Origin of the sequence: Flagellimonas baculiformis (assembly GCF_033441575.1) — a bacterium.
Classification (GTDB): Bacteria; Bacteroidota; Bacteroidia; order Flavobacteriales; family Flavobacteriaceae; genus Flagellimonas; species Flagellimonas baculiformis.
On sequence record NZ_JAUZVW010000004.1, the window covers coordinates 115,344 to 173,014 of the forward strand.

Consider the following 57,671-nt stretch of genomic DNA (forward strand, 5'->3'; position numbering starts at 1 on the left):
CAATTTTAACAATAGCCTGGAACTGCTGGAAGTGATCCAAAAAGAGCAACTTTACAACCAGTTGCTCACTCAATTGAAAAAGGATTTTAAACTGGCCAATGTCCCGATCAAACTTCCCATGGATGTGACCCCTTCGGAACTGAAGAGTCTGCTCCATGAAAAAATTTATTTCCTGATCGTGGAACGGTTCCAGGATTATCTCAATCTCCTGTATGTTGTGGACATTTCCGAACAGGAGGTGAAAAAAATAGCCCCTTCCGATGTCGTGGACATTTCCGCAGAAGTATCCTTTTTATTGTTGAAAAGGGAATGGCAAAAGGTATGGTACAAGTCCAAATACAGCACCTGACCTTTGGTCAGACCTTGACATAGATTTTCTTTTTGTCCATAAAATAGCCCACTACCCAACAGGTGAGCATGACCCAAAGAGCGAACAACAACGAGCCCATATACCCCCCAGACCACGAAATGAAAACATGGTCCGCGATCCAACTATAAAGCGTGGAGCTGTTCATGTCTATGGAAAACAGACTGATGATGAACAGTTCCGATAAAAGGTAAATGAACAGCGTATTCTTGCCGAAAACCTCAAAAAAGTAGCTCCAGCCCTTCATCTTTTTCATATCGAGGATATAGATGAGGATGGCGATGGCAAACAGGTCGATGCCGCACGTAAGGAGCACAAAGGAACTTGTCCACAGTTTTTTGTTGATGGGTAGCAAAAGGTCCCAGGCCAAACCGGCAAACACAAGAACGAAACCAACCATCATCAACTTGGAGATGGTCTCAAAATTTTGACCGTTCTTTTGGATGAACTTCCCGGCAAGGAAACCGATGATCACGTTCACAATGGCCGGCAAAGTGCTGAGCAATCCTTCAGGATCAAAGGCGATGCCCTCCCCGTGGTACATATGCTTTGGCCCGATCAGCCATTCATCCAATTTGAGGACCGCATTTCCGGTAAGGGTAAGGTCGCCAAAACCGATTAAGATCAGATGATAGGCCACCAAAAAGGCCAAACTCAGCCAAATGGCCGTTCGGGTCTTCACAAAGTGAAGGATGATGGACGCAAACATATAGCACAGGGCAATGCGCTGCAAAACCCCAAAAACACGGGTCTCGGAAAGGGGCTTCAACTGGCCGTCATCAAAAAACGGGAACCAATACATCAAAAAGCCCAGCAGAAAGATCAAGGCGGTGCGTTTTAGAATTTTTTTGAAAAAAGCCGCATTTCCCATGGCCTCATATTTTTTCATGCTGAAACTCATCGAATTTCCCACCACAAAAAGAAAGGTTGGAAAAACAAGATCGGTCAGCGTAAACCCGTTCCAATCGGCATGGAGCAAGGGTGAAAAAGTAGTGGAGCCGTTCCCGGGGGAGTTGACGATGATCATCAGTGCTACATCGAGTCCCCGGAACACATCCAAGGAGAGGTATCGGTTTTTCAGTTCGGTCATGGTCGGGTGGTTTTTTAGAAGCATCCAAGTTAAATTTTTTTTAATTGGACGGTCACATTTTGGGTAAAAATTTCATTATTGTTGCTTTCCTATGGGTTATGGGACAGAGTTGTGATTTTTGGGGAATTATTTGGTTAAAACCCATTTATATGAACCGTAAAACCCGTATTTTTGACAAAATTTTCCATAAAGTTTTGGAGAAATAGGAAGAATGGACAAATATTCATTTTTAAACGCAGCGCACACCTCTTTTTTTGCAGAGCTGTACGATAAATACCTAACAAGCCCCGATAGCATTGAGCCCAGTTGGAGGGCTTTTTTTCAAGGTTTTGACTTTGGATTGGAAAGCTCGTTGGAAGATTTGGGGTTGGAGCCCGAAAAAAATGGGATGGTCGTCCTTGCCAATGGCAAACAGGTGGAAATGCCCGAGACCCTTCAGAAGGAGTTTCAGGTCATCCGTCTGATAGATGGTTACCGATCGAGGGGGCACCTGTTCACAAAGACCAATCCGGTCCGGGACAGGAGAAAATACGAACCCACCTTGGACATTGCCAATTTTGGGCTATCGCAAGACGATTTGGAAACAGTTTTCGATGCCGGGAAAATATTGGGCATCGGGCCGGCTTCCCTCAAAGAGATCGTGCGCCATTTGGAGAGCATTTATTGCGATTCCATCGGGGTGGAATACATGTATATCCGAACCCCCGAACGCATCCAATGGATCCAGGATTGGCTCAACGTCAATGACAACCACCCCAATTTTACACCGGACGAGAAAAAGAACATTCTCCGAAAACTGAACGAGGCCGTGTCCTTCGAAAGCTTTTTGCATACCAAATATGTGGGGCAGAAACGCTTTTCGTTGGAAGGGAACGAATCTTTGATCCCAGCGTTGGACGTCATCATCGAAAAGGCCGCCGATAAGGGTGTCAAACAATTTGTGATGGGGATGGCCCACAGGGGACGATTGAACGTGTTGACCAACATTTTTGGAAAATCGCCTAAGGATATTTTCAGCGAGTTCGATGGAAAGGATTATGAAGAGACCATTTTTGATGGGGACGTAAAATATCACTTGGGATGGACCTCCATGCGCGAGACCGATTCGGGAAAGATGGTCAATATGAACATCGCCCCGAACCCTTCGCACTTGGAGACCGTGAATTCCATCGTGGAGGGAATTGCCCGTGCAAAGCAAGACCATGACCATAGCGACAACATCTCCGAAGTGCTCCCCATATTGGTGCACGGCGATGCGGCATTTGCAGCACAGGGTATCGTATATGAAGTCATACAGATGGCCCGTTTGGACGGATACACCACTGGAGGTACCATCCATATTGTGGTGAACAACCAAATTGGGTTTACCACCAACTATTTGGACGCAAGATCGTCCACGTATTGTACCGATGTGGGCAAGGTAACCCTTTCCCCGGTACTCCATGTCAATGCGGACGATGCCGAGGCTGTGGTACACGCAGCCACTTTTGCGCTGGAGTATCGGATGCGGTACCAGCGGGACATTTTCCTCGATCTGTTGGGGTACCGAAAATACGGACACAACGAAGGTGACGAGCCCAAGTTTACCCAGCCCTTGCTCTACAAGGCCATATCCAAGCACGATAACCCAAGGGACATCTATGCTGCGAAGTTGTTGGCCGAAGGCATCATCGACAAGGACTATGTAAGTAAACTTGAGGAGGAATACAAGAACAATCTGGAGGAAAACCTGATGGATTCCCGAAAGATAGAAAAGACCAGGATCACCCCGTTCATGCAGGACGAGTGGGAAGGTTTTGAGCAAGTGACCGAAGAGGTGATGCTTTCTCCCATGGACACCACTTACGACCTCAAGAAGTTGGATGCGATTGCAAAGAGCATCACGGAACTTCCAAAAGGAAAAAAATTCCTCAGGAAATTGGAACGGTTGGTGGAAGCCCGCCAAACCATGTATTTTGAGGACAACAAGCTCGATTGGGCCATGGGCGAACTTTTGGCCTACGGTTCATTGATCGAGGAAGGATACGATGTGCGGATGACCGGACAGGATGTGGAACGCGGTACCTTCTCGCACAGGCATGCCGTCATCAAAACGGAGATGCACGAAGAGGAAGTGGTGTTGCTCAACGAGTTGGGGGAAAACCAAAATGGCAAGTTCCATATCTATAACTCCCTACTTTCGGAATATGCCGTAATGGGCTTTGACTATGGTTATGCCATGGCAAGTCCCAAAACGCTGACCATTTGGGAGGCCCAGTTCGGGGATTTCAGTAATGGAGCGCAGATCATCATCGACCAATACCTTTCATCTGCAGAGGACAAATGGAAGCTACAGAACGGATTGGTGCTGTTGTTGCCCCACGGATACGAAGGTCAGGGTGCGGAGCACTCATCTGCCCGCATGGAACGTTATCTTCAGCTTTGTGCCAAGGACAATATGTATATGGCCGATGTGACCACTCCGGCCAACCTGTTCCATTTGCTCAGAAGACAAATGAAGGCAAATTACAGAAAACCGTTGGTGGTCTTCACGCCAAAGAGTTTGTTGAGACATCCAAAAGTGGTGTCCACCAAAGAAGAAATGGCGCAGGGAAGTTTCCAAATGGTGATAGATGATGCCGAGGCAAAAGTTGCAAAAGTCAAGACCTTGGTGTTCTGTACCGGGAAGTTCTACTATGACCTTTTGGAAAAAAGGGAGGAACTTGAGCGGGATGATATAGCTTTGGTGAGAGTGGAACAATTGTTCCCGTTGCCGGCCAATGAGATGCGGGACATCATCAAGAAGTACAAAAATGCGGATGATATTGTTTGGGCGCAGGAAGAGCCAAGGAACATGGGGGCATGGAGCCACATGTTGATGCATTTTGACGAGGCCAAACAATTCAGGGTGGCATCCCGAAGATTTTATGGTGCCCCCGCCGCGGGTAGTGCAGTGCGTTCCAAGAGACGTCACGCCCAAGTGTTGGAGTATGTCTTCGACAAGAGTAAGGACAATATGTTAATTCGATAAAACAAGTATAAACTACAATAGGAATGGTTTTAGAAATGAAAGTTCCCTCGCCTGGGGAATCCATTACAGAGGTTGAAATCGCCGAATGGTTGGTTGCCGATGGTGACTATGTGGAGAAGGATCAGGCCATAGCCGAGGTGGACTCGGACAAGGCAACATTGGAGCTTCCTGCAGAGGAAAGCGGAATCATCACCCTTAAGGCAGAGGTAGGGGACGCCGTAGCCGTTGGCGAAGTGGTATGTCTCATCGACACCAGTGCCAAAAAACCAGAAGGCGATGCTCCAAAGGCCGAGAAAAAAGAGGAGCCCAAAAAGGAAGAACCCAAAGAGGAACCCAAGAAAGATGAGCCTAAAAAAGAGACGTATGCATCTGGCACACCCTCTCCGGCCGCCAAAAAAATATTGGATGAAAAAGGCATAGAGCCCTCATCCGTTTCCGGATCTGGAAGGGATGGCCGCATCACCAAGGAGGATGCCGCAAAGGCTGTGCCTTCCATGGGCACGCCAACTGGCGGTAACCGTGGTGAGACCCGTTCCAAACTGTCCATGCTCCGCAGAAAAGTGGCTGAGCGTTTGGTATCGGCCAAGAACGAGACCGCCATGCTGACCACGTTCAACGAAGTGGATATGTCGTCCATTTTTAAATTGCGTGATCAGTACAAGGAGGAGTTCAAAGACAAACATGGCGTAGGACTGGGATTTATGTCCTTCTTCACCAAGGCCGTGATCAGGGCATTGCAGATGTACCCTGCCGTAAATTCCATGATCGATGGCAAGGAAATGATCTCCTATGATTTCTGCGACATCAGTATTGCCGTATCAGGTCCCAAAGGCTTGATGGTCCCCGTGATCCGAAATGCGGAAAACTTGACCTTCCGTGGTATTGAGGCCGAAGTAAAACGATTGGCCCTTCGTGCCAGGGACGGACAGATCACCGTGGATGAAATGACAGGCGGTACCTTTACCATTTCCAATGGAGGGGTCTTTGGTTCCATGTTGAGCACACCCATCATCAACCCGCCACAAAGTGGTATCTTGGGCATGCACAACATCGTGGAGCGTGCCATCGTAAGGGATGGGGCCATAGCCATTGCCCCTGTGATGTACGTAGCACTTTCATACGATCACCGAATCATTGACGGAAAGGAATCCGTTGGTTTCTTGGTGGCTGTGAAGGAAGCTTTGGAAAGTCCAGAGGAATTGTTGATGGACGGAAACGTGAAAAAAGCGTTGGAGCTATAATATAAAGAGTAGTTGCTGGTACCCTGAGCGTAGTCGAAGGGTAGTTCAATGCTCGAACTGACAAGTGCCTTTACTTTTTTAAGTAGAGGCATTTTTTATTGTAGTCGATCACGGCCTTGCCTTTTTTCAGCACATCGGCCCCGATGATGCCATCCACGGGAAGGGCCTTGTGGGAGACCAGTGCTTGGTTCACATGGACGAGGTCGAAAAGCACAATTTTGAGTTTCCTTTTTTTCCAGTCCCCGATTTGGATTGTGTTCCGGGAAGAGATCAAGGTGTCCATTTCCGTGGCGCCAGCGCCTGCTGCCTTAATGTCCGAGACCTCAGAGGCCATTTCAAAGAAATCGATTTTGTCCATCCCTACGCAGGTGTTGGAAGCGCCCGTGTCCAAAATAAACTTGCCCGATACCCCATTGATCTTGGCCACGATTTCAAAATGGTTGGTCTCCGTGAACACCAGCGGGATGCGGATATACGCTTTGGACTTGAGGAATTTTTTGAGTGATGCCATATGTGAACTGTCCCCTTGAGGGGACTTTAGGGGTGTATAATCGAAAACAAAATTTTGGGACAACTAAGATAAACCTATTTTTGTCGTGTCTAACCTTTAACTGTCAAACTATGAAAAAAGCAATTTGGGTTATCCTGTTTTTCTTTTCAGCAAGTTTAAGTATTGCTCAAAAAAAGGATAATGTAGATATAAGAATGAAAACGGAATATTCGACAGAAAATAAAGAGTTGTCAGATTTGATGAGATTCGAAAATATTGATTTTTATCAAGTTCAATTTATTGGAGACAAGATAAACTCAAAGGACTATCAACTGATTTGTAAGGAGATTTGGGATGGGAATGTAAAATCGATTGATACATTGTTAAACACTAAAGATTTTCAGGGATTTCCAAAAACTGAAACAGATACCTTGTCAGTGAAGGTGTATGCGAAGAAAACTGATGAGCCAAAATTGAAACTTTGGTTCAGATTCCCACAATTTGGTATTAATAGGAAATTTGACGCCATCCAATCTGATGATTATAGCTTAAGAGATGTGGGAATCTCTGAAAATATTATATATGGCAGGAATTTTTATGCTTTTGCCTATATTCTTCCTTATGAAAAAGATGGAATGAAATTTTGGTGTGCAGTGGATAGTAGTGGTAAGGACGTTGAAAGTTGGGGGCGTGAATTCGGCATCAAACATTATTTGGTCTTTGAAATGTTATTCGAATAAAAATTTAAATTTTAAATGACCATCACCGACACCCATACCCATTTATATAGTGAAGCATTTGTCGAGGACCGTGACGAAATGATGCAACGTGCCCTGGACGCAGGGGTGGAGCGCTTTTTTATCCCTGCCATCGATTCCACTTACACCCAAGCTATGTTGGATTTGGAGGCCAAGTATCCGGACAATGTCTTTTTGATGATGGGCCTGCATCCCACACATGTGAAGGAAAACTATAAGGAGGAAGTCGCCTTGGTGGAAGAATGGCTGTCCAAGCGGAAGTTCTATGCGGTGGGGGAAATAGGCATCGACCTATATTGGGACAAGACATTTTTGAAAGAGCAACAAGAGGCTTTTGTGTACCAGATCCGTCTGGCGAAAAAGCACCAACTGCCCATAGTGATCCATGGACGGGATTCGTTCGATGAGATCTTTGAAATCCTGGAGCAGGAAAAGGGGTACGGTCTTTTCGGTATCTTCCATTGTTTTACGGGCACTATGGAACAGGCCCAAAAGGCCATATCCTACAACATGAAATTGGGCATCGGGGGAGTGGCCACGTTCAAAAATGGCAAGATTGATCAGTTTTTGGACCAAATCGACCTGAAGCACATTGTCCTGGAGACCGATTCGCCCTATCTGGCCCCGGCCCCCTTTCGAGGAAAACGCAATGAGAGCTCCTATATAATAAAGATATTGGAGAAGCTTTCATCCATATATGGTATGCCGGAAGAAGAGATCGCGGCAATCACCACAGCAAATTCCAAAGACATATTTGGCATCTGACCTATGCAAAAGAAGACCAACATACTGCTAATCTACACCGGGGGCACCATCGGGATGGTAAAGGATTACACGACCGGGGCACTGAAGGCCTTCAACTTTGAGGAACTCATCAAGAACATCCCAGAGTTGGACCAATTGGACTGCACCCTAAAGGGTGTCTCCTTTGAAAAACCCATCGATTCTTCCAATATGAATCCTGGCTATTGGGCGCAGATCGCTTCCATTATTGAGGAACATTATGCGGAGAACGACGGTTTTGTGGTGCTGCATGGGAGTGATACCATGAGCTATTCGGCATCGGCACTCAGTTTTATGCTGGAACACCTGGACAAACCGGTCATTTTCACGGGATCCCAATTGCCCATCGGGGACTTGCGGACGGATGCAAAGGAAAACCTGATCACCTCCATAGAGATCGCTGCGCTTCAGGAAAAGGGAAAACCAGTGGTGCAGGAGGTGGGGCTCTATTTTGAGTACAAGCTCTATCGGGGCAACCGCACCACCAAGATCAATGCGGAACATTTTGAAGCCTTTGCATCGCTCAACCATCCGCCTTTGGTGGAATCGGGGGTGCATTTGAAGGTACACCATACCCATTTGGTCAAACGGCCGATCAAGAACAAGACATTGACGGTCCACAAAGAGATGGATAACCGGGTGGCCATCCTTAAATTATTTCCGGGACTGAACCAAAATACGCTCCACGCCATCTTGAACATTCCCGACCTGAAGGCCCTGGTCATGGAAACCTATGGTGCAGGAAATGCCCCAATGGACGATTGGTTTTTGGAGGAACTGAAAAGAGCTGTTAAAAATGGATTACATATAATTAACGTTACCCAGTGCTCCGGAGGCAGTGTCTCCATGGGGCACTATGAGACCAGCGAAAGACTGAAGGAAATGCAACTGATTAATGGAAAGGACATTACAACGGAAGCGGCGGTGGCAAAGGCCATGTACCTTTTGGGCACAGGGGTTCCCGACAAGTTGTTCAAGACCATTTTCGAGACACCGCTCCGTGGTGAAATGGTGTAAAATTAACGCGTCAAATTTCTATAACTGATTATTTTTTCGTTTATTGGTCGGCCTAAATGAAGGAATAGAGAGGTGGCCGAGTGGTCGAAGGCGCACGCCTGGAAAGTGTGTATGCACCAAAAGTGCATCGAGGGTTCGAATCCCTTCCTCTCTGCAAGGTATTTTAGTTTTCAATTATAAAAATTTTATATCTTTAACATTATTAACTAACTAAATTTAAGTTTAAGTAAAATGAAAAAAATATCCTTTACTCTGGCTGCTGCCGGAATGTTTGTGATGGGAACTACAACTGCATCTGCAGCAATGTTGCAAGAAGAAGCCACGGCTGAAGCCAGCAAAGGTTTCACCCAGGTATTGAAAGAACAGTTCATCCAAGGGGGTCCTGCCTTCATGGGAATCGTACTTCTTTGTTTGATCTTGGGATTGGCAGTTGCCATCGAAAGAATCATTTATTTGAACCTGGCCACTACAAATACGGCTAAATTGAAGCAAAAAGTAGAGGATGCCTTGGCTTCCGGTGGGGTTGAAGCTGCAAAAGAAGTTTGCAGGAACACCAAAGGACCTGTTGCTTCCATCTTCTACCAAGGATTGGATAGGTCAAGCGAAGGATTGGAGTCTGCTGAAAAAGCAGTTGTTGCTTACGGAGGTGTACAAATGGGCCAGTTGGAGAAAAACGTTTCTTGGTTGTCCTTGTTCATTGCTGTGGCCCCGATGCTTGGGTTCATGGGTACGGTAATCGGTATGATCCAGGCCTTCCAGAAAATCGCCGCAGTAGGTAACTTGAGTGCCTCTTTGATCGCTGGTGATATCCAGGTGGCGTTGTTGACAACGGTATTTGGTCTTATCGTTGCGATCATCCTTCAGATTTTCTATAACTATATCATTGCAAAAATCGATAGTATCGTAAACGATATGGAAGACGCATCCATCGCCTTGATTGATATGTTGGCTGCGCACAAGAAATAATTACGAATCAAAATCTATCGGGAATCATGAATAAAATTATAAAAATAGCACTCATTGCCATCGGATTGATAGCGGCCGTTCTTTGGTTCTCCCTTCCGTCTGGTGATGATCCAAATGCCATCAACAGTGGGGCGATGAACTTTATGTTCATCATCATGTACGTTTTGTTGGCAATAGCAGTAGTGGCATCAGTGTTCTTTGGCTTGACAAAGTTGCTTTCCACACCGGGAAGCCTTAAAAAGGCCCTGTTCGCCATTGGAGGATTGGCCATTGTGGTTGCAGTTTCCTATGGACTTTCTTCCGACAACGCACCAGTTGTTGAGGAAATGGCCAAAAGGGGCATCGAGACCACTGAAGGCACCGTGAAAAACATCGGAATGGGATTGAACGTATTCTTTATCCTAACTGTTGTTGCGGTAGTCCTGATGGTTTTTCCAGGGTTGAAAAAAATGTTTGTAAAGTAAAAGTTTGAACTATGCCTAGAAGAAAAGGAGCACCGGAAGTGAATGCCGGTTCCATGGCGGATATCGCGTTCCTCTTGCTTATCTTTTTCTTGGTGACCACCACCATAGAAACAGATGCAGGATTGGACCGTATGTTGCCGCCCATTGAACCGCCAGAAAATCCACCCATCATTAGACAGAAGAACATTTTTACGGTGAACATCAATAAAAATGGTCAGCTCTTGGTAGAGGATGAACTGATGAACTTGAAAAACCTGAGAGAAGCTGCCACGGCTTTCCTTGAGAACAACGCAGATGGAACCTGTGACTATTGCAAGGGAAGAAAAGATCCAGCGTCCTCGGATAATCCAGATAAAGCCATCATTTCCCTAAAGAATGACAGGGAGACCAAGTATAGCACGTACATCACCGTTCAAAACGAGTTGGTAGGAGCATACAACGACCTGCGTAACCGAGAGGCACAAAGGTTGTATGGTAAGGATTTTACCGACATGGAAGCCGAATACCTGAACCCTGAGACACCATCCAGCGTGAGGGACGAACTCAAGGACAAGGTGAAACGTATTCAGGATATGTTTCCTCAGAAGCTGTCTGAGGCAGAAACATCAACCAATTAAAACTTAGAGATCGACATGGCAAAATTTACAAAAAAGAAAGAAGGTGATCTGCCAGCGGTATCTACTGCTTCATTGCCCGATATCGTCTTCATGTTGCTGTTCTTTTTCATGACGGTGACCACCATGAAGGACAGTTCGCTATTGGTTGAGAACACCCTTCCCAATGCAACGGAGATAAAAAAGCTGGAAAAGAAGGATAGGGTCATCTACATTTATGTAGGGAAGCCCACACAGGAATACCAAAAAGTTTTTGGGACCGAGCCAAAAATCCAATTGAACGACAAGTTCGCCAATGTGGACGAGGTAGGTTCATTTATCTTGGAAGAGCGTGCAAAAAAGCCCCAAGAACTTCAAAACGTATTGACTACTGCATTGAAAGTTGATAAGAATGCCAATATGGGTCTTATCACCGATATCAAACAAGAATTGAGAAAAGTAAATGCCTTAAAAGTGAATTATACCACTTATGAGGGAGATGCTTTTAACAATCTACAGTAGGCAATAGCTTAGATTTAGTGGGAAACGCTCCAAGTTATATAATTTGGAGCGTTTTTTGTTTCAAGATGTAGCTATGATAAAAAAAAGGACAGTACAAATAATAGGAATGCTATTTTTGATAGGTGTGACTTATGTCCATGCCCAATTGGAATCGGTGGGCAATCAAGAAGAGCAATCAAGATATCTTGAAGACCAGTTCTATATTGGTCTGGGGTATAATGTCTTGTTGGGCAAACCATCAGGAGTGGCCCAACGCAACCTGTCCTATAATCTCCAAGCAGGGTTCATCAAGGATATTCCTCTCAATCCCAGAAGAAATTTTGGCGTAGGGCTTGGTGTGGGCTATGCGGTCAACTCCTACTACACCAATGTGGTGGCTACGGAACAAGCCAATACGGTACTTTACGATGTGATGAACGAATCCGATTTCAAGCGAAGCAAATTGGAAACCCACGCCATAGAGGTGCCATTTGAACTGAGATGGCGTACCTCCACCGTCGAGGAATACAAATTCTGGCGCATCTATGCAGGGGCGAAGTTGGGTTATGTGTTTTCGGGCAGGTCGCGGTTGGTTACGGAAGATGGTAGAGACGGCTTTGCCAATAAGGATATCGAACAGCTCCAATATGGGCTGATCCTTAATTTTGGGTACAATACCTGGAATGTCCATGCCTACTATGGCCTCAACCCGCTGTTGAAAAATGGGACCAATCTCCAAACAGGCGAATCCATCGATTTCAAGGTACTGCGGATAGGGATAATCTTCTATATCCTATAGCCAATATTTCAAAATGATCAATTGGGAGCAACACCCGACAAGGAAACCTATCAGCAGTTCGTTCCGCGTATGTGATTTAAGGTAGAGCCTTGAGGTGGCCACGAGTCCGGTAAGTAGTGTGAACAGGCTAATGGCCAGCGTAATGTTGGTCTCAAAATGGATGCTCAGCCCGATCATGAACATAAGGATACTTCCCATGCCCAAAAGGTGCAGGCTGGTCTTGAACTTGATGAAAAGCAAGAGGAGGGCCGTAGCGGTGGCAGTCAAAAGCCCCGTGAAAAAGTAAAAGAGCTCGTGTACGTAGTTATTGGGAATCACCTTGTACAAGATCATCAAAAAAATAATACAGCTGATATAGAGCGGGTATTTGCGTTCTTGGATGGTAGGCAGAAAAATGGAACTGATCACCCCTAAATTTTTCAGGATCAGAAAAAAGATGATGGGGATAATGACCGTAAGGATAAAAATGGGGACAATGTTCCCGCTTTGCATCTCCAAAGTGCTGTAGGGAGCAACAAAAAAATAAAGAATGGTGCCCCCAATGGGAATGAACAGCGGGTGAAAAATGTACGAGATGATGTTGTAGAAATGGCGCATCAGATCTGCTTTCTTAGCCTGGCTACCGGAATGCCCAATTGCTCCCGGTATTTGGCCACTGTACGCCTTGCAATGGGATAGCCCCTTTCCTTTAGGATCTTGGCCAATTTATCATCCGTCAACGGCTTCTTTTTCTGTTCGTCACCGATCACGGTCTCCAATATCTTTTTGATCTCTTTAGTGGATACATCCTCTCCTTGTTCATTTTTCATGGCTTCGGAGAAAAAGTCCTTGATGAGCTTGGTGCCATAAGGGGTGTCCACATATTTGCTGTTGGCCACACGCGACACTGTTGACACATCCATATCGATTTTGTCCGCAATATCCTTCAGGATCATGGGGCGCAGTTTTCGCTCGTCACCAGTGAGGAAATACTCCTCTTGGTAGTCCATGATGGTGCTCATGGTCACGTACAGCGTTTGTTGCCGTTGTTTGATGGCATCGATGAACCATTTGGCCGCATCCAGTTTCTGTTTGATGAAGAGCACCGTGTCCTTTTGCGACTTGCTCTTTTCTTTGGCATTCTTATAGCCTTCGAGCATATTGCTGTACTCTTTGGAAACATGAAGTTCCGGAGCGTTCCGGCCATTGAGCGTAAGTTCCAGTTCCCCGTCCACGATCCTGATGGAAAAATCGGGGACAATGTGTTCAATGATCCGGGTACTGCCCGAATACGAACCGCCCGGTTTGGGGTTCAGTTTCTCTATCTCGGCGATGGCATCCTTGAGTTGTTCCTCGCTGATGTGGTGCTTTTGGGCCAGTTTGGCGTAGTGTTTCTTGGTGAACTGGTCAAACGACTTTTCCAGTATGTTGATGGCCAGTTCCACAGAAGGTTTCCGTTCTTTTCGTTTCAACTGGAGGATAAGACATTCGTCCAAAGATCGTGCGCCGACACCCGGGGGGTCCAAGTCCTGCACAATTTTAAGGACGGACTCTATCTTGTTTTCATCGACATAGATGTTCTGCGTGAAGGCAAGATCGTCCATGATATCCGGAAGGGGCCTTCGAATGTAGCCGCTTTCATCCACACTGCCCACCAAGAACTCGGCAATGGCCCACTCCTCATCATCCAGATAGAAAGTGTTCAGCTGGTTGATCAAATATTGGTTGAAGGAAATTCCTGCGGCATAGGGCACGCTTTTCTCCTCATCGTCCGCACTGTAATTGTTGGCCTGTGTCCTATAATCTGGAATCTCGTCATCGCTCAGATAGTCATCGATATTGATCTCTTCGGTATCGATGGTCTCACTGTCCGAACTGTCGTCATATGTATCCTCATAAACATCGTCCACAATGTCACTCTCCTCTTTCCCACTTTCGAGGGCAGGATTCTCCTCCAGCTCTTGTTTCAGCCGTTGCTCAAATGCCTGTGTGGGCAATTGGATGAGCTTCATGAGCTGAATCTGCTGTGGAGACAGTTTCTGGGAAAGCTTAAACTGTAGGTGTTGTTTCAGCATAGGATGGGTTTACAATCGTCCTTCCTTATAAAGTTATGAATTCAATTTAAAACTCCGCGTTCTGGGGCGTTCTAGGGTAGGGGATCACGTCCCTGATGTTGCCCATTCCGGTAACAAACTGTACCATGCGCTCAAAGCCAAGGCCAAAACCGCTATGTACCGCCGTCCCGAAGCGTCGAAGGTCCAAATACCACCAAAGTTCCTTTTCATCAATGTCGAGGGCCTTGATCTTCTGTTGGAGCACGTCCAAACGCTCTTCCCTTTGGGAACCTCCCACGATTTCGCCGATACCAGGGAAAAGCACGTCCATGGCACGCACGGTCTTGCCGTCCTCGTTCAAACGCATGTAGAATGCCTTGATGTTGGCCGGGTAATCGAATAGGATCACAGGGCACTTAAAGTGTTTTTCCACCAAGTAGCGCTCGTGTTCGCTTTGAAGGTCGGCACCCCACTCCTCAATGAGGTATTGGAATTTTTTCTTCTTGTTGGGATTGCTGTTCCTTAAAATATCGATGGCCTCGGTATAGGAAACCCGTTTGAAGTTGTTCTCCACCACGAATTTTAGCTTTTCCAACAAGGTCATTTCCGAACGCTCGTTCTGTGGTTTGGTCTTTTCCTCATCGGAAAGTCGGCCTTCCAGAAACTCGAGGTCATCCTTGCAGTAGTCCAACACATATTGGATGATCCATTTGATGAAATCTTCGGCCAAATCCATGTTGGCATCCAAATCGTTGAAGGCCACCTCGGGCTCTATCATCCAAAACTCGGCCAAGTGCCTTGATGTGTTGGAGTTTTCTGCCCTGAAGGTGGGCCCGAATGTATAGACTTTCCCCAATGCCATGGCATAGGTCTCGGCCTCCAATTGCCCGGACACGGTCAGGTTGGTCTCTTTTCCGAAGAAGTCCTCGGTAAAATCCACTTCTCCGTTTTCATCCATGGGTGGTTTTTTGGCATCCAAAGTGGAGACCCGGAACATTTCCCCGGCACCTTCGGCATCAGATCCGGTGATGATGGGGGCATGCATATAATAAAAGCCATTCTGTTGGAAATAGCTGTGTATGGCAAACGATAGGGCGGAACGTACCCGCATCACGGCCGAAAAGGTATTGGTGCGCACTCTCAGGTGAGCCTTCTCCCGCAAAAATTCCAAAGAGTGCTTCTTGGGCTGTATGGGATAGGTCTCTGGGTCTGCGGTGCCATGTACAAAAATGTCAGTGGCCTGGATCTCCACGGTCTGTCCCTTTCCTTGGCTTTCCACCAAAGTGCCTGAAATTTTTAGGGCGGCCCCTGTGGTTACTTGCTTGAGCAATGTTTCGTCGGCTTTTTCAAAATCCACAACGCACTGCAGGTTGTGTATGGTAGAGCCATCGTTCAAGGCAATAAATCGGTTGCTCCTAAATGTTTTTACCCATCCATTTACTTCAACGGAATCTCCTACGGGTTGCTTTGTCAGCAATTCTTTTATGGAATAAGACTTCATTATAAGGCTATCGTAATTTAATCGGTAAAGATAGGTTTTTGATGAAAAAATGAGGGCATCAAGTGGCTTAATTTATGGCCGTTTTTGATACTAATTGTCCTTGGCGTTGTCCTCGTCCTGCGGCAAAATATCGATATGTGGCTTTTTGAGTACCTGTTTGTTGGCGATGCTTCTTTCCAAGGAAAGGAGCAGGGAGGGAAGCAGGATCAAATTGGACAGCATGGCAAACAGCAGCGTGGCCGATACCAATCCCCCCAAGGCCTTGGTGCCCCCAAAACTGGAAATGATAAAGACCGAAAACCCGAAAAAGAGGACGATGGAAGTGTAGAACATGCTCACCCCGGTTTCCCGTAGGGCAGCATACACGGATTTTTTTATATGCCAACGGTTCGCGGCCAGTTCCTGACGGTATTTTGCCAGAAAATGGATGGTGTCGTCCACGGAAATACCAAAGGCGATGCTGAACACCAAGATGGTGGATGGTTTTATGGGGACGCCCAAATACCCCATGAGGCCGGCGGTGATGACCAACGGCAAAAGATTGGGAACCAGTGATATGACGACCATCCGGAACGAACGGAACAAATAGGCCATAAAAAGGGAGATCAGGCCAATGGCGAGTGCCAATGACAGCAACAGGTTCTTGACCAGGTACTTGGTTCCTTTTAGGAACAACAATGCCTTTCCGGTCATGAACACATTATACCGATCATCAGGAAAGAACTTTGTGATGGATTGCTGTATTGTTTTTTCAATCTCCTCCATGCGGTCTATCTTGACGTCCTGCATATAGGTGGTCAAGCGTGCGGTTTGCCCTGTACTGTCCACGAAGCTTTTCAGAAGATTGCCATCCGAAGACGATTTTCGTGCCACATCCATGATGAAGGTGTTCTCCTGACTGGTGGGCAGTTGGTAATATTTTGGGATGCCATTGTAAAAGGCTTGCTTGGAATATTTGATCAGGTCCACCACTGAAATAGGCCGGGACAGTTCGGGAATCTCATTGATGACCGAGCCCAAATTGTCCATCCGTTTGAGGGTAGCTGGCTTGAGGACCCCATTTTTCCGCTCAGTATCCACCACAATTTCCATGGGCATGATCCCATCAAACTCCTGTTCAAAAAATTGGATGTCGTTATAAAAATGGGTGTCCTTGGGAAGGTCCTCTATCCGGCTCCCGGTGATCCTCATCTGATAGATCCCAATGATGCTCAGCACCAATATGGCCACTGTGGTTATGTACACGGCAATCCTATGGTCCCGGACCATCCGCTCCATCCAGTTCACGAACAAGTCCATCCACTTCTTGTTCAGGTGCTTCAAGTGTTTGGTCTTTGGAAGCGGCATAAAGCTGTATATGATGGGAATGATCAACAGGGAAAGGATAAAAATCCCCACAATGTTGATGGAGGCCACAATACCAAACTCCCTAAGAAGGTCGCTGTCCAAAATGATAAAAGTGGCAAAACCCGATGCCGTGGTAATGTTCGTCATCAACGTGGCGTTCCCTATCTTGGAGATGACCCGTTGCAGGGACAGGGCCTGGTTGCCGTGTTTATTTACCTCTTGTTGGTATTTGTTGATGAGGAAAATACAGTTGGGGATGCCTATCACAATGATCAGAGGAGGGATCAAGGCGGTGAGGATGGTCATCTCATACTTTAGCAGTCCAAGAATGCCAAAGGCCCACATGACCCCGATGATGACCACGAACATGGATATGAAAGTGGCCCTAAAACTTCTGAAGAAGAAGAAAAAAATAAGGGAAGTGACCAAGAGGGCGGCCACAATGAAAATCCCGATTTCGTCCACAATGGACTTGGTGTTCCAGGTTCGGATGTAGGGCATTCCTGAAACGCGGACGTCCATCTGGGTCTCCTCCTCAAAACTTTTCACGAGATCGTCCAGGTCGTTCAGGATAAATTCGTTCCTGACTGGGGTGTCCATAATGTCCTTGTCCAGATAGGCGATGGTCTGTATGGTGCCACTTTTGGGGTTATAGACCAGATTATCGTAGAAAGGCAGTTCGGTGAACAAATGGTTCTTCAGGGAATCGATCTCTGTCTTGCTGCTGGGCTTTCTCTTCAGGAAAGGTTCCATCACAAAGACCTGCTTGTCATTGTCCTTTACGAGCACCCGAAGGTTTTCCAGGGATACCACAAAATCTATCTCGGGAAATGCTTCCAATTGCTTGCTCAGCCTGTTCCACCGATTGAAGTTTTTGGGAGTGAATAGGGCAGTGTCCCTTATGGCCAAGACAATGGCATTGCCCTCTTCGCCGAATATTTTGGTAAAAGATCGGTACTGTATGGTGGCCGGATGGTCATCGGGAAGGATGTTGGATTCCGTGTTGGAAAACCGGATGTTCTTCCACTGCAGGGCCAAAAAAACGGTAAAGCCTACAATCCCTAAAAGGATGAGTATCCTGTTGCGGAGTATGATTCGGGAGACCTTGGGCCAAAATCCTTTCATGAGCTTTACTGCCATTTCGGTTTTGTTGGGCGCAAAGGTAAAAAATGATCGGCTGTGTTCCTAAGAAAGCAGCCGATCAAGGAGAAAGTTTTAGACTTTCATGATCTCCGCTTCCTTCACGGAGAGGATGGAGTCCACTTTTTTGCTGTAAGAGTCGGTGAGCTCCTGAACGTCCACTTCGGCATTTTTCAAGAGATCCTCGGAAATTTCCAAAGCCTTGAGTTCCTTATTGGCCTCTTGTCGGGCACTTCGGATACTCACTTTGGCATCTTCTGCCTCGGCCTTGGCCTGTTTCACCAATTGTTTTCGGCGCTCCTCGGTCAGTGGTGGCACGTTGATGATGACCATTTCCCCGTTGTTCATGGGGTTAAAGCCAAGATTGGCGTTCATGATGGCATTTTCTATTTCCCCGATTAGGTTCTTTTCCCAAGGCTGTACCGAAATGGTCCTGGCATCGGGCGTATTGATGTTCGATACTTGGGAAAGAGGGGTCTGCGAGCCGTAATAGTCCACCATTACAGATGATAGCATCACGGGACTGGCCTTTCCGGCACGGATTTTTATAAAAGCCTTTTCCAAGTGGGAAATGCTGGCATCCATGCTCTCTTTAGCGCTATCAAGTACAAATTTTACTTCTTCGTCCATGCTCTTAAATTTTTATAACAATATCAAAAATGTGACCATATTAAACGTTGACCACCGTTCCAATGTTCTCTCCGGATACGATCTTCATCAAATTGCCCTTGGTGTTCATATCGAAGACGACAATTGGCAACTCGTTTTCCTGGCTCAGTGTGAAGGCGGTGGTGTCCATCACCTTCAATCCTTTGGAAAGTACCTCTTGGAAAGAAAGGGAATCAAACTTGGTGGCATTTTTATCTTTTTCAGGGTCGGAGGTGTAGATGCCATCAACACGGGTTCCCTTCAATATGACATCGGCATTGATTTCGATGGCCCTCAATACGGCAGCGGAATCGGTAGTGAAATAGGGATTTCCTGTTCCACCTCCAAAAATCACGACCCTTCCTTTTTCCAAATGGCGAATGGCCCTTCTGCGGATAAAGGGTTCGGCCACTTCATTGATCTTGATGGCCGATTGCAAGCGGGTCTGGATGCCTTTGAGTTCCAAGGCACTCTGTAGCGCCAATCCGTTGATCACGGTGGCCAACATGCCCATGTGGTCCCCTTGTACGCGGTCCATGCCTTGGCTGGCACCGGCAAGGCCCCTAAAAATGTTGCCCCCACCAATAACGATGGCCACTTCAATGCCCTTGTCCACTACGCTCTTGATCTCATCGGCATATTCGGACAAACGGTCTCCGTCAATTCCGTATTGCTTTTTGCCCATCAAGGCTTCCCCACTCAGTTTTAATAAAATTCTCTTGTAATGCATCAAAGGTTTCTTGAAGTTCGGACAAAAATAATCAAAAAAAATTATGGCAAATCAGTGAAAATGGGAAGACCCAAGATGTGAATGGATAAAAATTCCATACATTCTGTAACCTTTTCCGAAAACAACGGTATATCCTTCAACAAACCAAAAAACAATTCATTGCAAACACTGACCGACAATGTCTTGATGCTGAAAGTGAAGAGTGGCGACTTGGACAAGTTGGGCCTGCTCTATGAACGGCATAAGAAAAGGCTCTTTGGATTTTTTTACAACATGGGCAACAACCCTTCAATCAGTGAAGATTTGGTGCAAAATGTGTTTGTGAGGATTTTGAAGTACCGACATTCCTTCACGGGTGAAGGTCCTTTCACGGCATGGATGTTCAGCATGGCCCGCAACGTGGGCAACGATCACTATAAGAAAATTTCGCGTGAAGGAGTTTCGAGAGGGATAGCCCCGGAACAGGTGGATAAGGGTACTGGGGATTATTTGAATGAGACGATGGACCTGCAAGGGGATGCACTCATGCTTAACAGGGCCTTGGGTCTTTTGCCAGCAGAGAAAAGAGAAATATTGCTGTTGAGCAAATACAGGGAACTGAAGTTCCAAGAGATCGGTGAGATTTTGGGCTGTTCGGAAGGGGCGGCGAAGGTGAGGGTACACCGGGCATTAAAGGATTTGAAAACGATTTTTTTACAACTGGAAACGAGATGATGGACGAAAAATTTGAAATATGGGCCATGGACTATATGTCCGGAAACCTTTCAGAAACTGAGGCAAAGGAATTTGAATTGTTCCTGGATGGGCATAGGGAGTATCGTGAAAAGTACGATGAACTATTGAAAGCGTGGGAGCTATTGCATGCTATCCAAACTCCAGAGCCTTCAGAACGTATGGACGAGGCATTTTTTGGCATGCTATCCTCCGAAATGGAAAAGGAGCAAGGCAAGGCGCCCAAACAAAGTGTTGTTTCCATGCTTTCAGGAATTTTTAGGCCGCAATGGGCCATCGGAATTTTTCTGCTTGTCATCGGGTTGGGTATCGGTTATTTTTTAAGGCCCGACGTGGAAACAACTCCTACGCAGATCATTGCTGCGAACAATGAGACCGAGGAGGTGCGACAAAAGTTGGTACTGACCCTTTTGGACCAGCCTTCGGCAAACCAACGATTGCAAGGCGTAAGCGAAGCCAACAAGTTTGAGAATGCCGATGATATCGTTATCAAAGCGCTTTTAAAAACGCTCAATAGTGACCCGAACGTAAACGTGAGGTTGGCCGCCATAGAATCCTTGACCAATTATGTGGACAAGCCCGAGGTTAGGCAAGGGTTGGTGCAATCCATCCCGAATCAGGAATCGCCCATTTTGCAGATAACCTTGGCCAATTTGATGGTGGCCCTTCAAGAAAAGGCTTCCATAGAACCTTTCAAGCAATTGCTGAAAGAAAAGGAGTTGGATACCACGGTCAAAAAGCGAATCGAAAGGAGTATTGAATCCATCATATAATTTATCAATCTGCCCATTGGGCGCAAATCAAATTACGAACAGTCAAATTTTTAAAAATGATGAAACGGTTAGTTATTATGACATGCCTTTCCTTGGGGGTGGGTATGTTGAGTGCCACGGCACAGAAAAAGGAGTTCAAGGAGGTCATCAAGAAAAGTGTTCCCCTTGCAAATGATGTCAACAACACTTTGGTTGTGAAAAACGTATTCGGTTCCGTGAACGTGGAGGGATACAACGGAAACGAAGTGGTGTTGGAAGTGGAGCGGATTATTTCTGCCAAAAACCCGGAAGACCTGGAATTGGGGAAAAAGGAACTGCAACTCCAGATCATTGCGGAAAGTAACCGTGTGATCTTACACCCCGATGCTCCCTATATCGAATTTGACAAAGATAAATTGCGGTACAATTGGTGCAATAACAATGAAGATGTCCCTTATGAGCACAAGTTGAATTTTACCTTGAGGGTGCCAAATTCGGTCAAAATCAATGTAAGTACCATCAACGATGGGGATATTTTGGTCAAGAACACCAACGGGGAGTCTGTGGAAGCGGACAATATCAATGGGGGGATTTCCCTGAACAATATTTCAGGAAAGACCAAGGTAAGTTGTATCAATGGTGATGTGGATATTTCGTATGCCCGTAATCCGAAGGTGGCCTCTCGGTACTATGCCTTGAACGGGGATATCAATATTTCGTACCAACAATCGCTTTCGGCCAACATCTCGTTCAAAAGCATGAACGGGGAAATGTTCACGGACTTTGATATCAACAAACAATTTGTAAAGACCAGTAAAAATGAAGGTGATGGCGACAAGCCCAAATTCAAGTTTGAGTCCAGACCTGTCGTCCAGATTGGAAGCGGTCAGGTGGAATTTGATTTTGAAACCTTGAACGGAAATGTATTCATCAAAAAAATATAAGTCATGAAGAAGATCAAAACTATAGTTGTTATCACCCTTGTATTGTTTGCGGGTGTGTTGTCCGCACAGGATAAGGAAATCGATTTATTTACCATTCCGTTGAGCAATCCCGGCCAACCTGGGAAGTTGGTCCTTGACCAGATCAGTGGCTCCATTACCGTAACCGGGTATGAGGGCAAGGAGGTCATTGCAAAGGTTTCGGTTTCTGACGACGGGAAGTCTTCCGCCAAGGAGAAGAACGGCATGAAGCGTATTGGAAATTCCGGACTGAACATCAGTGCCGAGGAGAAAGGCAACGAGGTCAGGATCCAAAATGAAATGTGGAGCAGAAAGGCTGATTTTGAAATCAAGGTCCCCTATAATTTTGCCCTAAAGTTAAGTACGGTAAATGACGGGGATATTTTGGTGCAAGGAGTTACAGGTGATTTGGAGATCAATAATGTGAACGGGAGTATTTCACTCCTAAATGTGGAAGGTGCTGTCATTGCCTATACCACAAATGGGCCGGTAAAGGTCGATTTTAAGAAAATGGGACACATGTCGGATATGGCTTTTAGCAGTTTCAATGGAAATGTGGAGGTGACTTTTCCGAGTGGCATAAAGGCAAATGTGAAGGCCAAATCGGATATGGGCGATGTTTATACCGATTTTGATATGGCCCTTTCAGAGAACAAGCCTGAAATGGACAAAAAGCAGACTTCTGGAAGCTATAAGGTAAAACTGGAACAATGGGTGAGGGGCAAGATCAATGGTGGCGGTCCCGAACTATTGTTCAAGACCTTCAATGGGGATATCCTCATCAAGTCCAAATAGTACGAAATGTGCCAACATAAAAAAGGCCCCATAAAATGGGGCCTTTTTTTATTTGTATGGTTCGGGATTATCCCAAAGCTACTCTTTTGAAACCGGTAACGGTCAAGTTGCTGTCAACAGATTTTACATACTGGGCAACGCTTACTTTGCTGTCCTTGATGAAATCTTGGTTGACCAAAGTGTTGTCCTTGAAGAAACGGTTCAATTTACCTTTGGCGATGTTGTCCAACATGGCTTCTGGCTTCCCTTCTTGACGCAATTGATCTTTTGCGATCTCGATTTCCTTATCGATGATGGACTGATCCACACCTTCTTCGTTAAGGGCAACAGGGTTCATTGCGGCAGCTTGCATGGCCACATCTTTGGCAGCTTCGGCAGCACCATCAACATTGGCGGACAAACCTACCAATGTAGCGATCTTGTTTCCGGCGTGGATGTAAGATCCCACGAAAGGGGCGCTCAACTTCTCGAAGCTCCCGATCTCGATTTTTTCACCGATCACACCGGTCTGCTCTGTCAATTTATCCGCAACGGTCATGCCACTGAAAGGGGCGGCAAGAAAAGCTTCCTTGCTATCGAAACCTAGTGCAAGATCGGCCAAATCGTTGGCCAAGGTCACAAAGCTTTCGTTTTTGGCAACGAAGTCGGTTTCGCAGTTCAAGGAAATAACCACACCTTGGGTGCTGTCGGCATTGACTTTTGCTATGGCAGCACCTTCAGAGGATTCCCTGTCAGCTCTGTTGGCGGCTACTTTTTGTCCTTTTTTGCGAAGGATCTCGATTGCTTTTTCAAAATCGCCTTCGGCTTCGACCAAGGCTTTTTTGCAATCCATCATCCCAGCTCCGGTGGTCTGTCTTAGTTTATTTACTTCTGCGGCGGTAATCTTTACCATTTTTCTATGCTTTTTTAAATATTTATGTAAAGTAAAACACTATTTGAGTGTTTCAGTTTAGGGCAATGTTAAATCAAGATGGTTTATTCAACCCCTCCTTTAACGCTGTCCTGCCATTCCTTCAATTCGTCCCAGTTCCCTTCAGCGGCCATTTTGGCTTGCTTTGGCCAAGAAGTTGGATCCAAATGGGCCATGGTAGAGCTCGCGTCGGTCAGGATTTCCTTGATCTCTTCGGCAGATGTTTCAGAAAGCTTGGCGTAGGTGGATACCCCAGCTTCAACCAATGCTTCGGCTGCTTTGGGGCCAATGCCTTCAACCTTGGTCAGGTCATCGACTTTTGCCTTTTCAGCTTTCACTGGTTTTACGTCTTTGGCAACTGCCTTCCCTTTTTTGGAAGGTTTTACATCATCCTCATCATCTTCATCGATGGCAACAGCTTTTTGTGTTACTTCTTCTTCCTCGTCTTCATCTTTGTCGTTGCCTTTATCATTTTTGCGCTCGGCCAAACCTTCGGCCACAGCCTTGGTCACTTCTTCCAAAATGGCCTCGATGGATTTTCCGGCGTCATCATTGGCAGGGATAACGAAATCGATGGGTCTTGGGTCGGAGTTGGTATCGACCATCGCGAAAATAGGGATGTTCAATTTCAACGCTTCCTTGACAGCAATGTGCTCACGCATGGTGTCCACGATGAAAAGTGCACCTGGCAAACGGGTCATGTCCGCAATGGAGCCCAAGTTTTTGTCCAATTTGGCACGCAAACGGTCCACTTGCAATCTTTCTTTTTTGGAAAGGGTGTCAAAGGTCCCATCTTTTTTCATACGGTCAATGGCGGCCATTTTCTTGACTGCCTTACGGATGGTGACAAAGTTGGTCAACATACCACCGGGCCATCTTTCTGTGATGTAGGGCATGTTCACTTTGGATACCTTGTCGGCAACAATGTCCTTCGCTTGTTTTTTGGTGGCCACAAAAAGGATTTTTCGTCCAGAGGCCGCAATTTTCTTAAGGGCCTCGTTGGCTTCCTCAAGTTTTGCTACAGTTTTGTAGAGATTGATGACGTGGATACCGTTTCGCTCCATGTAGATGTAGGGAGCCATGTTGGGATTCCACTTTCGTGTTAGGTGTCCAAAATGCACACCTGCTTCCAGTAAGTCTTTTACTTCAATTTTACTTGCCATTTTTTTGTACTTAGTTTACGTTCCGTTGTAGTAGCAATGCGTTGGTGGTCACTTTTAGGTTCGCCCAACCCATTTAGATGCTAAACTAAATTCCAAAAAGTCGATTCTTTTATTTCCTTTTGGAACAACGACAACTTGGTTAAAAATTTAACCCTGAAAATGGTTTCCAGGGTTTTCAATGAACTTATATAGAGGTGCCGAGGCACCGCAATATTAACGTTTGGAGAATTGGAATTTCTTACGGGCTTTCTTCTGACCGAATTTCTTTCTTTCCACCATTCTTGGATCCCTTGTCAAAAGGCCTTCTGGCTTCAGGACTTCCCTGTTCTCAGCATTGATCTCGCACATGGCCCTGGACAATGCCAAGCGAACTGCCTCTGCCTGACCGGTGATCCCTCCACCATATACATTGACCTTTACATCATAGTTTCCTTCGGTCTCGGTAAGGGTGAAAGGTTGTTTTACCTTGTACTGCAAAGTGGCAGTGCTAAAGTAATCGTTAAGGTCCCTTTTGTTCACGGTTATGTTTCCAGATCCTTCGGAGACATATACTCTGGCCACTGCGGTCTTTCTTCTTCCTATCTTATGAACCACTTCCATTTATTTGTAGTCGTTTAAGTTTATTGCCTTTGGTTTTTGCGCTTCCTGTCCGTGCTCGGCACCTACATAAACCTTTAGGTTTCTGTAGATTTCAGCACCAAGTTTGTTCTTTGGCAACATTCCCTTCACGGAGTTTTCGATAATGCGCTCAGGGTGTTTCTTCAATACTTCTTTTGCTGTAGCGGAACGCTGTCCACCGGGATACCCGGTATATCTCAAATACACTTTGTCATCCCATTTGTTGCCGGTCAAGTTCACCTTCTCGGCATTGATGACTATTACATTGTCCCCACAATCCACATGGGGAGTAAAGTTGGTCTTGTATTTCCCCCTAAGCAATTTGGCCACTTTTGATGCCAATCTTCCCAAGTTCTGCCCCTCTGCATCAACCAATAACCATTGCTTGTCAACGGTAGATTTATTGGCGGAAATAGTCTTATAACTTAATGTGTCCACTTCTAGAATATTATTGATTTAAATACCTATCCCGATAAACGGGCTGCAAATGTACAATTATTAGATTGAATTACAAACGGTTGATTGGGAATATTTTTTTGCCTTTTTTCATTTTTTCATCTTCCGCACAAAAACAGTACAAACATCACGCTTTAAACGTTAAAAAAAACTTAAAAAACAAGAGTGCTGTAACTAACCCATATTAACGTGGTCTTTAGGGTAATCAAACCAATCAATAAACGGACAAGTGAAATATATACCTTTTATTTTACTCACCCTTCTTACCTTCCAACTTGAAGCCCAGGACACCACCAATGTGGTCCCCAAGAAAATTTATATGACCAAGGATTTGGGCAGTGAAACCCCACCTACCATTGATGGTATTTTGGACGATCCGGCCTGGAATCTGGTGGAATGGGGGGACAACTTCATTGAGCAACGACCCGATGAGAATACCCCACCCGGACAACAGACGGCATTTAAGATGGTGTATGGCGAAAAGTCACTTTATATAGGTATCCGATGTTTTGATACCGAACCGGACAAGATCATGAAACGCTTATCGAGGCGGGATGGCTTTGAGGGCGATTGGATCGGGGTATTCATTGACAGTTACCACGACCAAAGGACCGCCTTTGGTTTCATCGTCACTGCAGCCGGGGTAAAAGGGGATGTGTTTGAATCCAATAACGGGGCCAATGAGGATGATAGTTGGAACCCGATCTGGTACGTAAAGACCCATACCGATAGTGAAGGATGGACGGCCGAGATGCGGATTCCCCTCAGTCAGATCAAGTTTGGCAACGAGGAGAACCAAGTATGGGGGCTTCAGGTCATGAGACGCTATTTCAAGAACGAGGAACGCTCCGTTTGGCAGCGCCTACCTAGGGATGTGGCCGGATTCGTCAGTGAGTTTGGCGAACTGCACGGTCTGAAGAACATCCAACCGCAAAAGCAATTGGAGATACAACCCTATACCGTGGCCCGAATGGAAACCTACGAAGCGGAGGAAGGAAACCCATTTAAGGATGGCAATGATAGTGACATAACGGGTGGATTGGATGCCAAGATCGGGATCACCAACGACCTTACCCTGGACCTCACAGTGAACCCTGACTTTGGCCAGGTGGACGCAGACCCTTCGGCCATTGCTTTGGACGGTTTCCAGATATTCTTTCAGGAAAGACGGCCCTTCTTTGTGGAGAACAAGAACATTTTTGACTTCAGTGTTTCGCAATCGGAGGCGGGCAATACCTTTGGTTCCGATAACGTGTTTTATTCCAGACGGATCGGAAGAAGCCCACAAGGGTATCCCAGCACGATGGATGGGGAGTTTGTGGACCAACCGGACAACACACCGATCATCGGTGCGGCAAAATTCAGTGGAAAGACGAAGAATGGATGGGCCATTGGGGTATTGGAAAGCGTCACCGGACGGCGGCAGGCCACCATTGTCGATGAAAATGGCAATCGCAGGGAAGAGACCGTGGAACCCCTGACCAATTATTTTGTGGGCAGATTGCAAAAGGATTTCAACAATCGAAATTCCTATGTTGGTGGAATTTTTACCTCGACCAATAGGGAAGATTTGCCTCAAGAACTTGACTTTTTGCACCAATCCGCATATACAGGTGCCCTTGATTTCAAACACCAGTGGAACAATAGGGACTGGTATGTGGAAGGCGACATCATTCTGAGCCATGTGACCGGAAGCGAGCAGGCCATCCGCGGTACCCAACGTTCCATTGCGCATTTGTTCCATAGGGTGGATGCCGACCATGTTTCTGTGGACACTACCAGGACCTCATTGACGGGTACTGGGGGAAATGTCCAAATTGGTAAACTGGGCAAGGGAAATTGGAGGTTCGAGTCGGGCGGCACGTGGAGATCCCCGGAACTCGAACTCAATGATATTGGCTTCCAACGCCAAGCGGACGATATCCGACACTATACTTGGATAGGGTACCGAACCTTGAAACCCGACAGTACGTTCAGGCAGGTGGGCATCAACTACAACCATTGGACAGCCTGGGACTTTGGGGGGAACCATAACTATATGCAGTTCAATACCAACAGTTGGCAGAACTGGAAGGGAAACTGGTTCAGCAATTTTGGGTTCAACTATGCGCCCATCGAATATTCCAATTTTGCACTCAGGGGAGGGCCGAGGTTGCGACTGTCACCATGGATGAGTTTTTGGAACGGTGTGGAAACGGATGGTCGGAAGAAATTGATCTTTAGTATTTACCATGAGGGTCGGAAAGCGGTGGACAATTCCTTTAGGTCCTATTATGTGGAAGGAGGGGTGATTTATCAACCCACAAATGCCTTAAGGATCTCTGCTTTCCCATCTCTGAACATCAACAGGGACCAACTCCAGTTCATTGACAATTTTGATGACGTGGGCGGTTCCCCAAGATATCTGAACGGGGAGATAGACCAACGCACCCTGAGCATGTCCGTTCGGTTGAACTATACCATCAACCCCAACCTGACCATCCAATATTGGGGGCAGCCCTTTATTTCGAGGGGTAGGTATTCCAACTTCAAGCATATTACCGATGCCACGGCCAAGCGGTTTGAGGATAGATTTGTGCAGTATGGGGCCAACCAAGCCACTTTGAGAGATGGGGTGTATGCCATTGATGAAGATCTGGACAATGTTGCGGACTTCAGTTTTGACAACCCTGATTTCTCCTTCGTGCAGTTCCGCTCCAATTTGGTGGTCCGATGGGAGTACATACCCGGTTCCGAGATATTCTTGGTCTGGTCGCAGGATGTGTCCCGAAGTGGTGACCCTACGGATGGACTATTGCCCAGTTTGGGGGATAATATATTTGGACAGAAGCCCCAGAATATCTTTTTGTTGAAGGCAACGTATCGATTTGTGTTGTAGGAAAATCGAAGGAAAATAATAGTTCTCGATACTTTTTCCTAAAGGAAAAAACTCGAACTGACATTCATTTTACATGGATGCTGAGCGCCAGCCTGCCGGACGGGCAGGAAGTCGAAGCATGACGGCTACACGCCCATTATTTTCCGCATCGCTTTAACACATGCCTCGTTGGCTTCAGCGTCACCTATGGTGATACGAACTTTTCCGGGGGCACCAAATTGCGAAACGGGCCGCACCATAATGCCTTCTTCCATCATCCGGTCCGTGAATTCCATTTCAGGCAACGGAGGGTCTATGATAAAAAAGTTGGCCTGACTGGGCCAGTATTGGATACCGAGGTGGTCGAATTCCTGTGCGAGATAGGTTCTACCATCGAGAACCGTCTGTACCGTTTTTTCGATAAACTCCGAATCGTTCAAGGCTCCGATGCCTGCCTCGATGGACGTCAAGGGCAGCAAAAACGGTTTTTGGATCAACCGGATATAGTTGGCAATGGTAGTGGTGGTGTAGGCATAGCCGATTCGCTGACCCGCCAACCCATAGGTTTTGGAAAAGCTGTTGAGGCCAAGTACATTGTGTCCTGCCAGAACATAGGGCAGGGCGGTCACATAATCCTTAGCATCCGCAAAGTGGCGATAGACTTCATCAAAAACGATGAGAATGTTCTTGGGAACCCGTTCCAAAAAGTCGTCCAACACGGGTTTGGGAATATAGGTGCCCGTTGGGTTGTTCGGGCTGGTCAGGAAAATGATCTTGGTCCGTTCCGTAATGGCGTTCAAAATCCCTTCCACATCCAAATTGTAGTTAGGGGAAAGCAAAGGAATATCGATGGTCTTGGCTCCATACCATCTGGAAAAAACAGAATAGGGCAAAAAGCAGGGGTTGGAATAGATGACCTCGTCCCCTTCATTGATAAAGGCCCTCAAAAGGATATCGATGATTTCCGAACCACTGTTGCCACAAAGAAATTGGTCAGTGCGTAGTTTTCCATCAAAATCCTTGACCAAGACTTCCCGAAGGCGGATGTCGGTTTGGTCTGGGTAGATGTCGATATGCTCCAAGGCCGCTTTCATAGCCGCAACCGCTTTGGGTGATGCACCCAAGGGATTTTCGTTGGACGACAGTTTATAGATTTTTTTATTGGATGGCGGAATGTTCTTTCCTCCTTTATATACCTCTTTGGGCTCCAAATGGGGCTTAAAGATGGATTCGATGTTTTTTTTCATGCTTTATTTGAATGTTGGTCGAATTAATTAGATGTTGGCAATGTTTCATCTACATTATACTCTGCGTTCATCTGTTTTGCATATTCTGCTACGGTGGTTTTGAATCCCATTGCTTTTCTAAGGCTATCAACTTTAGTTGGGTCTTTTATTGGCCAAACGAAGAAGTTGTTGGTTATATGCCCATTCTTATCTTTATATGAGCTTAGCTGACTGCCATAAATCTGTTTGTTCCCATCATTCATAAGAATCCTATCTTTCATAAGTGCATAATGAGTTAGGGAAGCTTCCCCTTTAAAAGCTGCTTCTTTTAATTCGTCAACATACTTTTTCATATTTTGTTGATTGCTGTGTTGAAGTATATAAAAGATGCCTTCACATAACTTTCGGCCATCCTCTGAATATTTTGGGTATCCATATATATCAAGGAACCTAAAAGCATATATCTGATTAATAGAATCAATTTGTCCCATTCTCCGGTTTAATTCTAAATCTATATTTCCTGTTTCTTGATATTTATCCATGAACTTTTTCCTGATTTCTTGATCCTTGTCAAGACCGAGTTCAATTTGTTCTTTTAATGCATTGTAGTCTTTGGAGTTCTTTCCACAAGAACAAATTATAATCGTTAAAATCATCAATATTGGAATTCTCATCTTATAATGTGATTTAGAGTAAACCCACTGATTTTTATAATCTTTCCCCATAAAGCAAAAGAGCCATGGCCTTTTCCGTATCCCCGGCTTCCAAAAGCTGTTGGGCTAAAGTGTGGAGTTCCTTTTTAGACAGATTTGCCACTCCATCCGCTTTTATGATGATTTCAACTTCGGATGTTGTTGGCAAACTTTCCACATTGCCCAGTCGTCCCAGATTGTTTCCGGTAAGTACTTCGCTTTCCCGAATGCCTTTTGGCAAGGCATCCACCCCAATGCCATGGGTGCGGAGCGGTTTTGGAATTTCAAACAGCGAATCCTTGATGGCCCGGATGTACCAATTGCCTCCCATACGGCCTACAAGGTCTAATTTTTCGGTGTCAAGAATGCCATCGGTAAAATAGGCATCGTCCACATGGATGAGTTCCACTTTCGCGATGATCAGGTTGCCCGCTCCCGGGGTTTGGGCCAATTCGATGACCTCTTGCACCGTACACTCAAAAGAAACGGGGGATTCGGCCACGCGGGGTGGTCGCACCTTTTCACTGGGCACTTCGGTAAATCCCGCCTTTTGAAATTCGTTCACCCCTTTGGCATAGGCTGTGCTGGAAAGTGACATTTGTTCCGCCATGTTGTGGTTCACAATATTGATGACCACCTCGGGGACTTCCAATACGTTTTCATGGGTATGTTTCAAGGAATTGTCCCTACCGCTTCGCGAAGGCGAAAAAATCATGATGGGCGGATTGGAACTGAACACATTGAAAAAACTGAACGGGCTCAGGTTCACATTCCCATCTTTGTCGATGGTGCTGGCAAAACAGATGGGCCTTGGGGCCACCGCTGTGAGCAGAATACTGTGCAGTTCAGGTTGACTTACTTGGGTTGGGTTTACGGTTTTGATCATGGTATATTTTTAAAGCATAGGCGACTGAGCGGAGTCGATGTCGTAATTCATAAGGTGGCTGAGCGTAGTCGAAGCCACTATTTGAGACTCGGTAGCTTCGACTCCGCTCAGCTACCCAGTTATTTCGCAGGAAGCACTTTGGTGGAAACTTCCCCGAATCCAACCCTAATATCGCCATTTTGGGCGAAACCGCGAAGAGTCACCGTATCGCCATCGTTGATAAACTTGCGTTCCGAACCATCCTTCATTTTTACGGGTTTGGTTCCCATCCAGGCCAGCTCCAACATCGAGCCAAAGGAATCATCTTCTTTACCGGAAATGGTCCCCGAAGCCATCATATCACCCACATTAATGTTACAGCCGTTCACGGTGTGGTGAGCCAACTGTTGGGCCATATTCCAATACATATACTTGAAATTGCTATGGCAAACCGTAGTTTCTTCGCTCCCCTCGGGCGTAATGCCCACTTCCAGATTGATATCGTAGTTTTTCTCACCCTCATAGGCCAAATAGGGCAGCACTTTGGGTTCTTGGGTTGGTCCTGCCACTTTGAACGGTTTCAAGGCCTCCAAGGTCACCACCCAAGGCGAGATGGAAGAAGCAAAGTTCTTGGCCAAAAAGGGTCCGAGGGGCACATATTCCCATTTTTGGATGTCCCTTGCCGACCAATCGTTGAACAAGACCAAGCCAAAGATGTAATCCTCGGCTTCTTCGGTGGAGACGGATTCGCCCAATTGGGTGTCCTTACCGCAGATAAAGCCCATTTCCAGTTCAAAATCCAATCGTTGTGTGGGTCCGAAGACGGGAGCATCCGCATTGTTGGGCAAAGTCTGGCCCTTGGGTCGATGGATGGGTTGTCCGCTCACAATAATGGAACTTGCTCTGCCGTGATAGCCCACCGGAATATGTTTCCAGTTGGGCAAAAGGGCATTTTCAGGATCACGGAACATCTTGCCCACATTGGTGGCGTGTTCTATGCTGGAGTAAAAATCGGTATAGTCCCCCACCGAAACGGGCATGTGCATGTGGGCTTCGGACTGCTTCACAAAAAGTTCCGGTTTTCCAGCCAATGGGGATTGATTGTCCTTTAGCCAATATTGGATTTTTTTCCGCACCCGATTGGTGATTTCCTTCCCCAGGGAAATAAAATCATTGAGGGTATCCTTTTCCAAAACGGCCGTGTTGAATTCGAACACATCGAGTTCCGCCACGGCAGCCAAGTCGAGAATATGTTCGCCAATGGCTACGCCCACACGTGGGCTCCTGTCTTCAGTGGAAAAAATCCCGAAGGGAATATTATGGATGGAAAAATCTGAGTTTTCTGGGATGTTTATAATCATAAATGTGTTTTTATGTCAGCTCGAGCGCAGTCGAGAGCAATAAAAGACCTTCATTTCTCGACTGCGCTCGAAAAGACAGAAGGCATTTGGCCTTAATAATTACCCCAACCACGATTTGTAATATTTACCATCGTCGATTTTCAGGGCGTTTTCGGTGATTTTCAACGGTTTGAAGGTGTCGATCATCACTGCCAGTTCCTCTGTACTCTTTTTGCCGATGCTGGCTTCATAAGTGCCTGGGTGTGGCCCGTGCGGAATACCTGCCGGATGCAACGAAATGTATCCCGGTCCAATCCCGGTGCGGCTCATAAAATCCCCATCCACATAATACAACACCTCATCGGAGTCTATGTTGGAATGATTGTAAGGAGCCGGAATGGCTTTCGGGTGGTAGTCGTACAACCTTGGGCAGAACGAACACACCACAAAGGCACTCGTCTCAAACGTTTGGTGTACCGGTGGCGGTTGATGCACTCGGCCCGTGATGGGTTCAAAATTGTGGATGGAAAATCCGTAGGGAAAATTATATCCGTCCCAACCGACCACATCAAAAGGATGGCTGGCATACACCAATTGATGCAACATGCCCTGCTTTTTGATTTTCATCAAAAACTCTCCTTTTTCATCAAAGGTCTGAAGGTCCTGTGGCAATTTATAGTCCCGTTCACAGTAGGGGGAATGCTCCAACAACTGCCCAAACCAGTTTCGGTAGCGTTTTGGAGTATAAATGGGATGAAAGGATTCCGCATACAGGATGCGGTTGTCCTCGGTATCAAACTCGATTTGGTAGATCATCCCGCGGGGAATGACGAGGTAATCCCCATATTCGAAAGGGATGTTGCCCAAAAAAGTTTTCAAGGTTCCCGATCCCTTATGGATGAAAAGCATCTCATCGGCATCGGCATTCTTGTAAAAATAATCCGTGAGGGACTTCTTGGGGGCAGCCAAACCAATGTGCACATCGCTGTTCACCAAAAGGGGTTCGCGGGCATCCAAAAAATCATCCTTCGGTTCTACATCGAAGCCGATAAGTTTTCTGCTGGTGATGTTCTTTTCCACCGCAATGTTGGGCGATACGTCAATGGCCTTCCCAATTTCCTTCACCTGCGTAGGACGATGGACGTGATAGGACAGGGACGACATGCCATCGAAACCGATGGTGCCGAAAAGCTGCTCGTAATAGAGCCCCCCGTTCGGTTTTTCGAACTGGGTATGCCGTTTCTGCGGAATTTTCCCGAGTTTGTGGTATATGGGCATTTTTTCTCAGTTTAGAGTTCGGAGTTCAGAGTTAAAAGTTAATCAGATTCATAACTCTTAACCCATCACTCATAACATATTAATGTAAAGTGCCTCTTAGCTCCTGTTCGCGCTCAATGGCTTCGAACAGTGCCTTAAAGTTACCTTTTCCAAACGATTGTGCGCCTTTTCTTTGGATGATTTCGAAGAACATGGTTGGACGTGGCTCCACAGGCTTGGTAAAAATCTGGAGTAGGTACCCTTCGTCATCACGGTCCACCAAGATGCCCAGTTCCTTCAATGGGGCGATGTCCTCATCGATTTCGCCCACCCGATCGGTTACGGCATCGTAGTAGGTAGCGGGAACCTGAAGGAATTCCACCCCGCGGCTCCTCAAATCACGGACCGTCTTGATAATGTCATCCGTGGCCACGGCAACGTGCTGCACGCCTTCACCCTCATAAAAATCGAGGTATTCCTCCACTTGGGATTTTTTCTTTCCTTCGGCGGGTTCATTGATGGGGAATTTGATGCGTCCGTTCCCGTTGCTCATCACCTTGCTCATCAAGGCGGTGTATTCTGTGGAAATGTCCTTGTCATCAAACGAAAGAATATTGCGGAAGCCCAATACATCTTCATAAAAATTCACCCAATGGTCCATTTGGTTCCAGCCTACGTTGCCCACCATATGGTCCACAAACTTTAGGCCGGTGGAAGGCGGGTTGTAATCTGGGGTTTCCCATTTCTTGAAACCAGGTAGAAAAGTACCGTTATAATCTTTTCGTTCCACAAAGATGTGGACCGTCTCACCATAGGTGTAAATACCCGAGCGCACCACTTTTCCGCTAGCATCTTCTTCAACCTTGGGCTCCATATAGGATTTGGCACCACGTTCCATGGCCGTATTGTAGGCATAGGTGGCATCGTCCACCCAAAGGGCCACTACCTTGACGCCGTCACCGTGCTTGTCGATATGTTTCCCGATCTCGGTGCCACTTTTTAGGGGAGAGGTCAGCACCAAACGGATCTTGTCCTGCACCACTACGTAACTTTCCCGATCCTTCAAACCGGTTTCTAGGCCTGCCTTTGCCAAGGATTGGAATCCAAAAGCAGTCTTGTAAAAATGGGCGGCCTGTTTGGAGTTGCCCACATACAATTCGATATAGTCCGTGCCGTTGATGGGCATAAAATCCTGTTCGGTACCCTTTTGCGTCTTAGGAAGTGTTGATGTAGCCATGTTCTGTATGATTTATTGTTTAGTTCTATTTTGTTGCATTAACAACAAAAATAAGTATTTTTTGACTCACTTCTGTACTTTTGGGGATAAAATTGGGTTAAAATTGAGGGTCAATTTCCTCTGGTGGGAAAGACATCAAAAACTGAATCCCTATTTTTGTGGCAATTAGTTTTGGAATGCTCAACCGGATTGATGAAATACAGGGGATAGGGCTGCACTTGGACCTAGTGCTCCGCAAAATACAAAAAGCCTATTTGAGGGCCTTTGATGAACTGGGGGTGGAGGTGACCATCGAGCAGTGGGTGATCATGCACCAGATTTATGAACTGGGCGATGAGGCGAGCCAAAGGGAGATCGTGAAGGGTAACTTCCGCAACCGTGCCACCATTTCCAGGGTAATCGGTGGTATGGAACGCAAGGGGTGGATCACCAAGACCCGGTTCGAGGGTGACCAAAAGCGTTTTAAACTGGAACTCACCGAGGAGGGGAGGAAAATCATTGAACTGACCTTGCCCAGCGCCCTGAACTTGCGAAAACTGGCCGTAAAAAAAATCGATTCCGTGGAGTTTGAAACCTTTTTAAGGGTTTTGGACCAAATGGGGGACAATTACGAGGGGAACTGACCCCAGTGTTTCACCATCAACTGGACAATGGTGGCCAGACCGATGATCAAGATAAAAATAAGGCTCAACTTTCGGAATTTTTCCTGCGGGATGTAAGCCAAGATTTTCTTGCCCAAATACGTGCCCACAAAACCAATGACCAATAAAAAAGGGAGGTAGGTCAACTCCTGTTTTCCGATATAGCCGTTGTCGTAGTACACAAAGGTGCGTGAGAAATCGATCATGAAATCGATAAAGGCCGAAGTGGCGATGAACGCATTTTTCTCCAGATTGAAGGCGGCCATCGTGAGGCCGCGGATGGCCCCACCTGTACCCAGAAGCCCTGCCGAGAACCCGGACAACGTTCCCCCGATCATGGCATTCTTCTTATTGGGCAGCACCACGATTTCACTTTTGATGAGGAACAGCAGACTGAAGACCACCAAAAAAATCCCCAAGACTATTTCCAGGGCACCACTGTCCACCATTTTCGACAAAAACCCACCGATGATCACGAACAGCACGGAAGGCACGCCGATGTAGAGTAATAGCTTCTTGTCCAGCCCTTTTTTGAACAGGAATATTTTGCTGATGTTACTGGAGAGGTGAAAAATGGCCGTCATTCCCAGAACGGAGTAAAAATCAAAATAGAAGTTTCCCAAGGGCACAAAGAAGACCGATGACCCAAAGCCGCCAATAGTGCCAATAACCTCCGCCAGTAGGGCCAGTATCAGAAATAGGACGTTGATTTTCATTCAATGATTTTACGGAAAGAAATATAGTCTTTTTAGCACTGCCAAAAGCTGATATTCCACCATGTTCATCTTGGGAGTTTTGGGTGTTGCCAGATTATGGGGTCAATTGTAATCACTGTATTATGAAATTTATGTCATTTTAACCTAAAGAAATCTTAAAATCTGCATTTCGAGGTAATACAGCATATAAACTGGTCAATTTATTGGACGCCCAGGCTATGGGTTTGCTCCAACTTTGTACCCGTATAACCCAAAATATACGCGCTATGAAAAAAATGAGCTTTTATCCCACGATATGGTCCACCGTCCCTTTTGCCCCCAACGCCATTGGTGATTGGTATGCAGAGGAGCGGACCATCAAGGAATTGATCTTGAAAAACGAGGCCGCCACCACGCTGAAAGTCTCGGAAATGTTGTTGAACATTACAAAGTTCTCTGCCATTGATGCAGATGACAAGGAACATTTTATCATGGATTTCCCGGGCCAGAACCCGGTTTCCCTAAAGGGAATACCATCTGGGACGTTTCTGCGTTCCAAAAGTGTACTTTCCCTGCCCGCGGGCCATTATACCAAACTCCGGTTTTATCTGGCAGGTTGGGGCAACCAGTTTGTCTATGAGGATGGGCTGGAGGAATCCGCCAACACCTTCGACCGATTGGATTTTGCCATCGAAGATGGTTTCCAAGTGGAAGGTGGCGAGGCCACTGAAGTAAAATTGTGGTTCGACTTTGCTCCATTTCAGTGGAAGCGACACTTTAAACCGCTTACGGATTTGTTTATGCGGAGCAAAAGCCCAAGACCACGACTGGCCAATAGTTTTGGCAATTAAATTGTTATGAAGAAGAATGGAAAAGGCACCCAATTGGGTGCCTTTTTTGGTTTTTGGTGGGTTATTTGGAATGTGCTACATGGTTTCCGTTATAGAAATTGGCCAAGATGGATTCGAGTTCCTCTTCGCCGCCTATAATGTGTTCGATCTTGTTCCAAAGCCCCTCGGTAAGGATGGGCCGCAAGGGTTGTTGTAGTTGGGTGATGTGGCCGAACACCTTCTCAATTTTTTTGTCCCAGACCTTGTAGTATTTCAGAAGGTCGTCGGGGTACACCACTTTTCGGCGGGTGCCCTCATCGGCGGCCCTAAAGGGAATGGGGATGTTGAGGTAGCCATAGTCGTCCGTGAGCTGCTCCCCGGGTTGGATGTCGCGGATGGCAATCTCAAAATCGTAGGCAGTGGTAAGACAATTGGAGTTGAAACTGTGGTTCACGTAGCGCCCGTTGTCCCAACAGAGGATGTAGTTGCCCTTGTTGTTCCGAAAGGTGTAGGTGTCCAGGATGTTTTGGTAGATGGGGTCCATCCGTTGCAATTCCAGAGGGGTGAACTCGCGATCCAACTCGTCGAGCACCCAGGTAATGGTCCCTGCGGGAATGAATTTGGTGGCCACGACGCCGTAGCCAATTTCGTTGCTGATAAAGCGCAATTCTGTATCGGGATGAATCATTTTATACGTAATGGATTTTCGAATGAAGGTATAAAATTGTTCGATCCGTTGATGGAAAATTTAGGAGGAGCGGATATTTTTTAAAAAAGGCATTATTTGTTGAAATATAGGGCCTTACTGGAGGAATTTTATGAGGTCTCGACTACCGTGCAGTACCCTGACAATTCTGATTTTGTTCTTTAGGATGCGGAAAAAAAAGTATGGGAAACATAGGGTAAACTGTAGAGGCCTACTTTGATCTCATTACGCTCCCGACCTATGAATGGATTGAATTTTAGCTTTTTGAAATGTTGTTCAAGTCCCAATAAATAGTGTAATGCCTGAGCTTTTCCGAACTTATGTTCCCCGAACCCGAAAATTTCGTCGATATCTTCAACGGCTTCTTCCGAAAGGACAAGTAAATATGCCATTATTTTTTGGATGCAATGATCTGCCCAATGCTCAACTTGCTATCCGGGCCATCCCATCCTTTCTCGATTTCCTTTCTCAAGTCCTGGATCACTTTATCCCTATAAATGCTGTGCAACCTTAATGCATCCCTGATGACTTCACTGTTGTTTTGATATTCACCTGAAGCGACCTGCTCATTGATGTATGCTTCTTGTTTTTTGGTAAAACTGATGTTCATGACCTCCAATTTTTAATCTAAGGCAGAAAAAATATATCCAAATATGATAAATATGGATATAGGAAACTTTATTTCCCGCTCAGTCGCTCAAGTTTCTGTACTACTTCATACACCGAAAAACTTCTGGCAAAACGGTATATCTCCTTGTCATCCACTTTGATGATGACCACGGGGAGGGTAAACACCATGCATTGCCCTCTGAATTCCATTTCCTCTTCCACATCCACCACACGTATATTTACTTTGGGGAAATTTTCCCCAACGGCTTCCAACAATTTTGGTTTGAGCACTTTGCACACCCCACAGGTTTTACCGGTGAAATAGAGGAGTTCTATGGTTGTTTCCATTGTAGAAAGTGAATAGATGGGTGTAATGGTTGAAGAATAGAGATGATGTTTATTGAATTCTTTTGAGGTTAGGGTGTTAATTTTTATCGGTTGACAGTGTTTTGGTGATGAATGAGGTTATTTGATTTCCGATATGGCTTTTCTTACCTCGAACATATCGGGGTCGTGCTGTTCACAACTTTGTAACCCAGTGGCCAACTTGTCTTCTATAAACTCATTATAGTCTTTACAAGATATGAAAATGTTGAACTCTTCTTTTTTAAAGTCCCAAACAATTCCTTTTCCCATAATGAGGTCTTGGTAAATTGCACCTCCAGCCGCACCAAAGTTAACAGCGGTTCCAGCGGCCCATTTATTTACCAGCTCAGCCTCGGTATACAGATAGTTTTCACCTCCCATAATCGCCATTACGAACGAATTGGGACGATTGGCACTTTGGGCTTTATCATCTTTGTTCCTGTTTTTTAAAATGGCCTTGATTTGGAAATAGAGGGACCCATTAAAGGATACGGCAAAAACATTCTTGGCTTTTTGCGAAGTCTTCACATCAAAAAAATAACAGTTATGCACTTTGGAAACCTCTGGTAGTCTTTCCCCGCCAAATAAATCAACAGGATATACCTTGTAATTTTCACTTGGAGTTTTATTGACGAAATCAGCTTTGGTCACATATACTCCTTCCGGGTAAGTTGAGTGATAAAGAGTATCCTCTTGGATGGGTTTCATATCTGAACTTTGTCCGAAGACACTGAAATTGACAAATAGAGAGAGTAATAATGCTATTTTCATTGTTACTTGGTATTAATAGTTCAATATCAATGCGCCTCCAACCAATTTTCGCCCACGCCCACTTCCACATCCAAGGGCACGGAGAGTTGGTAAGCGTTCTCCATTTCGGATTTGATCAATTTTTTCATGTCCTCCAATTCGGGCTTGTAGCAATCGAACACCAATTCATCATGTACTTGCAGCAACATCTTGGTTTTGTATTTTCCTTCGGATAGTTTTTTGTGGATGTTGATCATCGCAATCTTGATGATGTCCGCCGCACTTCCCTGTATGGGCGCATTCACCGCGTTGCGCTCCGCGGCCCCGCGCACCACTTGGTTCCCGGCATTGATGTCCTTTAAATAGCGTCTTCGGCCCAAAATGGTCTGCACATAGCCATGTTCGCGGGCAAAATCTATCTGCTCGCTGATATAGTTCCGCAGCTTGGGATAGGTCTTGTAATACGTATCGATAAGGTCCTTGGCCTCGGTGCGGCTCAGGTCGGTTTGGTTACTTAATCCAAACGCAGATACCCCATAAATGATCCCAAAGTTCACCGTTTTGGCATTGCTGCGCTGCTCGCGGGTCACTTCTCCGATCGGCACGTTGAACACCTTCGATGCTGTGGAAGCATGGATGTCCTCCCCGTGTTTAAAAGCGGAGATCATGGTGTCCTCTTCACTTAAAGCTGCAATGATGCGGAGTTCTATCTGGGAGTAATCCGCCGCAAGTAAAACATAGTTTTCATCCCTTGGGATAAACGCCTTGCGCACCTGTCGGCCCCGCTCTGTGCGAATGGGGATGTTCTGCAAATTGGGGTTGTTGCTGCTCAAACGGCCCGTAGCGGCCACCGTTTGCATATAGTCCGTGTGTACCCGGCCGCTGTGTTTTTGCACTTCATTCGGTAGGGCATCCACATAGGTGCTCTTCAGTTTGGTGAGTCCGCGGTAGTCCAATACATTTTGGATGATCTCATGGTCCTTGGCAAGATAGGAAAGCACGTCTTCTGCGGTGGAATATTGCCCTGTTTTGGTCTTTTTGGGCTTGTCCACCAATTTTAATTTCTCAAAAAGGATATCGCCCAACTGTTTGGGAGAAGCAATATTGAACTGCTCTCCGGCCTGCTCGTAAATCTTCTTTTCCAACTCCGCAATGTCTGCCTCGAGCGCAGTCGAGAGGTCTTTCAGGTAGGCTTCATCCAGGTTGATGCCCTCCCGTTCCATATCCGCCAAAACGCGTAGCAACGGAACCTCTATCTCGGCAAACAATTTGTCGGTGCCCGTCTCTTTGAGCTCAGGAGCAAAATGCTGCGCCAACTGATAGGTGACATCGGCATCCTCCACGGCATATTCGGTCTGCTGGTCCAATGGCACCTGCCGCATGTTCAACTGGTTCTTGCCCTTTTTGCCGATGAGTTCGGTGATGGATACGGGCGTATAGTTGAGATAGGTCTCCGAGAGCACGTCCATGTTGTGGCGCATATCGGGGTTGATGAGGTAATGGGCCAACATGGTATCGAACAACGTTCCTTTGACCTCCACACCATAATTGAGCATCACCTTGATGTCATACTTCAAGTTTTGCCCGATTTTTTGGATGGTTTCCGATTCAAAGAAAGGACGCAACTTCTCGATCAAGGGCATGGCATCGTTTTTTGATTCGGGAAAGGGCACGTAAAACCCTTTGCCGGGCGACCAACTGAAAGCAATCCCCACCAGTTCCGCTTCCAAGGGGTTGATGGAGGTGGTCTCCGTGTCAAAACACACGGCAGGTTGCTTCATCAAGGTTTCCAGGAACAGTTCCATGGCCAGCCCCTTTTGCACGGTCTGATAAAAATGGGAAACATCGGCAATGGTCTTCCGTCCGCTCACATCCTTGATGGTCGCCGGGGCCTCGGTAGGGTCGCCCCCGAATAGGGTAAACTGTCCGCTGCCAGCCACCTTGGCCTCTTGTTTTGCGGTTTCCGTACTGGTCACCTGTGTTCCGGCCTCTGCCTCACCGGAGAATATTTTGATGAACTGCTCCTTCAACCTTCGGAATTCGAGCTCTTCAAAGATCTTTTGTACTTCTTCGAAATCAGGCGGACACATTTCATAATCTTCAGCGTGAAAGGTTACCTCACAATCGGTCTTGATCTCGGCCAATTTTCGAGAAAGTCGGCCCAATTCGGCATTCTCTTCCACTTTTTCCCTCATTTTTCCCGAAAGTTTGTCCGTATTGCTCAGCAAACCTTCCAAAGAACCGAAGTCGGCAAGGAACTTTTTGGCGGTTTTGTCGCCCACCCCTGGCAGTCCGGGAATGTTGTCACTCGCATCGCCCATCATCCCTAAGTAATCGATCACCTGTTCGGGGCGTTCCACCCCAAAGCGTTTCTTGACTTCGGGAATGCCCCAGATCTCGATGCCATTACCCAATCGGGCCGGGCGGTACATAAAGATGTTCTCGCTCACCAACTGGCCAAAATCCTTGTCCGGCGTCACCATGAACACCTTGTAGTTTTCCTTTTCGGCCTGCTTTGCCAAGGTGCCGATGAGGTCGTCCGCTTCATAACCGTTCAGTTCCACGACGGGAATCTTCATCGCTTTCAGGATTTGTTGGATGAAGGGTACGGCTATGCGAATGGCATCGGGTGTCTCGTCCCGATTGGCCTTGTAGGCTTCAAAAAGTTCGGTGCGCTCCACACTGCCGCCCTTGTCGAAGGCCACGGCCAAATGATCCGGCTGTTCCCGCTTGATCACATCGAAAAGGGAGTTCATAAAACCCATGATCGCGGAGGTGTCCATACCCTTGGAATTGATCCTTGGGTTTTTGATGAGGGCATAATAGCCACGGAAAATAAGTGCGTAGGCGTCGAGAAGGAAAAGTCTTTTTTGTTCAGGCATGTTATTCAAATATCAATGTTCAATAAACAATCAGTAATGTACGATCATCAAAAAAATGGTGGGGATTAAAAGTACGAATTGCTGCTCAAAAGAGGTTAGATGATAGATATTGGATTTGAGAATCAAGAATCAAGATGTCTTTGCTCTTGCATCTAGAAGCGAAGCGGTCTAACATCCAACGTCTAAAAGTGCAACGGTCTAACATCTAACTATAAAAACTCGTCACTTCCCTGTTCTCGTGGCCCTTCTCGCTATACTCGCGGTAGGTGAAGCCGGGATGCACGCAATACCCACCGGTTTCCCCATTTTTGTTGATGGCCAGGAACCCGATCTGGAAATCCTTACGGTCCTTGTTTTTCTGCATGATGCGCTTTACGCCCTCTTCACAGGCCTCTTGCGGACTTTTGCCCTGTCGCATCAGTTCCACGGTCAAAAAGCTGCCCACAGTGCGGATGACCTCTTCGCCGACGCCCGTAGCGGTGGCACCGCCCACTTCGTTGTCCACAAAAAGTCCAGCTCCTATGATGGGGGAATCGCCCACGCGCCCGGCTATTTTGTAGGCCATGCCACTGGTGGTACAGGCCCCGGCAATGTCCCCTTTCTCGTCAATGGCCAGCATGCCGATGGTATCGTGGTTCTCTATGTTGATGATGGTCTCGTATTTGGAAGTTTTCAACCATTCTTGGTATTGTTTTCGGGTGCTTTCGGTCAGCAGGTCCTCTTTTTTGAACCCTTGTTCGTAGGCAAATTTTTCAGCGCCCTTTCCGGCCAAAATGATGTGGGGGGTCTCTTCCATTACTTTTCTTGCCACGGACACAGGATGTACAATGTTCTGCATGCAGACCACGGACCCGCAATTGCCGTCCTTGTCCATGATGCAGGCATCCAGGGTCACATTCCCATCCCGATCTGGTCGGCCACCCTTGCCCACGGTTTCGTTGGTCACATCGGCCTCTTCCACCATCACACCTTGTTCCACGGCATCCAGGGAGCTTCCGCCCGATTTCAGTACTTGCCAAGCCTTGTCGGTGGCATTCATAAAGTTCCAAGTGCAGACCACGATGGGTTTTATGGGATTGGTCGGGATTGTGCCCAAAGCGGGTGTTTCTTCGGGCTTGTTCTCTGTTTTACAGGCCGCCATGGCCGAGGCAGAAACCAATCCGGCTGCCGTTAAGCTGGAATTTTTAAGGAAATTGCGTCGTTTCATGCAAGGGATCTTTATTTTTAAGCTGGATAAATATAGCAATATGCTTGTAGAAGTTTGTGCCAATTCCTTGGAATCGGCCATAAATGCACAAAAGGCAGGAGCGGACCGAATCGAACTCTGTTCCGAACTTGGGGTAGGGGGTATCACCCCGTCCATCGGCCTGATCCAATTGGTGCGGGAACGTTTGACCATTCCCGTGCATGTGCTCATCCGCCCAAGAAGCGGTCATTTTACCTATTCCGATACCGAGTTCGAAGTGATGAAAGCGGATATTGTAGCCTGTATGGAACTGGGTGTGGATGGAGTGGTTTCCGGTGTGCTGAGGAAGGATTTTTCTGTGGATGTGGAACGGACACGGCAATTGGTGGAACTTGCCCAACCGATGCATTTTACCTTCCACCGCGCTTTTGATTGGATCCAAGATCCCATCTCCTGTTTGGTGGAGTTGGAACGAATGGGGGTCGATACCATCCTGACCTCGGGCGGGCATCCTTCCGCGGAAAAAGGATTGGAGCAGCTTGAAGGTTGGCAGAAACAAACTTCCATGACCATTATGGCCGGGGGAGGAGTCTCTCCTTCCAATGCCGTTGGGTTCAAAAAGATAGGTCTGAGGGCTGTCCACTGTTCCGGGACTTCCTTTGGAAACCAGTTCGATGTTTCGGGGAAAATTCCCATGAATTCGGCCAAACATTTGATGGAGGATAGGGTGGCGACCACCCATGTGGATACGGTGCGGAGCATTGTGCAGGCCGTTAAATAAATTTAAAAAGACCTATATTCTAGTGGATTACCCATAATTTTGCAAAAAATATACTATGTCCCGATTTATCATTCTAGCCTTTCTGTATGTCGTATTGGCCATATACGGTTTCCAGGCTTTCCGAACCTTGTTCAAAAGTCCTTGGATGCACTGGGCGTATGGGATTTTGTTTCTGGGTGCACTATTGTTCTTGGCCATCAAGATCATGGGCTACGATCCCAGTAATGGATTCAAAGGGACCATGGCCGTGGCCGGAACCATTTTTGCGGCATTTTTTCTGATGGCCCTGGTATTGGGCTTTTTCCTTTTGTTGGAAGATGTGGTGCGTTTGTTTGGGTTTGGGTACAACAAATTGGTTGGGATGTCCGACCCCGATGCCAGCTATTTCCCTTCACGCAGAAAGTTCATCAGTGGTTTGGCGCTGGGTTTGGCGGCCTTGCCTTTCGGTGCCCTGCTCTATGGCATGTACCGCGGAAAATACAACTATCAGGTGCTCAAGTACGAACTGGAGTTCGATGACCTTCCGGATGCCTTTCACAATTACCAAATCACACAGATATCCGATGTGCATAGTGGCAGTTTTGACGATTATAACAAAGTGGCCTACGGCATTGACTTGATCAATGAGCAAAAAAGCGATGTAATTTTCTTCACTGGGGACATGGTGAACAACCGATCCAACGAAATGGAACCATGGAAGGATGTCTTTGCCCGATTGGAGGCCAAGGACGGCAAGTTTTCCATTTTGGGCAACCACGACTATGGTGATTATGCCGTTTGGCCCACGGAAGAGGAGAAGGCACAAAATCTCGAAGACCTCAAGAACCTGCAGCGGGACATGGGCTTTGACCTGATCTTGAACTCCAACCGATACCTGGAAAAAGATGGGCAGAAAATTGCCTTGGTGGGTGTGGAGAACTGGGGTCGTGGCGGCTTTAAAAAGGCCGGGGACCTCGAAAAGGCCAAAGAAGGTGTTTCCGCAAATGATTTTAAGATACTGCTCAGCCACGACCCCTCGCATTGGGAAGATGTGGTGATCCATGACGATTACCATTTCCACCTGACCTTGAGCGGGCACACCCACGGCATGCAGTTTGGGGTGGAGATTCCTGGATGGATCAAGTGGAGCCCTGTGAAATGGCGCTACAAATATTGGGCGGGCATTTACAAGGAACTCGGGCAGTTCATCAACGTGAACCGTGGGTTCGGGTTTATCGGTTATCCGGGTCGTTTTGGCATTTGGCCCGAAATTTCCGTGATCACTTTAAAGAAAAAAGGTTTAACGTGAATTTAACTATGGAGTTGAAGGGAAAGCAATGTCTTGATATAAAACGTTAACATTTTTTCTTATTTTTGACCGTAAACCTTTAGAATTCATGTCCAAATTTGGTGAACTTATAGATGTAAAGGTCCCCGTGCTGCTGGACTTTTATGCGGAATGGAACGAACAATCCACTTCCATGCATCCCGTTCTGCGCGATGTGGCCGCTGCCCTTGGCGATAAGGGAAAAGTGATAAAGATCGATGTGGACAAGAACAAGGAGCTTTCACAGGCACTTCGGATAAAGGGACTGCCCACCTTGATGATCTACAAAAAAGGCGAAATGGTCTGGCGACAGAGCGGCGAACAGGACGCCAATACGCTGATAGGCATTTTGAACGAATATATCTAAAAAGAAAAGCGAGGTTTTTACCTCGCTTTTTTATTTATTGCTGGACCGCTGAGTCTTCCTCCACAGGCCTGATGGTATCCAACGGGATGGAATCTTCCATGTCGGGATCTATGCCCGGTCCTTCGAGCATATCTTCCTCATCCTCACCTTCTACAAACTGCGAGAACTTGTCGATATATTCATTAAAGATCAAGGTTTCGGATTCTGCCAACTCACGATCTTGGTTCTCGATCAAGATGTCGATGTTCCTTCGGTAGGCCTGCATATCGGCCAAAATGTCGTCCATCTTTTCATATTGCTCATCCAAGGGAATGCTGGCATAATATTCCAAGTGTTCCTGGTATATCTTTTTGAGCTTTCCATACAATTCACGGGCTTTTTCGGTCTCGCCTACTTTGTAGTACCCATCCACAAAGGGTTCCACAAAGGCATAGAAGCCAAAATGTTCCACGGGCATGTTGGTCATGGCGATATCGATCACGTCCTTCGCCTTGTCTATTTTCTTCTCCTCAAGCAGGGTTTCCATCAATCGGGCAATATTGCTCCTGAAGGACAATCCCTGCGAGCGGGTCTGGGGATCATGGTAGATGTCATCACTGCCAGAATTGCCCCACTCCCAATTTTTCACAATGTCATAGGTCAGTTCCGCATCGATACGACCCATTTCAAAAGAATTTCGGTTTGGCGTCCTGATGGGCACCAATTTATAGACCAGCCCGTCCATTTGGAGGTAATCCTTCATCCAGATATACTCGGCACTGTCAAAACTGCCCCCAGAGAAATAGATGGGACGTTTCCAATCGTTGTTGGCGATCAGGTCCAGCATCATGATGCGGTTCTTTGGCAGTGCACTCTGTGGAAGGTCTATGTCGATATAATCCACAATCAACGCAGAGTCCTTTTCCTTGACCAGTCCACTTTCCAGCACGTTCTGCTTGTTCACAGGAATCCTGATCTTATTGGTGGGGTAATAGACAATGTCCAGATTGTTTTCCGGGTATGCGCTGAGGTCTGCGTCCCGACTTTCTAGAATGAATCTGAACTTTGTTTCAGGTTTATCACTTCCAATCCAATTGATAAAATCTTTGATATGCCACCTGCTTTTTGAAATTTCTTTCCTGAAGATATCATCAGCATTGGTATAATATACCGCATCCCTGGTCCCATATCGATATTTGTCATGCGTCAATTGGGACGGAATGGGGTCGCTCTCATAAGCTTTGCTCTTCATTTGGTCAATGTACCAATCCGTGGCAAACAGGCTGGTGTTGACAATGCGCACATCGGTCCGGTAGTTCTCGATCTCTTGGATGTACCACAGCGGGAAGGTATCGTTGTCACCTATGGTGAACAGGATGGCGCCAGCATCCTCCTTGCAAGAATCCAGGTAGGCCTTGGCGGTGGAAGGAGCGGTATATCGGTCAGAGCGGTCATGGTCGTCCCAGTTTTGGGAAGCCATCAGCAAGGGAACGGCCAAAAGGCATATAGTGGTGATTGCGGGGGCAGCTATTTTTGGGGTCAACAGTTTTTTGAACTCTTCGTAAAGTCCGAATACCCCGATCCCGATCCAGATGCAGAACACATAGAACGATCCCACGAGGGAATAGTCCCTTTCCCGTGGCTGGAAGATATAGGGGTTAGTGTAAAACTGGATGGCAAGCCCGGTGAACATAAAAAACACGAACAAGACCCAGAACTGCTTGGGGTTTCTGGAAATCTGGAAAACAATGCCCAGAATGCCCAATAGCAATGGCAAAAAGAAATAGGTGTTGCGCCCTTTGTTGTCTGTCCAGTCACTTGGTAGGTTATCCTGACTGCCCAAGCGGAGACTGTCCACAAAACCGATGCCGCTGAGCCAGTCGCCATTGTCATCGTAGCGGCCCTGCACATCGTTCTGTTTGCCCACAAAGTTCCACATGAAATAGCGCATGTACATATACCCGAACTGGAACTCGAGCATATAGCGGAAGTTCTGCCCGAGTGTGGGCGGTTCCACTTCGATGTACTCCCCAAATTCCCGAAGGAAGCGGATGTATTGCGCGGTATCCAGTTCTTGTTGGGCGTAGGCCGTCTTGAACTGGTTTACGGCTTCCCTGAGGTCGTTGTTGGAGATGTATTCGGATTTGATCTTGAAATTCAGCACGCCAAAATAGCGCATGTAGTTTTCGGCATGTTGGTCGCTCCACATACGGGGAAGCGGCCCCACATGCTTTTCATTGGGCCCGGGAACGGCATCCTTATACTTGTTTACGATGACATATTTGCCCAACTCCAGGTCCTTTTCGTATTTGGGGCTATCGTCCCTGTCCTCGCCGGAAGGGGCAAAGGAATCCGAATAGTAAGCCCCATAGATGGGACTGTCCACCCCAGGATACTGTTCCCTGTTGTAATAGGCCAGAAGGGCGCGCGCATCGGCAGGGTTGTTCTCGTTCACCACCGTTTTGGCATTGGCCCTGATGGGGAGCATCAACCATGAGGAAAAACCAAGGATGAGGAACATAAGGCACATGATGACCAAATGTCCGCTATAAAAATTGTGTTTTCGCGTGTAGCGTAGGCCAAAATAGAAGGCGGCGACAAATAGCAGTCCCATGATGATGGAACCGGAATTGAACGGAAGCCCGATCTCATTGATGAAGAAGACCTCGCTCCAACCAAAAAGTTCCAACACATAGGTGAGGGAAAATTTATAGACCAATATCAAAATGGCAACTACAATGATGTTGGCCAGCAGAAAGTTTTTGACCGTAGTGGTCTTATATCTTTGGAAATAATACAGCAGCCCGATAGAGGGAATGGCCAAAAATCCCATGAACTGGATACCAAAGGTAAGACCGACCACGAAGCAGATGAGCAGAAGCCATCGATGGCCCCTTGGGTCGTCCAAATTGTCCGTCCATTTCAGGCCCAGCCATAGTAAAAGTGCCATGATCAGACTGGCCATCGCATAGACCTCGGTCTCCACGGCATTGAACCAAAAACTATCGGAAAAGGTAAAGGCCAGTGCGCCCACCAGACCGCTTCCCAAAATGGCAATGGCCCTGCTGTTGGTCATCGGATTTTTGCTGGTAACGAGTTTTTGGGCCAGGTTGGTGATGGTCCAGAAAGTGAACAATACGGTAAAGGCACTGGAGACTATGGACACGGCGTTCACCATCAGGGCTATCTTGGAAGTATCGCCAAAGGCGAACATGGCAAAAAAGGCACCTATCATTTGGAGCAATGGCGCCCCGGGAGGGTGTCCTACCTGCAATTTGGCGGCGGTGGAAATGTATTCCCCCGCATCCCAAAAACTTCCTGTGGGCTCAACGGTCAGGGCATAAACGATAAAGGCAATGGCGAAGGATGCCCACCCTAGAATGGTATCCCATTTTCTGAAGTTTTTTTCGAACATAGAATTGGTCATTAACCGAATTGGGGCGAATTTAGTAAATATAGAACAGAAGGGTGGCCATTTTTGGAAAAGCTTTAACAACGGATCCCGATAAAAATAGGTTTTAAACTTGTCAAAATATTTGTTGAAACCAAAGTTTGTTATAAATTTGCACGCTCAAAAGCTGAATCAAGTTTGGCTTTTATGTGGTACTGGCCTATGGTGTAATTGGCAACACTACTGATTTTGGTTCAGTCATTCTAGGTTCGAGTCCTAGTAGGCCAACAAAAAGCCCCCGAAAAATTTCGGGGGCTTTTTTATTTTGTTGTAGTGTGCGATTAGTTTTTGTTCACCCTATATGTGATTTTCCTGTTGGTGATCAGGGTCCCCACGCTTAGGGTAAGCATGGCACCATTGGAGGTCAGGGCATCACAGGAAGCCGATGAATTGGAGACCAGAACACGGAATACATATCCGTTCTTTCCCGTATCGGGTGCGGTTACAGTAAGATTGGCCGTCTGGCTGCCCGAATATTCCGCTCCATCAGAAATAGGTGCAAAACTGCTTCCGCCATCCGTGCTCACTTCCCATTGATAAGTGTCCACACCACTTGCGGTGACCGAAAAACTTCCATTGGCCCCGACAATGATGCTTTGGTTGGCAGGTTGTGTCGTTATTGCAAATGGGGTCACGGTGATGGTCTGTTGCACATCCAAAGTGTTACCGGCATCATCGGTGATCCTGTAGGTGCGGGTGATGGTCTCCGGGTTGGAACCGCCATCGCTCACATCGCTGATGAAAGTGACAGTGGGGTCTGGGTCGCAATTGTCCGCCTCGTCCGTGATCACGGTCGCATCAGGGGCTGGGATATCATCGGAACAATAAACATTGATGGGGGCTGGACTGCTTGCGGTGGGTGCAACATTCTCCACGGTGATGGAAGTCGTTGCGGCAATAGTGGGGCCAGCGGGATCTCCGGGCATACCACCATACTCCACCAAATATCCTTTGGGTTGGTAATCGCCACTTGCCGCTCCGGTATTGGAAAGGTCGTTCCAGGAACCGGGTGCGCCCACTCCTGGTGCGGTGATGTGTGCATAGTCTTCATCTCCTGAATTGTTGGGTTCCCCGCCGTTCCAGAATTCGTAGGCAAAGGCGGTCCCACCTGCACCTCCTCTCCAGAACAAGGTCCCTGCCTCTGGTCCGGTCACCCAGTACCAATCCCCTTCAAGGGCGGCATCACTGGCACCGATCCATCCCGCTCCTGGAGCCTGGGACCCCAAAAGGTCGGATTCGTCTTGAACGGAAATGGTGGCCAAATACCCTTGCAGGCCATAAAAGTTACGCAATGCCGCGGCATCTCGGGCCGAGGTCCAGGTAATGCCCAGTGAGGGCACATATTCGTAGTAGTGTCCTGTGGAGGCCAGATAGTTGGCTTCGTTCATTACTATGGAAAAACCTCTGGTGTCTCCACTGGTGACAGTGGCTGTGGTTTGGAACATGACCGCACTTACAGCTGCCTTGAATTCGGCCAAAGTAGCGGGACCTTCCAAAGTCAATCTTCCTTCTGAGGCGCTCCAACTTGCTGTGATATTGGGGTGCGAACCGGTCAGGGTCAACAGGTCGCCCGTATTGTCATAATTAGAGGTGATCTGTACATAGACAGCTTCCAAGGTGCTGCTGTCGGGATCGGTAATGGAAACACTTTCAACCACTGCGATTGGATCACCTGGGCAGAATATTTGGTCCCCAGTCGCTGTTATGGATGGAGGTTGGTTGCCATCATTGGTATCGTCCCTGAAATCAAGGTCCCCGCCTGTGGCCACATCGCCATCGGAGTCGGGAAGCATCAAGGAGCCGCCAGTAGTGTTCAAGGGATTGTCTATTCTTCCTCCTGGGTCGCTGTAATCGCTTGTGGTGTCCATGGCATTGTCAAGTCCATCACCATCGCTATCGGTGCCAGAAAGCGTCAAAGTGGCTTCGGCGGTATCGCTTGTGCCATCGTTGTCACTATCCGTATCCATAAAATCGGGAGTTCCGTCCCCATCAGTATCAATGGGGGATATGCCTGTGGTTTCATAAGCATTGTCAAGACCATCATTGTCAGAATCACTGTTTTGAGGGGCAGTATAGCCCAAGGAGGTCTGTGCTTCCACATTATCGGGAATACCATCTCCATCACTGTCCAGATCATGGTAATTGGGGATGCCATCGCCATCGGTATCCACAGTGGTGCAGTCCACGGAACCGCCATAACTGGCTCCATAGACCCGGGCTCCAATTTGATAGGCCATTACCCTAAAGGATTGGAAATTACTGGTTGAAACGTTGAAAGTGATTTCTGTAATGGATCCAGAGGTAATGCCTGTGGCGTCAGCCAGATAATTTCCGTTAGTATATTGGATTTGCATATCTGAGGTGCCTGCATTGGCTCCCAAGAAAACACTTACGGTGGTGCCTATGGGTATGACCTGGGCAAACTGTAAAGAGATTATGGATTGTCCTTGATAGGTTGAAGTCGAATTTGCAGCATAGGTGGTGCCGGGGCTTCCCTCTGCATTGGACGGATTGTTGAAATATTGCACATTGGTTGCGGTCTGCACAAAGTTTCCAGAGGCTCCGCCACATTCATTGGTATCCAAAATACCATCGTTGTCGTCATCTATGTCCACATCATCACCAACACCGTCACCATCCAAGTCGGCAACTGTCACACTACAATTGGAATAGAGTTTGGAAAAAGGGATGTTCTGTTTGGAAATGGATGGCCCCTGATATTGTACGGACAGGTTTTCACCTCCTCCGTTTTCAAAGAAAAGTACAGTGATATCATGCAGGCCCTTGGTCAATGTAATGCTTCCCGATCTTTCCTGGGAACCATGGGCGCCATCGTTGTTCACCACTTGGGTGCCATCAATGTATAATTTGGAACCGTCATCCGATGTGGTATAAAAGGTATAGGAGCCCGGTGTGTCTATCTGAAGATACCCTATGTAACGAATGCTGAAGTAATCCGTATCCGCGGGATCTTGCAGGTTCTGAAGGGCATCCACATCAAAACTGGTATAGGTTCCGGTGCCCAATGCGCCAGTAGTGGGGATATTGTCAACAGTGCTTCCCGAAGGGCCACTGTCGTAAAACTGGAAATCAACCTCGCCAGCGCATAAATCTAAGGTGCCTTCTACCACTACGTTGTCAATGAAATACTGTTCATTGGTCTCATTGTTGAAAAGACGCACCCGGATTTGTAGGGTGGATCCTATGGTGGGCAAGTTCACTGTATATGATGGATCCAATGGATCGGAAGGGCTGGAATCGCCCGACGCATTCTCAAACTGTGTCCAAGGTCCGGAGCCATCGATTCGGTATTCGCCGATAAAGTAGTCGGAGCCTTGTTCAAAATTACTTGCATTGTTGACGGCTACATCCATACTAAAGCTGACGGATGAGTATCCATATATATTTATGGGGTTGGTCTGCCACGTGCTTTCGGCATCCAGATTCCTTCCCCGGATACGACCGCTTTGCACATTGAGAAGACCAGGCCTATTGGTGGTCCAGCCAGAAGCAGATGGGCCGGATGCCGTTCCATTTTCAGTGCCATCGGCATAACCGCTAAAGTTTTCACTCCAAATAGTGGTCTGGGAAAACAGGGACAAGGTCCCTTGTAGAAAAAAAACAAAAAAAACAATCCTTCCCATGGCCAAACCACGGCTCGGATGTCCACTATTAGAGAATATTCCCATGACCAAACATAATTTTTCAAGTACAAAACTAGTCGGCACACACTCCGTGGAAAATATTTGTTGTGAAATGGGGGAATAGCTATGGTAAACTGTGGATACCCATGGTTTCCTACATTGCATTTTGTCGATGAGGTAGGGTCTGCCATGTAAAAAAATGGGGCTTTCGATGCTTTGTTGGGACGATAGGACCAAGACGCTCATGATAAATATGGGACAAAGAAAGTCTTTGATTGAAAGGGGGTTGCACAAACGGTATTAATTGTTGTATATTTGCACCACTGAACGGATATACAAGTATTCATGAGGGGACTTCGAGTCCCCTCTTTTATTCTGAATTGTTATGCTGAAGGAAAAAGTGGAATCACTGTTGAACAAGGCCCTGGAAGAGCGTCCGTCCTTGTTTTTGATTGATTTTACGATAGGTGGCGACAATACCATCAGGGTGGTCTTGGACGGCGACAATGGGGTGAACCTCAAGGATTGCATGGATATCAGCCGTGCCATTGAGCACAACCTGGACCGTGAGGAGGAGGATTTTTCACTGGAAGTCACCTCTGCAGGAGCCACGTCACCACTGGTATATCCAAGACAGTACACCAAGAATATTGGTAGGATTTTAAAGGTCAGGACCGGGGCCGAAGAATTGGAAGGCACCCTGGTACAAACCTCGGAAAATAGTATTACCTTGGAGTGGAAGGCCCGCGAGCCCAAGCCTGAGGGGAAAGGGAAAGTTACCGTACAGAAAAAGCAGGACATCGCCTTTTCTGATATCAAAGAAGCAAAAGTCATATTAAAATTTTAATTGTAGTAGAAAATGGAAAACCTAGCGCTCATCGAATCCTTTTCGGAGTTTAAGGACGATAAGTTTATAGACAGGGTGACCCTTATGGCCATTTTGGAAGAAGTGTTCCGAAGTGCCCTAAAGAAGAAGTTTGGTTCTGACGACAATTTTGATATCATCATCAACCCGGACAAAGGGGATTTGGAGATATGGAGAAACCGCGTGGTCGTGGAAGATGGAGAGGTGGAAGACCCCAACGAGGAGATTTCCCTTTCCGAGGCTCGAAAGATAGAGCCCGATTTCGAGGTCGGGGAAGATGTGTCGGAAGAGGTAAAGCTCATCGATTTGGGAAGAAGGGCCATTTTGGCCTTGCGCCAGAACTTGATCTCCAAGATCCACGAGCACGACAATACCACCATCTATAAGCAGTTCAAGGACCTGGAAGGTGAGATTTATACCGCAGAGGTACACCATATTCGACATAAGGCCGTAATTTTGTTGGACGATGAAGGCAATGAGATCATTCTTCCCAAGGAAAAACAGATCCCATCCGACTTTTTCCGCAAAGGGGACAACGTGAGGGGCGTCATCGAGAGCGTGGAACTGAAAGGCAACAAGCCCACCATCATCATGTCCAGGACCTCCCCTGCTTTCTTGGAGCAATTGTTCTTCCAAGAAATCCCAGAGGTGTTCGATGGACTGATCACCATCAAAAAAGCGGTACGTATCCCAGGTGAGAAGGCCAAAGTGGCCGTGGATTCCTATGACGACAGGATTGACCCTGTGGGAGCCTGTGTGGGTATGAAGGGGTCTAGGATTCATGGTATCGTGAGGGAGTTGGGCAATGAGAACATCGATGTGATCAACTGGACCAACAATGCACAATTGATGGTCACCCGTGCCCTTAGCCCGGCAAGGGTATCGTCCGTCAAACTGAACGACGAGAAAAAAACCGCCCAGGTCTACTTGAAGCCAGAGGAAGTTTCCAAGGCCATCGGTAGAGGAGGGCATAACATCCGATTGGCGGGTCAGTTGACTGGTTATGAGATAGATGTGTTCCGCGAAGGAGTGGAGGAAGATGTGGAATTGACCGAGTTCTCCGACGAAATAGAAAGCTGGGTGATCGAGGAGTTCAAGAAGATTGGACTGGACACCGCCCGCAGCGTTTTGGAGCAGGACATCAACGATTTGATCAAAAGAACTGATCTGGAAGAAGAAACAATCCGCGAGGTCGTACGCATCCTCAAGGAAGAATTTGAAGATTAAACTTATATTAGCAGCGAATTTTAGGGCAAGGAAAACAATTTATGGCAGGAAACCCAACAATACGACTCAACAAAGTTCTTAGGGAACTGAACATTTCATTGGATAGGGCAGTGGACCATCTCACCTCTATGGGGCATGAGATAGAGGCACGTCCCACAACAAAAATATCCGATGAGGTGTATCAGGTACTGTTGGATGAGTTCCAAACGGACAAGAGCAAAAAGGTAGCTTCCAAAGAAGTGGGCGAGGAAAAGCGCAAGGAAAAGGAAGCTATTCGGGTCCAAATGGAACAGGAGCAGGAAGAGCGCAGGTTGGCCAGGGAGAAAAGGAACGCGGAACAGCAGGTGATCAAGGCCAAGGCCGAGCTTTCCGGGCCAAAGACCGTGGGCAAGATAGACTTGGATCCAAAGCCAAGCCAGCCCAAAGAGGAAGCGCCAAAACCAACAGAGGAACCGAAGCAGGTTGAAGAGGCCAAAGTTGCCCAGAAAGAAGAACAGCCCAAGGAAAAAGAAGTAGAGGCGGCAAAGCCGGAAGAAAAGGTGGATACTCCCGTCAAAGAAGAGCCGAAGGAAGAGCAGCCCAAGGAGCCAGAAACCTTCAAGACGCAGTACCAGAAACTTACCGGACCCAAGATCACTGGGGACAAGATAGACCTTTCCCAGTTCAACAAGCCGAAAAAGAAAAAAGAGGACAATCAGAAGCCCGCTGCAGGTTCCTCCGATTCGGATCGGAAGAAACGCAGGAAGCGTATTGTCAAGAACGGCGGTCCGCAAACAGGTAACAACCGACCCAATACCAAGGGCGGTGTAGGGACCGGACCTGGAGCAGGAAGAAAGGGACAGCGAGGTCCAATTTCCAAAGTGGAGCCCACAGAGGAAGAAGTACAAAAACAAGTGCGGGAGACCTTGGAAAAACTCCAAGGAAAATCCGCCAAGGGCAAAGGAGCCAAATACAGAAGGGAGAAAAGGGACCAGCACCGTCAACAGACTGAAAAAGATCTGGAGCAACAGGAACTGGAAAGCAAGACCTTGAAAGTGACCGAGTTCGTGACCGTGAACGAAGTCGCTACCATGATGGATGTTCCTTCCACCAAGATCATATCAGCTTGTATGTCGTTGGGTATCATGGTGACCATGAACCAGCGTTTGGACGCTGAGACCCTTTCCATTGTGGCCGATGAATTTGGCTACGAAGTGGAATTTGTCACGGCCGAGATAGAAGAATCCATCGAGGAGCAAGAGGATGCACCGGAAGATTTGAAGCCAAGGGCGCCCATCGTTACGGTGATGGGTCACGTGGACCACGGAAAAACATCGCTGTTGGACTACATCAGGCAAGAAAATGTGATTGCCGGAGAAAGTGGAGGTATCACCCAGCACATCGGTGCCTACGGGGTTGCCCTTGAAGACGGCCAAAGAATCACTTTCTTGGATACTCCAGGTCACGAGGCGTTTACCGCCATGCGTGCACGTGGGGCCCAGGTCACCGACATCGCCATCATTGTGGTCGCTGCGGATGACGATATCATGCCACAGACCAAGGAAGCTATCAGCCATGCCCAAGCGGCTGGCGTACCCATAGTGTTTGCCATCAACAAGGTGGACAAACCCACGGCAAACCCTGACAAGATTAAGGAAGGTCTTGCCCAAATGAACCTTTTGGTGGAAGATTGGGGAGGTAAGATCCAATCCCATGACATCTCTGCAAAAACAGGTCAGGGAGTGAAGGAACTATTGGAAAAAGTATTGCTCGAAGCAGAATTGCTGGAGTTGCAGGCCAATCCGGACAAACTGGCTTCAGGAACCGTAGTGGAAGCCTTTTTGGACAAGGGAAGAGGATATGTGTCCACCATTTTGGTACAGTCCGGAACCTTGAAAATAGGGGATTATGTACTGGCGGGTACCTGTAGCGGTAAGGTCAAGGCCATGCACGATGAACGTGGCAAGAACGTCAAGACCGCAGGTCCGTCCACGCCCATATCCATTTTGGGATTGGATGGGGCGCCACAGGCAGGGGATAGGTTCAATGTACTGGAAGATGAGCGTG

52 protein-coding genes and 2 tRNA genes (2 of these 54 cut by a window edge) are annotated in these 57,671 nt (G+C 47.0%); 26 read left to right on the forward strand and 28 right to left on the reverse strand.

From position 1 onward, the window contains the following. A protein-coding gene (locus tag SD450_RS07265) for a hypothetical protein (RefSeq protein WP_318343928.1) crosses the window boundary here: on the forward strand, positions 1 to 349 show its 3' portion. Its footprint begins 8 nt before the window's first position; only the last 349 of its 357 coding nucleotides appear in the window; its start codon lies beyond the left edge, outside the window; it ends in the stop codon at positions 347 to 349. Between the two features lie 7 nt (positions 350 to 356). On the opposite strand, the gene SD450_RS07270 is transcribed toward SD450_RS07265, so the two are convergent. Next, on the reverse strand, positions 357 to 1,457 hold the full coding sequence (locus SD450_RS07270) for an acyltransferase family protein (protein WP_318343929.1): 1,101 nt from the start codon (positions 1,455 to 1,457) through the stop codon (positions 357 to 359). Positions 1,458 to 1,668: 211 nt separating this feature from the next. On the opposite strand from SD450_RS07270, the gene SD450_RS07275 reads away from it, so the two are divergent. Further along, positions 1,669 to 4,467: a 2-oxoglutarate dehydrogenase E1 component gene (locus SD450_RS07275; RefSeq protein ID WP_318343930.1), complete on the forward strand. Its 2,799-nt coding sequence runs from the start codon at positions 1,669 to 1,671 to the stop codon at positions 4,465 to 4,467. Between the two features lie 23 nt (positions 4,468 to 4,490). After that, on the forward strand, positions 4,491 to 5,708 hold the full coding sequence (odhB, locus tag SD450_RS07280; protein WP_318343931.1) for a 2-oxoglutarate dehydrogenase complex dihydrolipoyllysine-residue succinyltransferase: 1,218 nt from the start codon (positions 4,491 to 4,493) through the stop codon (positions 5,706 to 5,708). Between the two features lie 70 nt (positions 5,709 to 5,778). On the opposite strand, the gene SD450_RS07285 is transcribed toward odhB, so the two are convergent. Then, positions 5,779 to 6,219: a retropepsin-like aspartic protease family protein gene (locus SD450_RS07285; protein ID WP_318343932.1), complete on the reverse strand. Its 441-nt coding sequence runs from the start codon at positions 6,217 to 6,219 to the stop codon at positions 5,779 to 5,781. A 110-nt stretch (positions 6,220 to 6,329) separates the two neighbouring features. Here SD450_RS07285 and SD450_RS07290 point away from each other — a divergent pair, with 110 nt between their 5' ends. The 9 genes from SD450_RS07290 (at position 6,330) to SD450_RS07330 (ending at position 12,079) form a co-directional block, all read left to right on the forward strand. Beyond that, the gene (locus tag SD450_RS07290; protein ID WP_318343933.1) at positions 6,330 to 6,938 is read left to right on the forward strand and encodes a hypothetical protein; all 609 of its coding nucleotides are present in this window, start codon (positions 6,330 to 6,332) and stop codon (positions 6,936 to 6,938) included. A 15-nt stretch (positions 6,939 to 6,953) separates the two neighbouring features. Further along, the gene (locus SD450_RS07295; protein WP_318343934.1) at positions 6,954 to 7,721 is read left to right on the forward strand and encodes a TatD family hydrolase; all 768 of its coding nucleotides are present in this window, start codon (positions 6,954 to 6,956) and stop codon (positions 7,719 to 7,721) included. Positions 7,722 to 7,724: 3 nt separating this feature from the next. Then, entirely contained in the window at positions 7,725 to 8,756 is a 1,032-nt protein-coding gene (locus tag SD450_RS07300; protein WP_318343935.1) for an asparaginase, read from the forward strand. Positions 8,757 to 8,822: 66 nt separating this feature from the next. Then, positions 8,823 to 8,910 (forward strand) — tRNA-Ser (locus tag SD450_RS07305). A gap of 77 nt (positions 8,911 to 8,987) precedes the next feature. Continuing rightward, complete coding sequence (locus SD450_RS07310; RefSeq protein ID WP_318343936.1) at positions 8,988 to 9,722, forward strand: MotA/TolQ/ExbB proton channel family protein; 735 nt, start codon at positions 8,988 to 8,990, stop codon at positions 9,720 to 9,722. Positions 9,723 to 9,748: 26 nt separating this feature from the next. Continuing rightward, positions 9,749 to 10,186, forward strand: coding sequence for a hypothetical protein (locus tag SD450_RS07315; RefSeq protein WP_318343937.1), 438 nt, complete (start codon positions 9,749 to 9,751; stop codon positions 10,184 to 10,186). A gap of 11 nt (positions 10,187 to 10,197) precedes the next feature. After that, positions 10,198 to 10,803, forward strand: a complete 606-nt coding sequence (locus SD450_RS07320; RefSeq protein ID WP_318343938.1) for an ExbD/TolR family protein — start codon at positions 10,198 to 10,200, stop codon at positions 10,801 to 10,803. 15 nt (positions 10,804 to 10,818) lie between these two features. Further along, positions 10,819 to 11,301 (forward strand): ExbD/TolR family protein, encoded by a 483-nt coding sequence (locus SD450_RS07325; RefSeq protein ID WP_318343939.1) that lies wholly within the window; start codon positions 10,819 to 10,821, stop codon positions 11,299 to 11,301. A gap of 106 nt (positions 11,302 to 11,407) precedes the next feature. Next, a complete protein-coding gene (locus tag SD450_RS07330; RefSeq protein ID WP_318343940.1) occupies positions 11,408 to 12,079 on the forward strand; it encodes a porin family protein in 672 nt (223 codons plus the stop codon). Here the strand turns inward: SD450_RS07330 and SD450_RS07335 are convergent. The 6 genes from SD450_RS07335 to pyrH all read right to left on the reverse strand — a co-directional run bounded on the left by SD450_RS07335 (position 12,074) and on the right by pyrH (position 19,478). Beyond that, entirely contained in the window at positions 12,074 to 12,676 is a 603-nt protein-coding gene (locus SD450_RS07335; protein ID WP_318343941.1) for a hypothetical protein, read from the reverse strand. The genes SD450_RS07330 and SD450_RS07335 overlap by 6 nt on opposite strands. Next, positions 12,676 to 14,133, reverse strand: a complete 1,458-nt coding sequence (gene rpoN, locus SD450_RS07340; RefSeq protein ID WP_318343942.1) for an RNA polymerase factor sigma-54 — start codon at positions 14,131 to 14,133, stop codon at positions 12,676 to 12,678. Before rpoN ends, SD450_RS07335 begins: the two co-directional genes overlap by 1 nt. A 46-nt stretch (positions 14,134 to 14,179) precedes the next feature. After that, entirely contained in the window at positions 14,180 to 15,613 is a 1,434-nt protein-coding gene (gene asnS, locus SD450_RS07345) for an asparagine--tRNA ligase (protein ID WP_318343943.1), read from the reverse strand. Between the two features lie 90 nt (positions 15,614 to 15,703). Beyond that, positions 15,704 to 18,100: an efflux RND transporter permease subunit gene (locus SD450_RS07350; protein WP_318343944.1), complete on the reverse strand. Its 2,397-nt coding sequence runs from the start codon at positions 18,098 to 18,100 to the stop codon at positions 15,704 to 15,706. 75 nt (positions 18,101 to 18,175) lie between these two features. Continuing rightward, positions 18,176 to 18,730, reverse strand: a complete 555-nt coding sequence (gene frr / locus SD450_RS07355; RefSeq protein WP_072878131.1) for a ribosome recycling factor — start codon at positions 18,728 to 18,730, stop codon at positions 18,176 to 18,178. Positions 18,731 to 18,770: 40 nt separating this feature from the next. Next, positions 18,771 to 19,478: a UMP kinase gene (gene pyrH, locus SD450_RS07360; protein ID WP_318343945.1), complete on the reverse strand. Its 708-nt coding sequence runs from the start codon at positions 19,476 to 19,478 to the stop codon at positions 18,771 to 18,773. A 159-nt stretch (positions 19,479 to 19,637) separates the two neighbouring features. On the opposite strand from pyrH, the gene SD450_RS07365 reads away from it, so the two are divergent. The 4 genes from SD450_RS07365 to SD450_RS07380 are packed head-to-tail and all read left to right on the forward strand — an operon-like array spanning position 19,638 to position 22,719. Beyond that, positions 19,638 to 20,192 carry an RNA polymerase sigma factor gene (locus tag SD450_RS07365; RefSeq protein WP_318343946.1) on the forward strand — a complete coding sequence of 185 codons (555 nt, stop codon included), beginning with the start codon at positions 19,638 to 19,640 and terminating at the stop codon, positions 20,190 to 20,192. Then, positions 20,189 to 20,983 (forward strand): HEAT repeat domain-containing protein, encoded by a 795-nt coding sequence (locus SD450_RS07370; RefSeq protein WP_318343947.1) that lies wholly within the window; start codon positions 20,189 to 20,191, stop codon positions 20,981 to 20,983. The genes SD450_RS07365 and SD450_RS07370 overlap by 4 nt, the downstream gene beginning before the upstream one ends. A 56-nt stretch (positions 20,984 to 21,039) precedes the next feature. After that, on the forward strand, positions 21,040 to 21,906 hold the full coding sequence (locus SD450_RS07375; protein WP_318343948.1) for a DUF4097 family beta strand repeat-containing protein: 867 nt from the start codon (positions 21,040 to 21,042) through the stop codon (positions 21,904 to 21,906). Between the two features lie 3 nt (positions 21,907 to 21,909). Continuing rightward, positions 21,910 to 22,719 carry a DUF4097 family beta strand repeat-containing protein gene (locus SD450_RS07380; protein ID WP_318343949.1) on the forward strand — a complete coding sequence of 270 codons (810 nt, stop codon included), beginning with the start codon at positions 21,910 to 21,912 and terminating at the stop codon, positions 22,717 to 22,719. A 67-nt stretch (positions 22,720 to 22,786) separates the two neighbouring features. Here SD450_RS07380 and tsf read toward each other — a convergent pair whose 3' ends face one another. The 4 genes from tsf to rplM form a co-directional block, all read right to left on the reverse strand. After that, positions 22,787 to 23,611: a translation elongation factor Ts gene (tsf, locus tag SD450_RS07385; protein WP_318343950.1), complete on the reverse strand. Its 825-nt coding sequence runs from the start codon at positions 23,609 to 23,611 to the stop codon at positions 22,787 to 22,789. Positions 23,612 to 23,694: 83 nt separating this feature from the next. After that, positions 23,695 to 24,792, reverse strand: coding sequence for a 30S ribosomal protein S2 (rpsB, locus tag SD450_RS07390; RefSeq protein ID WP_318343951.1), 1,098 nt, complete (start codon positions 24,790 to 24,792; stop codon positions 23,695 to 23,697). A gap of 213 nt (positions 24,793 to 25,005) precedes the next feature. Further along, positions 25,006 to 25,392, reverse strand: coding sequence for a 30S ribosomal protein S9 (gene rpsI, locus SD450_RS07395; protein ID WP_318343952.1), 387 nt, complete (start codon positions 25,390 to 25,392; stop codon positions 25,006 to 25,008). Next, complete coding sequence (gene rplM, locus SD450_RS07400) at positions 25,393 to 25,848, reverse strand: 50S ribosomal protein L13 (protein WP_151889912.1); 456 nt, start codon at positions 25,846 to 25,848, stop codon at positions 25,393 to 25,395. Positions 25,849 to 26,095: 247 nt separating this feature from the next. On the opposite strand from rplM, the gene SD450_RS07405 reads away from it, so the two are divergent. Continuing rightward, entirely contained in the window at positions 26,096 to 28,744 is a 2,649-nt protein-coding gene (locus SD450_RS07405; RefSeq protein WP_318343953.1) for a DUF5916 domain-containing protein, read from the forward strand. Between the two features lie 125 nt (positions 28,745 to 28,869). On the opposite strand, the gene SD450_RS07410 is transcribed toward SD450_RS07405, so the two are convergent. The 6 genes from SD450_RS07410 to hppD all read right to left on the reverse strand — a co-directional run bounded on the left by SD450_RS07410 (position 28,870) and on the right by hppD (position 35,340). After that, positions 28,870 to 29,970, reverse strand: a complete 1,101-nt coding sequence (locus SD450_RS07410; RefSeq protein WP_318343954.1) for a pyridoxal phosphate-dependent aminotransferase — start codon at positions 29,968 to 29,970, stop codon at positions 28,870 to 28,872. A 23-nt stretch (positions 29,971 to 29,993) separates the two neighbouring features. Then, positions 29,994 to 30,623, reverse strand: coding sequence for a DUF6624 domain-containing protein (locus SD450_RS07415; protein WP_318343955.1), 630 nt, complete (start codon positions 30,621 to 30,623; stop codon positions 29,994 to 29,996). Positions 30,624 to 30,657: 34 nt separating this feature from the next. Beyond that, the gene (locus SD450_RS07420; protein ID WP_318343956.1) at positions 30,658 to 31,527 is read right to left on the reverse strand and encodes a flavin reductase family protein; all 870 of its coding nucleotides are present in this window, start codon (positions 31,525 to 31,527) and stop codon (positions 30,658 to 30,660) included. A 119-nt stretch (positions 31,528 to 31,646) separates the two neighbouring features. Continuing rightward, a complete protein-coding gene (gene fahA, locus SD450_RS07425) occupies positions 31,647 to 32,867 on the reverse strand; it encodes a fumarylacetoacetase (protein WP_318343957.1) in 1,221 nt (406 codons plus the stop codon). A 99-nt stretch (positions 32,868 to 32,966) separates the two neighbouring features. Beyond that, positions 32,967 to 34,124 carry a homogentisate 1,2-dioxygenase gene (locus SD450_RS07430; RefSeq protein WP_318343958.1) on the reverse strand — a complete coding sequence of 386 codons (1,158 nt, stop codon included), beginning with the start codon at positions 34,122 to 34,124 and terminating at the stop codon, positions 32,967 to 32,969. A gap of 79 nt (positions 34,125 to 34,203) precedes the next feature. Next, positions 34,204 to 35,340 carry a 4-hydroxyphenylpyruvate dioxygenase gene (gene hppD / locus SD450_RS07435; protein ID WP_318343959.1) on the reverse strand — a complete coding sequence of 379 codons (1,137 nt, stop codon included), beginning with the start codon at positions 35,338 to 35,340 and terminating at the stop codon, positions 34,204 to 34,206. A gap of 176 nt (positions 35,341 to 35,516) precedes the next feature. Here hppD and SD450_RS07440 point away from each other — a divergent pair, with 176 nt between their 5' ends. Next, the gene (locus tag SD450_RS07440; protein WP_318343960.1) at positions 35,517 to 35,963 is read left to right on the forward strand and encodes a MarR family winged helix-turn-helix transcriptional regulator; all 447 of its coding nucleotides are present in this window, start codon (positions 35,517 to 35,519) and stop codon (positions 35,961 to 35,963) included. Here the strand turns inward: SD450_RS07440 and SD450_RS07445 are convergent. Further along, positions 35,948 to 36,697, reverse strand: coding sequence for a sulfite exporter TauE/SafE family protein (locus tag SD450_RS07445; protein ID WP_318343961.1), 750 nt, complete (start codon positions 36,695 to 36,697; stop codon positions 35,948 to 35,950). The two genes, SD450_RS07440 and SD450_RS07445, sit on opposite strands and share 16 nt — an antisense overlap. 266 nt (positions 36,698 to 36,963) lie before the next feature. Here SD450_RS07445 and SD450_RS07450 point away from each other — a divergent pair, with 266 nt between their 5' ends. Then, positions 36,964 to 37,527, forward strand: a complete 564-nt coding sequence (locus SD450_RS07450) for a hypothetical protein (protein WP_318343962.1) — start codon at positions 36,964 to 36,966, stop codon at positions 37,525 to 37,527. Between the two features lie 61 nt (positions 37,528 to 37,588). Here SD450_RS07450 and SD450_RS07455 read toward each other — a convergent pair whose 3' ends face one another. From SD450_RS07455 to SD450_RS07485, 7 genes are all read right to left on the reverse strand, one after another. Then, positions 37,589 to 38,194, reverse strand: coding sequence for an SET domain-containing protein (locus tag SD450_RS07455; RefSeq protein ID WP_318343963.1), 606 nt, complete (start codon positions 38,192 to 38,194; stop codon positions 37,589 to 37,591). A 179-nt stretch (positions 38,195 to 38,373) separates the two neighbouring features. Then, positions 38,374 to 38,604, reverse strand: a complete 231-nt coding sequence (locus tag SD450_RS07460; RefSeq protein ID WP_318343964.1) for a type II toxin-antitoxin system RelE/ParE family toxin — start codon at positions 38,602 to 38,604, stop codon at positions 38,374 to 38,376. Beyond that, positions 38,604 to 38,822, reverse strand: coding sequence for a type II toxin-antitoxin system ParD family antitoxin (locus SD450_RS07465; RefSeq protein WP_318343965.1), 219 nt, complete (start codon positions 38,820 to 38,822; stop codon positions 38,604 to 38,606). Before SD450_RS07465 ends, SD450_RS07460 begins: the two co-directional genes overlap by 1 nt. 68 nt (positions 38,823 to 38,890) lie before the next feature. Further along, entirely contained in the window at positions 38,891 to 39,169 is a 279-nt protein-coding gene (locus tag SD450_RS07470; RefSeq protein ID WP_318343966.1) for a thioredoxin family protein, read from the reverse strand. A 117-nt stretch (positions 39,170 to 39,286) separates the two neighbouring features. After that, positions 39,287 to 39,895, reverse strand: a complete 609-nt coding sequence (locus SD450_RS07475; protein ID WP_318343967.1) for a hypothetical protein — start codon at positions 39,893 to 39,895, stop codon at positions 39,287 to 39,289. Positions 39,896 to 39,984: 89 nt separating this feature from the next. Continuing rightward, positions 39,985 to 42,819 carry a DNA polymerase I gene (gene polA / locus SD450_RS07480; protein WP_318343968.1) on the reverse strand — a complete coding sequence of 945 codons (2,835 nt, stop codon included), beginning with the start codon at positions 42,817 to 42,819 and terminating at the stop codon, positions 39,985 to 39,987. Between the two features lie 205 nt (positions 42,820 to 43,024). Continuing rightward, positions 43,025 to 44,026 (reverse strand): isoaspartyl peptidase/L-asparaginase family protein, encoded by a 1,002-nt coding sequence (locus SD450_RS07485; protein ID WP_318343969.1) that lies wholly within the window; start codon positions 44,024 to 44,026, stop codon positions 43,025 to 43,027. A 40-nt stretch (positions 44,027 to 44,066) separates the two neighbouring features. Here SD450_RS07485 and SD450_RS07490 point away from each other — a divergent pair, with 40 nt between their 5' ends. The 3 genes from SD450_RS07490 to SD450_RS07500 all read left to right on the forward strand — a co-directional run bounded on the left by SD450_RS07490 (position 44,067) and on the right by SD450_RS07500 (position 46,459). Further along, entirely contained in the window at positions 44,067 to 44,786 is a 720-nt protein-coding gene (locus tag SD450_RS07490; protein WP_318343970.1) for a copper homeostasis protein CutC, read from the forward strand. A gap of 55 nt (positions 44,787 to 44,841) precedes the next feature. Next, entirely contained in the window at positions 44,842 to 46,074 is a 1,233-nt protein-coding gene (locus SD450_RS07495; protein WP_318343971.1) for a metallophosphoesterase, read from the forward strand. Positions 46,075 to 46,162: 88 nt separating this feature from the next. Further along, the gene (locus SD450_RS07500; protein WP_072878191.1) at positions 46,163 to 46,459 is read left to right on the forward strand and encodes a thioredoxin family protein; all 297 of its coding nucleotides are present in this window, start codon (positions 46,163 to 46,165) and stop codon (positions 46,457 to 46,459) included. 34 nt (positions 46,460 to 46,493) lie between these two features. Here the strand turns inward: SD450_RS07500 and SD450_RS07505 are convergent, their stop codons facing one another. Next, positions 46,494 to 49,853 (reverse strand): DUF2723 domain-containing protein, encoded by a 3,360-nt coding sequence (locus SD450_RS07505; RefSeq protein ID WP_318343972.1) that lies wholly within the window; start codon positions 49,851 to 49,853, stop codon positions 46,494 to 46,496. Positions 49,854 to 50,045: 192 nt separating this feature from the next. On the opposite strand from SD450_RS07505, the gene SD450_RS07510 reads away from it, so the two are divergent. Next, positions 50,046 to 50,117 (forward strand) — tRNA-Gln (locus SD450_RS07510). A gap of 53 nt (positions 50,118 to 50,170) precedes the next feature. Here SD450_RS07510 and SD450_RS07515 read toward each other — a convergent pair. Continuing rightward, the gene (locus SD450_RS07515; RefSeq protein ID WP_318343973.1) at positions 50,171 to 53,578 is read right to left on the reverse strand and encodes a PA14 domain-containing protein; all 3,408 of its coding nucleotides are present in this window, start codon (positions 53,576 to 53,578) and stop codon (positions 50,171 to 50,173) included. Positions 53,579 to 53,918: 340 nt separating this feature from the next. Between SD450_RS07515 and rimP the strand changes: the two genes are divergently transcribed. The 3 genes in view from rimP to infB are tightly spaced (at most 41 nt apart) and all read left to right on the forward strand, a layout consistent with a single transcriptional unit that may run on beyond the window. Then, entirely contained in the window at positions 53,919 to 54,380 is a 462-nt protein-coding gene (gene rimP, locus SD450_RS07520) for a ribosome assembly cofactor RimP (RefSeq protein WP_318343974.1), read from the forward strand. 12 nt (positions 54,381 to 54,392) lie between these two features. Then, on the forward strand, positions 54,393 to 55,625 hold the full coding sequence (nusA, locus tag SD450_RS07525; RefSeq protein ID WP_119620266.1) for a transcription termination factor NusA: 1,233 nt from the start codon (positions 54,393 to 54,395) through the stop codon (positions 55,623 to 55,625). Positions 55,626 to 55,666: 41 nt separating this feature from the next. Continuing rightward, a protein-coding gene (gene infB / locus SD450_RS07530) for a translation initiation factor IF-2 (RefSeq protein ID WP_318343975.1) crosses the window boundary here: on the forward strand, positions 55,667 to 57,671 show its 5' portion. The gene runs 725 nt beyond the window's last position; the window shows 2,005 of its 2,730 coding nt (coding positions 1-2,005); it begins with the start codon at positions 55,667 to 55,669; its stop codon lies beyond the right edge, outside the window.

What these genes read in the sequence shown, in the direction of transcription:
- hppD (WP_318343959.1), bottom strand. Translation starts at nt 35,340, where the DNA reads ATGGCTACATCAACACTTCCTAAGACGCAAAAGGGTACCGAACAGGAT.
- rpsI (WP_318343952.1), bottom strand. Translation starts at nt 25,392, where the DNA reads ATGGAAGTGGTTCATAAGATAGGAAGAAGAAAGACCGCAGTGGCCAGA.
- SD450_RS07310 (WP_318343936.1), top strand. Translation starts at nt 8,988, where the DNA reads ATGAAAAAAATATCCTTTACTCTGGCTGCTGCCGGAATGTTTGTGATG.
- SD450_RS07490 (WP_318343970.1), top strand. Translation starts at nt 44,067, where the DNA reads ATGCTTGTAGAAGTTTGTGCCAATTCCTTGGAATCGGCCATAAATGCA.
- SD450_RS07375 (WP_318343948.1), top strand. Translation starts at nt 21,040, where the DNA reads ATGATGAAACGGTTAGTTATTATGACATGCCTTTCCTTGGGGGTGGGT.
- SD450_RS07515 (WP_318343973.1), bottom strand. Translation starts at nt 53,578, where the DNA reads ATGGGAATATTCTCTAATAGTGGACATCCGAGCCGTGGTTTGGCCATG.
- SD450_RS07455 (WP_318343963.1), bottom strand. Translation starts at nt 38,194, where the DNA reads ATGATTCATCCCGATACAGAATTGCGCTTTATCAGCAACGAAATTGGC.
- polA (WP_318343968.1), bottom strand. Translation starts at nt 42,819, where the DNA reads ATGCCTGAACAAAAAAGACTTTTCCTTCTCGACGCCTACGCACTTATT.
- SD450_RS07495 (WP_318343971.1), top strand. Translation starts at nt 44,842, where the DNA reads ATGTCCCGATTTATCATTCTAGCCTTTCTGTATGTCGTATTGGCCATA.
- SD450_RS07315 (WP_318343937.1), top strand. Translation starts at nt 9,749, where the DNA reads ATGAATAAAATTATAAAAATAGCACTCATTGCCATCGGATTGATAGCG.
- SD450_RS07500 (WP_072878191.1), top strand. Translation starts at nt 46,163, where the DNA reads ATGTCCAAATTTGGTGAACTTATAGATGTAAAGGTCCCCGTGCTGCTG.
- SD450_RS07285 (WP_318343932.1), bottom strand. Translation starts at nt 6,219, where the DNA reads ATGGCATCACTCAAAAAATTCCTCAAGTCCAAAGCGTATATCCGCATC.
- SD450_RS07335 (WP_318343941.1), bottom strand. Translation starts at nt 12,676, where the DNA reads ATGCGCCATTTCTACAACATCATCTCGTACATTTTTCACCCGCTGTTC.
- frr (WP_072878131.1), bottom strand. Translation starts at nt 18,730, where the DNA reads ATGGACGAAGAAGTAAAATTTGTACTTGATAGCGCTAAAGAGAGCATG.
- SD450_RS07300 (WP_318343935.1), top strand. Translation starts at nt 7,725, where the DNA reads ATGCAAAAGAAGACCAACATACTGCTAATCTACACCGGGGGCACCATC.
- SD450_RS07415 (WP_318343955.1), bottom strand. Translation starts at nt 30,623, where the DNA reads ATGAGAATTCCAATATTGATGATTTTAACGATTATAATTTGTTCTTGT.
- tsf (WP_318343950.1), bottom strand. Translation starts at nt 23,611, where the DNA reads ATGGTAAAGATTACCGCCGCAGAAGTAAATAAACTAAGACAGACCACC.
- SD450_RS07505 (WP_318343972.1), bottom strand. Translation starts at nt 49,853, where the DNA reads ATGTTCGAAAAAAACTTCAGAAAATGGGATACCATTCTAGGGTGGGCA.
- SD450_RS07475 (WP_318343967.1), bottom strand. Translation starts at nt 39,895, where the DNA reads ATGAAACCCATCCAAGAGGATACTCTTTATCACTCAACTTACCCGGAA.
- SD450_RS07320 (WP_318343938.1), top strand. Translation starts at nt 10,198, where the DNA reads ATGCCTAGAAGAAAAGGAGCACCGGAAGTGAATGCCGGTTCCATGGCG.
- SD450_RS07450 (WP_318343962.1), top strand. Translation starts at nt 36,964, where the DNA reads ATGAAAAAAATGAGCTTTTATCCCACGATATGGTCCACCGTCCCTTTT.
- SD450_RS07350 (WP_318343944.1), bottom strand. Translation starts at nt 18,100, where the DNA reads ATGGCAGTAAAGCTCATGAAAGGATTTTGGCCCAAGGTCTCCCGAATC.
- SD450_RS07380 (WP_318343949.1), top strand. Translation starts at nt 21,910, where the DNA reads ATGAAGAAGATCAAAACTATAGTTGTTATCACCCTTGTATTGTTTGCG.
- pyrH (WP_318343945.1), bottom strand. Translation starts at nt 19,478, where the DNA reads ATGCATTACAAGAGAATTTTATTAAAACTGAGTGGGGAAGCCTTGATG.
- SD450_RS07485 (WP_318343969.1), bottom strand. Translation starts at nt 44,026, where the DNA reads ATGAAACGACGCAATTTCCTTAAAAATTCCAGCTTAACGGCAGCCGGA.
- odhB (WP_318343931.1), top strand. Translation starts at nt 4,491, where the DNA reads ATGGTTTTAGAAATGAAAGTTCCCTCGCCTGGGGAATCCATTACAGAG.
- rpoN (WP_318343942.1), bottom strand. Translation starts at nt 14,133, where the DNA reads ATGCTGAAACAACACCTACAGTTTAAGCTTTCCCAGAAACTGTCTCCA.
- SD450_RS07445 (WP_318343961.1), bottom strand. Translation starts at nt 36,697, where the DNA reads ATGAAAATCAACGTCCTATTTCTGATACTGGCCCTACTGGCGGAGGTT.
- SD450_RS07460 (WP_318343964.1), bottom strand. Translation starts at nt 38,604, where the DNA reads ATGGCATATTTACTTGTCCTTTCGGAAGAAGCCGTTGAAGATATCGAC.
- SD450_RS07290 (WP_318343933.1), top strand. Translation starts at nt 6,330, where the DNA reads ATGAAAAAAGCAATTTGGGTTATCCTGTTTTTCTTTTCAGCAAGTTTA.
- nusA (WP_119620266.1), top strand. Translation starts at nt 54,393, where the DNA reads ATGGAAAACCTAGCGCTCATCGAATCCTTTTCGGAGTTTAAGGACGAT.
- SD450_RS07295 (WP_318343934.1), top strand. Translation starts at nt 6,954, where the DNA reads ATGACCATCACCGACACCCATACCCATTTATATAGTGAAGCATTTGTC.
- fahA (WP_318343957.1), bottom strand. Translation starts at nt 32,867, where the DNA reads ATGATTATAAACATCCCAGAAAACTCAGATTTTTCCATCCATAATATT.
- SD450_RS07470 (WP_318343966.1), bottom strand. Translation starts at nt 39,169, where the DNA reads ATGGAAACAACCATAGAACTCCTCTATTTCACCGGTAAAACCTGTGGG.
- rpsB (WP_318343951.1), bottom strand. Translation starts at nt 24,792, where the DNA reads ATGGCAAGTAAAATTGAAGTAAAAGACTTACTGGAAGCAGGTGTGCAT.
- asnS (WP_318343943.1), bottom strand. Translation starts at nt 15,613, where the DNA reads ATGAAGTCTTATTCCATAAAAGAATTGCTGACAAAGCAACCCGTAGGA.
- SD450_RS07325 (WP_318343939.1), top strand. Translation starts at nt 10,819, where the DNA reads ATGGCAAAATTTACAAAAAAGAAAGAAGGTGATCTGCCAGCGGTATCT.
- rimP (WP_318343974.1), top strand. Translation starts at nt 53,919, where the DNA reads ATGCTGAAGGAAAAAGTGGAATCACTGTTGAACAAGGCCCTGGAAGAG.
- SD450_RS07440 (WP_318343960.1), top strand. Translation starts at nt 35,517, where the DNA reads ATGCTCAACCGGATTGATGAAATACAGGGGATAGGGCTGCACTTGGAC.
- SD450_RS07270 (WP_318343929.1), bottom strand. Translation starts at nt 1,457, where the DNA reads ATGACCGAACTGAAAAACCGATACCTCTCCTTGGATGTGTTCCGGGGA.
- SD450_RS07275 (WP_318343930.1), top strand. Translation starts at nt 1,669, where the DNA reads ATGGACAAATATTCATTTTTAAACGCAGCGCACACCTCTTTTTTTGCA.
- SD450_RS07420 (WP_318343956.1), bottom strand. Translation starts at nt 31,527, where the DNA reads ATGATCAAAACCGTAAACCCAACCCAAGTAAGTCAACCTGAACTGCAC.
- SD450_RS07430 (WP_318343958.1), bottom strand. Translation starts at nt 34,124, where the DNA reads ATGCCCATATACCACAAACTCGGGAAAATTCCGCAGAAACGGCATACC.
- SD450_RS07465 (WP_318343965.1), bottom strand. Translation starts at nt 38,822, where the DNA reads ATGAACATCAGTTTTACCAAAAAACAAGAAGCATACATCAATGAGCAG.
- SD450_RS07330 (WP_318343940.1), top strand. Translation starts at nt 11,408, where the DNA reads ATGCTATTTTTGATAGGTGTGACTTATGTCCATGCCCAATTGGAATCG.
- SD450_RS07370 (WP_318343947.1), top strand. Translation starts at nt 20,189, where the DNA reads ATGATGGACGAAAAATTTGAAATATGGGCCATGGACTATATGTCCGGA.
- SD450_RS07410 (WP_318343954.1), bottom strand. Translation starts at nt 29,970, where the DNA reads ATGAAAAAAAACATCGAATCCATCTTTAAGCCCCATTTGGAGCCCAAA.